Raw genomic sequence first — 57671 nt, forward strand, 5'->3', positions numbered from 1 at the left:
GGATAAGGACTAGGTCAAAGACTCTTCGAGGCGGAGCCCTATCCTTCTTCGAAGGACTCCCAGAAGGGGGCTGACCCCTTCTGGACTACCCCCTTGAGAGAAGTGGGGAAATGATGACTAGGGCAGAGCCCTGGGACCCTCCAAGATGGGAGCACCCTCCCTGACCTCCCCACGGCCCACGCATACTAAAACGGACTACCTGCTTATCATGGTGCCGATGCCACGGTCGGTGAGCAGCTCTTTAAGCAGGGCATGGGGCACTCGCCCATCAATGATATGGGCCCGTTTGACGCTGTCCAGAGCGCGCAGACAGGCCTCCACCTTAGGAATCATTCCCCCCGAGACCACTTTACTGGTGATTAGCTCCCTAGCCTCGCTTGGAGTTAGATAAGGGATCAGCTCTCCGGCACGGTTGCTGATGCCAGGCACGTCGGTGAGAAAGATCATCTTCTCACCCTGAAGGGCTACCGCAATCTCCGCAGCAGCTGTATCAGCGTTTATATTAAGACACTCCCCATTCTCGCCAAAGCCAAGAGGCGCCACGACAGCGATATAACCAGCCTCAATGACCGCCTTTAGTGGAGCCAAATTGATGGCCACCACCTCGCCAACCAACCCCAGCTGTTCGTTCTTCCGACGAGCACGGATCAGCCCGCCATCGATGCCGCTTAGCCCGATAGCCCGACCCCCGCGGGATTCCAGTCCAGCAACAAGCTCCTTGTTGACCTTACCAGCGAGCACCATGAGCACCACTTCGATCGTCTCAGCATCAGTGACACGCAACCCCTGCACGAAGCGAGCTTCCTTCCCGATCCGCCGCAGCCACTGGCTGATATCAGAGCCACCGCCGTGCACCAGAACGGTGTTGATACCAAGCTTCCTTAGGATTATTACATCTTCCAGGGTAGTGTCATGGCTGCCCAAAGCGCTTCCCCCCAGCTTCACGACGACCGTCTTCCCAGCGAAGCGATCGATATAGACCTGGGCCTCTTCCAATGGAACCAGCCCTTCCAGCTCTTGCATATGCGCTCCTAGGTTGTGTATTTGCTGTTGACGATAACATACTCCTCGGTGAGGTCACAGCCCCAGGCTGTAGCCCGACTGGACCCCAGATGCAGGTCGACCCTGATGGTGACCTCGGACTGGCTGAGCGCCTCCCTGGCCAGGGAGCGATCGTACGGCTGAGGCTGACCAGCGGACATCAGGACAACATCCCCTATGGTGATATCAGCGAGTTGATCATCCACCATGGCCCCACTGTACCCCACAGCAGCCAGGATGCGTCCCCAATTTGGGTCGCGCCCATAAACAGCAGCCTTTACCAGATTAGAGCCAGCCACGGCCCGCGCGGCCAAGCGGGCCTCCTCTACATTGGCTGCACCCTCGACGATAACCTCAATGAGCCTGGTGGCCCCTTCACCATCACGAGCGATCATCTTCGCTAGATGAGTCACCACGTAACGCAAACCATCCTGGAAGGCATGGGCCAGAGGTGAGCCTTCGCCGATCGGCGGATGGCCAGCCTGACTGTTGGCCAGCAAGAATACCGTATCGTTGGTGCTCGTCTCCCGATCAACGGTGATCATATTGAACGAAACGTCCACCGCCTGCCGAAGGGCGATTTGGGGGAATCCGAGCCCAAGCGCAGCATCGGTAGTGATGAAGGAGAGCATCGTCGCCAGACTGGGATGGATCATGCCGGAGCCCTTGGCCATCCCTCCGATAGTAAAAGAGGTCCCATCTGCATCCACGCGAACGGCGATCTCCTTTGGGGTAGAATCGGTGGTAAGGATGGCCAGAGCTGCCTCATGTCCACCAGCGGCGCTCAGGGTGATCTGCCTGAGCCCGGCACGCATCTTGTCTAATGCCAGAGGAACCCCAATGACGCCTGTCGAAGCCACCAGCACCTCCTGTGGGAGCACCCCAACGCGTTCGGCGGTCAGCTGGGCCATCTCTTGCGCAGCAGCGTAACCTTGCTCGCCGGTACAGGCATTAGCGTTACCACTATTAACGACGACGGCCCTGGCTGTTCCACGGCGCAGGTGCGCTTGACTGAGATGGATCGGTGCAGCCTTGACCCGATTAGTGGTGAAGACTCCAGCGGCTGCGCATGGGACTTCCGCGTAAATAATGGCCAGATCCAGCCCCTGCGTCTTGAGCCCACAACGGGTGGCCCCGGCCAAGAACCCCTTGACGCTGGTGACTCCCCCATCGGGTATCAGCTCTATCGTATGCATATACTCCTCCACGTACCGGTCGGCTTCTGACAGCCTGATCTTAGGGATAGATGGGCAGGCTGTCTAGCCCAGTCTGTTCCGCCAAGCCCAACATAAGGTTCATACTCTGGATGGCTTGGCCGGCGGCTCCCTTCACCAGGTTATCCAAGCAAGAGATGACGATCAAACGGCCTGTTCGCTCGTCCACCGTGGGATAGATCAGACAGCGGTTGCTTCCCCAGGTATGCTTCGTCTGGGGTGGTTCGTCGGTGATCATGACGAACGGAGCCTCAGCGTAGAAGTCCTGATAGAGCCGCCTGATCTCGGCTGGAGAGCAATCCTTCTCAAGGTGTGCATAGCAGGTGCTCAGGATGCCCCGCGTCATCGGGACCAGATGAGGGATGAAGGTGAGGGCCAGCGCTGGTGAGGAGGGCCCCATCTTCTGCTGACGCAATTTCGTTAGCTCCTGGATCATCTCCGGCAGGTGGCGGTGTCCCTTCAGGGCATAGGCTTGACAGTTTTCGTTCGCTTCAGAATAGTGCGTGGTCAGACTGAGGCTGCGCCCTGCCCCTGAGAGCCCCGATTTAGCATCGGCGATGATGTCCGGGGTGATGAGGTTGATAACCGGAGCCAAGGCCAAAATAACGCTGGTGGGATAGCAACCCGGGCTGGCCACTAGGTGCGCCTTTTTGATCTCCTCTTTATAGAGTTCTGGCAAACCGTAGACCGAGCCAGCCAAGAGGTGAGGAGCGGGATGGGCGACCTCATACCATTGTTCGTAGACGACGACATCCTTCAGGCGGAAATCGGCGCTGAGGTCGATAACCTTCACCTCCGCATTGACCAGCTCGGCGACGGACTCAGCGGCCGCCTTATGGGGCAAGGCGGAGAAGGCCAGGTCGACCGGACCCTCTATCTCTGTCTGAATAACCAGATCACTAGTACCCAGGTGAGGGAGGACCTCACTCAGGCGCAGTCCGACAGCGCTGCGGCCGGTCACCTCAGTCACTTGTACCCCAGGATGGCGCAACAACAATCGCGCCAATTCTACGCCAGCATAGCCGGTAACATTTAGGATGGCGACGTTCATGTTTAGTACCCTCATCCCCCTTACCCCCTTCTTCCACAGGGAGAAGGGGGCATGATGACTAGGTCGAAGACTCTTCGAGGCAGAGCCCTGGGACCCCCGCCATAATACTGACTGTAATTATAGGCGATGGCTACCCGAACAGGCAAGGACAGGTTTAGGGGCGCTGTCTATCTATTAAAGGAATCCCCTAGAATCCACTTTTCAACTTTTCCTAACAACTCTCTTAGGGAGCATAAAGCGGCTCTAACTTGAAACCTGCAACACCCCAGCCCCCTGGATCTGTCCTTGTTTGAGAAGTAGCAGAGCGCGGTTCGCTTCCTCCAGCGGGAACGTCTGAACCTCTGTCTGAATGGGAATTGCTGCGGCCAGACGAAGAAGCTCCTCCACATCTTTGCGGGTGCTGTTGGTGACGCTTCGTACGGCTCTCTCATAGTAGAGGTGCTCGGTGTAATCCATTGCCGGGATGGGGGTCATATAGATACCTGCCAGGGCCAGGGTTCCTCCCTTTTCCAGCACCCGCAAGGCGTCGAGTACCAGCTGGCCGGCAGGGGCGAAGATGATCGCGCTATGCAGTTTCAGGGGAGGCTCATCCTCAGCTCGTCCAGTCCAAACTGCCCCTAAACTTGTCGCCAGGTGGCGGTGCTCTTCGCTTCTGGAAAAGACATATACTTCGCAACCCCAATGAACGGCCACTTGAATGGCTATATGAGCCGAAGCACCAAATCCAAAAAATCCGAGGCGTTCACCCCTCTTTACCTTTGATAATCGCAGAGCACGAAACCCGATGATGCCAGCGCACAAAAGCGGAGCAGCTTGCGCATCAGAGAAACCCTCCGGAATAGGGTAAGCGAAATCTTCGGATACGATACCGTATTGAGCGTATCCGCCGTCTACGTCGTATCCCGTGAAGCGGGCTTCATCACAAAGGTTCTCATCCCCACGCAGACAAAAGGCACACCTTCCACAGGTGGAATAAAGCCAGGGGACTCCTACCCGATCCCCCTCCCGGAAACGTCCCGTGTTTTCTCCCCGCTTGTCGACCCTTCCCACGATTTGATGGCCAAGGATGAGCGGAGCCCTCTTGAGAGGAAGTTCACCTTCCACGATATGAAGGTCCGTATGACAAATGCCACAAGCAGAGATGCGCAGGCGAATCTCTCCCGGACCCGGCATCGGCTCGCTGATTTCAACCAGTTGCAGCGGCTCGTCCTCGATGGGACGAGCCTTCTTTAGAATCATAGCCCTCATTTGAGAGAAACCCCCAACCGTCCAAGGGTAAGTCTGCATTCATAGGCGGGGAAGTACTTCTTGAGCACTGCCCCTAAGCACCCTCTGATCTTCGACGCCCTCAGTGTTCCTTTTTCTACTCTTCCAGGGTAGAGATGTCCCCCTCCGGGAGGCCCAGGATCCTGGCTTTCAACACCCGCCGCATGATCTTGCCGCTGCGGGCCTTGGGCAGGTTGTCCACAAAGTCGTTGTGATCCGGAGAAAATATAAGTCACTGATGAGACTCCGTCAAGAATAAGCCAAGCAGCAAGGTTGTCCGTTCTCACGTCCGAAGGTCAAGGCGGGGCATTGACTTCTAACGATGGCGATATATACTGAGGCCAGGGGAAGACGAGAACATCAAAACGCGAAACGAAGTTCAGATCGAGCGTGAGATGACCAATCGATCCGAACCAGGGTTCGGCTATAAGCTGTTAGGCGAAAGGGCAGGCTATGAAGGAAATACATCCAAGCATAGATAAAGATTTCAGCAAATTAGGGAGACAAAAACATGCCAATTGATGTTGAAAAACGAAACCAAATCGAGCAAATCTTTAGGAAGTTTTTATTAAATCGTGTCAAGACCGTCCGTAGATTAAAGATGGCCGATTTAGACATCAATCCATTTCTTATTCGGATTCTCTCTCAGGAGCTGGCTCTCGATAATTCAGAAGCAATTGTGAGATGGCTTATAAGCCAAAGGCTTGAACGGGGGACTGTTACATCCTTCGGCATAGCCTTACAGGATGCTGCCAAAGTGTTCTCTGAGGGGACTGGGGTCGAAGGTGCCGATATTCTAAAAACTAAAAAGGGTAAACATCATCATATTCAAGTTAAGAGCGGCCCAAACACGATTCCAAAGGATTTGGGAGTAAGAATAGCTCAACTTTTGCGTTCTGCCCAGAGACGAAACCGTGGTTCATTAGCCCTTTACGGTATGTGCTACGGCGGTAAGGCACAGGTCAGCAGTATTGTGAGGAAATATGTACAAGAAGAAGGTGGCGTTGACTGGATTTCAGGGAGAGAATTCTGGGGGTTTATCTCGGATGACCCTCAATGTTTAGAACAAATTTATGACATCGCCGCCGAGGTTGGTAGGATATTTAAAGATCCAAAGGGGCAGTCTCTCTCCGAGGTTATCGAAGCTAAAATACACGAACTAACAAGGGAGTTTGAAGGAATTTACGGAAAGAGCGGAAGTGGGATGTGGAAAAACCTATTAGAAAACAATTCATGAGGTAATCATATGAAATTTATTGAAAGGAGTTTCCCAGTCCAATATCTCAACTCTGTGGCGATGGCAGAAGGAAATGCCAAAAAACCCGTTTACCAGATGCACAAATGGTGGGCACGACGACTAGGCAGTGTATTTCGGATGATAACCCTATCTGCTTTCAGTGATGATACGGAGTCGGATAATAATATATGGCATAAGTTCTGTAATGGAGCAAATCTTAGCGGCGCTATAGTGCTTGACCCATTTATGGGTGGTGGAACAACTATTGTCGAGGCACTTCGGCTGGGATGCAAAGCCATTGGGGTTGATATTAACCCTGTGGCTTGGTTTATAACTAAGAAAGAGATCGAGCCCGTTGATTTGGCTGAGTTAGATACTGCATATCAACGGCTCGAAAAGGGTGCAGGAGATTTTATTAAACAGTATTATTGCACAAAATGCCCTCAAGGTCACGATGCAGAAGTCATGTATTATTTCTGGGTAAAGGTTGCAAAATGTAGCTCTTGCGGGTCCCGTGTAAAGTTATTTCCAAACTATGAGCTATCACGGCGAAACCATATAAATGTCGTTTTATGCCCTCAGTGCTTGCAGATTATTGAAACAGTTGGCTATGACTCCAAAACACGATGCCCTGAATGCGGTAAGGTTTTTGACCCTCGTAAAGGAGTATCATCCAGAGGTATATTTTGCTGTCCTGAATGCAGAAAGGAACAACGGATTCTGGACGCCATAAATGAAAATGGGGGACGCTTAGATATAGAATTGCACGCATTAGAAGGTTATTGCGATTCCTGCAGAAGGTTCTTCAAACGTGTGGGTTCAGACGACATTGCTCTATGGGAGCGGGCCAAGAGGGAATATAAAGAGTGGGAAGATAAATTGCTTATTCCCCACCAAAATATCCCAACAGAAGGACGCAGTGACCCCCGTCCTGTGAATCACGGCTATACTCATTTTAAGGATATGTTCAACGAACGACAATTATTATGCTTATCTCACCTTTTAGAGGAAATTCTGAAAATCGCTGATACCAATATTCGTGAATTGATGCTTATTGCTTTTTCTGATTGCTTAGATGCAAACAACATGTTTTGCAAGTACGAAATAGAGTGGCATAAGATCTCTCTCTTCTTCGGATTGCATGCTTATCATCCTATTGAACGGCCAACAGAAAACAATATCTGGGGAACGGAATACGGACGTTGTACGTTTGTTAAATGTTTTGAGAAAGTGCGGCGTGCCAAGATGTTTTGTAAAAAACCTTATGAGCGATTGCCCATGAGTGGTAATAATCGCTTCAGCAAGCATACCGGGAACGAACGCATTGAAGGGAATATTGTGCAAAGTTTTGATGAACTTAGGCAAGTTAAAAGCGCAGCTTTACTACGTTGTGATACAGCCGAGGACTTATCCTATATTCCTAATAAAACTGTGGATGCCGTTATTACAGACCCTCCTTACTTTGATAATATCCAATATTCTGAACTTGCCGATTTCTTTTATGTCTGGCTAAGGCTTGGACTCAGAGAATTATATCCATGGTTTAACCCAGAACTTTCCAGCCATCCCAGTGAAATTGTGCAGAACGAAAAGATGGGAAAAACAATGGAGTTTTTCAATCAGGGATTAAAGAAGGTACTTGTTGAATGTCACCGTGTCCTTAAAGACGAAGGTCTGTTGATATTCACTTTTCATCACAATAAGTTATGGGCTTGGGAAAGCGTTGGAAAGATTCTACTTGATGCAGGATTTTATATCTCGGCTACCCCCATTGTGAGGTCAGAAGGCAAAAGTGGATTTCACTCCAGCAAAGGGAATATCAGGTATGATTGTATTTTGGTATGCCGCAAAAGACCAAGTGCATGGAACAACGATAGCTGGGGAACTTTGAAAGAACTTATTTTAAACGATGCTACTTCGTGGACTAGACAGACGCTTAAATCTGGGATGTTGATTACCGAAGTAGATATTTTTACTATCGTGATGGGGAAAACAATTGAATATTACACAAAAGCATTCCCTAACATAACACACAAAAATGTTCCAATTACACTTGCAGAAGCTCTCCATGAGATGAAAGATTTTGCTAATTACGTAACTGAGAGTATCCATCCCGAACAACCAGCGCTGCCTAAGTCTTATGTTAAGAAAGCAGAGCAACTTACATTGTTTATAAGAGAATCAAGAGAAAAGTACGAAGTAAGAACTCATCGGGAAAATAAATGAGTAACGCCCTCGCATCGCCTAACAGCGTGTTTGCGGTTCACTTCGCTCACCCAAATGCCTTTGGCACTTCGCAAACACGTAAGCCGTTGCACGCCATTTCGCCTATACAAGAATGGAGGAATAAAGAATGTCCAGCCGCTTGATAGAAGTATTCGAAGACGAAAAGCTTGTGGAGAAAATCAAAAGACGTTTACCCTATCTGTTCCAACTTGCGGAATTGGAAAGTTCAAGAGCAGGCAAAACAGGAATGGAGGTTGGCTCCGTTCGTGAACAAGAGAGCATTGGATTCCTCCCCCAAACCCCCGCAAGGGGTTCAAGGTAGCCCTGCGGGCTTTTTTGTCCTTCCTGCGGAAGGAGGGTACATCCCCAGTCCTCAGCCAAAGGGGCTGCGCCCCCTTGGAACCCCCATTATTCAACGCTCTCATCCAAAAGATGTTGAATAGCACCCCTCCGTTTTTCAAGCCCAAAATTCCCTCCAGTCAACCCTTGCATTGCTACCACAAATGAGGTATATTCTTTAGTAGTATGGTACGCTGCCTCCGGTGGGCCCCTTCCGCCTCTACGAGGCAGTTTTTTCTGTTGCGGAAGAGAATCACTCCCATGCCCAGCATGGGACTAGAGGAGGTCGGCATGGCGACAAAATTGTACGTAGGTGGACTCTCCCTTTCCACTACGGTCGAGGAGCTCAAAGCATTCTTCGGAAAGGTTGGGACAGTCGAGTCCGCTACGATCGTCGCAGACAAATTCTCGGGCCAGTCGAGGGGATTCGGGTTCGTAGAGATGTCCACGAACCAGGAGGCCCAACAGGCCATCCAGCAACTCAATGGGCAGATACTTGGTGGACAGGCGATCGTGGTGAACGAGGCGCGGCCGCAGAAGGAGCGGGGTGGCTTCCGCAGAGGCAGCGAACGGCCGGGTGGCAGTCGCCGCTGGTAGGCGAAGCCGCTAATAAGCGGCCATACGAGGACTAAGAACCTAGCAGTGGTGAAGGCACCCTTCGGCCGAGGCGAGGCGGCCAGCTACGATCCCTCAGCAATCTTGCACCACAACTTGGCTATGCTATAATTGCGCCCAAATCCGGGAGTGGATAATCCGAGAGCCCTTCTCACCCCTTGATTCTCCCCTAAAACCCTAGATATTATTTTATTGCCGGAGGCTAGGATTGAACATAATCGTATGTATAAAACAGGTGCCAGAGACGGCCGCCGAAAAGAGGCTCAACGACCAGCTGAGGTTGGACAGGGAGGCCGTAGAGAACATCCTTAACCCCTTCGATGAGTATGCCGTGGAGGAGGCGCTGCGCATTAAGGAAAATAAATGGGGCACAGTGACCATACTCTGTATGGGACCCGAATCGGCCAAGACCGCTATCCGCAAGGCTATCGCAATGGGTGCGGACAAGGCCGTCCTCGTTAGCGATCAGGCTCTCGTTGGTTCTGATGTGCTGGCTACGGCTCAGGTTCTTAGCCAGGCCCTGGGTAGGATCCCCCATGATTTGATCCTTTGTGGCATGCAGAGCACGGACGCCGGGACAGCGCTCGTCCCCGCGGCAATAGCGGAGCTACTGGGGCTTCCCATGCATACCTATACTGCTAAACTGGAGATTGGCGATGGGCAGATAACCACCCAGCGCAGCTCGGACCAGGGCTATGATGTCATTTCCAGCCCTCTACCGGCCCTGGTCGCCGTCATTAAAGGGATCAACGAGCCTCGCTATCCCTCATTGAAAGGCATTATGCGCTCTAAACAGGCTGAGATCATTGTTTGGTCTTTGGCTGATATTGGACTGGATGCCTCCAAGGTCGGTTCAATGGGGGCAAAGACAAAGGTGGTCTCCTTCGCCACAGCCAAACCACGCCAGGCCGGAGAGGTTATTAAGGACGACGGCTTGGCAGCGGTCAAGATTGTCGACTTCTTGGCCATGCGCAAGATCATCTGAGGAGAATGAGGAGAGTGTTGAATATCTCCCCCAAACCCCAGAGGGGGTTCAAGGCGGCCCTGCGGGCTTTTTTTGTAGTCTGGGGCACATCCCCAGTCCCCTGCCAAAGGGGCTACGCCCCCTTGGAACCCCCGTTATTCAATAGTCTGAGAATGAGACCGAGAGCATATTAAGGAGGAATGCCTTGGGTGTAAACAACAATGTTCTGGTCGTCGTCGAGCAAGATGATGGCATACCAAAGCGGGTAGCTCTAGAGCTGGCCACCAAGGCACGCCAGCTGGCCGACGAGGGTGGGGGGCAGGCCGAGGCCGTGGCTCTGGGCCCAGGCGCTGGAAGCTTGGCCGCTAGGCTTTCGACATACGGTATCCATAGGGTATACGTCTCCGAGGACCAGCGCTTCATTGATTACCCTGTCGCTCCCCAATCCCAGGTCATTGCCGAACTTATCCGAGAGAAGAGACCGCGGGCTGTCCTTTTTGGAGCCACGCCGCCGGGCAAGGACATGGCGGCGCGCCTGGCAGCGGAACTGCGCTTAGGGGTCTTGGCCAATGTCATTGATATTATCTTTCTTGATGGCCATCTGGCCGTTAAGAAGCCAGCCTTCGGGGGGAACATTGAGGTTACAAGCGCTCCCACCCCTGAGGAGACAGCGCTAATCATTGTCAGGTTAAACGCCATCACTCCCGAGATCAGACCGGGCATGGCCGAGGTCGAGGATCTCCCCGCCCAAATCGGAGGACAGGCGTTACTGGCTAAAGTGCTCAAGCGGGTGACCTCCGAGACGGCCGGCGCCGTCAGTCTGGAAGAAGCCCAGGTCATCGTCGCTGGTGGACGTGGCCTCGGTAACGCTCAGGGCTTCGCCATGCTGGAAGAGTTGGCCCGGGTGCTTGGGGGTGCTCTCGGCGCCTCTCGAGCGGCCGTGGATGCCGGCTGGATCTCCTATCCCCATCAGATAGGACAAACAGGAAAAACGGTCAAGCCTGCGCTTTACATCGCTTGCGGTATCTCAGGGGCCGTCCAGCACAAGGTCGGCATGCAGACCAGTGGCACAATCGTGGCCATAAACAAGAGCGCCGATGCGGCCATCTTTCAATTCGCTGACCTGGGTATAGTCGGCGACGTCTATGAGGTGGTGCCGAAACTTACAGAGGAGATTAAGAAGCGCAAGCATATTTAGAACTTGAGATATCCCCAAGCCTTTATCCCCCCTTCTCCCAGCGGGGGGTCAAGGAGGGATGGCGCAGTAGGGGCAACCCTCGCAGTTGCCCCTACAACTTGGAGTGAAGCGGGATACAACCTAGATCCAATCCCCCTTCTCCCGTCCTTCCCAGACGGGAAGGACGGGAGAAGGGGGGACAGAGGGGACGAGGGTATTCTAATGCGATAGGCGGCTGAATCCCCAATCAAGGAGGGCGGCCACACCTCCCCCAATGATCGTGAACAACATCCGGACGATAACATAGACATCGAAATAGCCCTCTTTAGCCCAAAACCAGAGGCGTTCCATCAACGGCGTAAAATAGGCCTGACGGAGAGAACAGAACAAGGCGTAAGCCCTTGGCCATTCGATGAACCCACGATCAAGAAGGTAGAGTAGCGCCCCTGAAACGATGGCTAGAAGGAGCGCTATCTCCGCCAGGAGGAGGCCCCCAAACGGCCTACCCAGGTTGACCATCCCCACCCCTACGCCGAAGTGGAGGCCACTCGCTGGACCAATGACGCTTTGGAGCAGAGGGAGCGGTAACAACCCCATCAAAAGCGAACCAGCGGCCAATACTAACAAGGGCACCAGCGCAAACGCACTGGAACTATACCCTCCCTCCCCCCTCTGCTCTATGGACACCTCCACGCTCTCCTCAGCGAACAAATGAGCAAACAGGATAGCGCTCAACCGCAGTAGGGAGATAACCATCATCACCACTCCCAGGAGAGCTACAGCCAGGAGGAGAAGATTTGCCTCGGCGAGCAAGGCCCGAAAAAGCAGCAAGCGCGCGGCAAAGCCGTTGGTGCCCGGCGCCCCTACGACTGCCAGCATGCCGATAAGCAAGCAAAGCAATGAGACCAGAGACAGGGGTTGGGCCCTCCAATCACGGGGATCAAACCCCTTCTCCACCCGAACGATCAACTCCACCCCCAGAAATAGCAACGGTAGGATCAAGACATAATTCAACATCTGGAAGATAGCCAGGCCCACCCTCAACTCGCTTCCCAAGCCTAATCCAAGCCAGATGTAGCCAATTTGGCTGATACTGAGGAAGCAGAGAAGTCTGTGAACATCCCGCTCACGCAGGGAGGCATAGATTCCAACCAGGATGGAGATGGACCCTAGAACGAGGAAGACGCCAGATACGTCGGGCACCCCAGGCATAGTCATAAGCGGGGGGAAGATTCGCGTCGTTAGGTAGAGTCCCAATAACGGTATTCCTCCACAGAGAATAGCACCGATAGGCCGCACAGCACCAGCGCAGGTGCCCGGCAACCACGTGTGCAAGGGCATCACAGCCGACCTGACCCCCAGAGCTAGCAGTAAGGCGCCCAGGCTGAAGCCCAGAAAACCATCCGGTAATCGCCCCACCGCCCCCGCTACTTGCGCAAAGCCCCCTGTGTTCCGCCCCAGCTGCAAGGTAAGGGCGACGCAAAGTAAAAGAAGGGCGGGCAGTTCGTTCATCAGGAAAAGCTTACTGCCAGCCAGGGTGATGGCCGGCTCAAAGTCGATCATCACTAAAAGCATGCAGAATATGCTGACAAAGACGGCGAAAACGTAGAAGGTGAGCAGATCAGCGCTGGCGATAGCCCCATTAACCACACTGCTGATGACCAAAAGAAAGAAATAATAGAAGTTCGCGTGCTTATACCTGTGTATGTATTGGTAGAAAAAAAGGGCCACGAGTAGAAAGAGGAGAGACTCCCCAGCGATGATGGTCGCCGCGAAACCATCCACATTCAGACTATACGACATATAGTTCACCGCTGGCCAATGAGCCAGAACGACGCCCAGCGGCTCGCCTCTGGCCACCAGAAAAAGCCTGACCGAGACGAAGAAGTTAAGAAGCAATACTAGGATGGCCAGCCAGGCCGGTAGCACCTTCGCCCATCGCCGTGGGGTGAGGCGACCAAGCAAAAGGGATACGACGCCCCCGCTGGCTGGTAAAACCAGGCTATAAAGGACCAGATATTCCATGCATCATCCACTCAAGATAGGTAACGGACGACCGGCTGCAACCACTCTAACACCCTATCAGGCATAGCACCGATGATGAGCAACAATAAAAGGATTAATGTAGCCGATAGAAAAAGTGGCCAATGCCCCTCACCGACGACCACCTGCTGGACTTCGCCCAGGAAGATGCCTCTAAAGAGACGCATAAGGTAGGCCATTGTAAGAACTACGATCAGCACATAGATCAGGGCCACATCCAGACGCTGTTGACCCAGGAGTCCGAGGCTGAACAGGAGTCGGCTGAAGAACCCCCCCAAAGGAGGGATGCCGATCACCGAAAGGGCGAACAGGAAGAAGAAGGTGGCTGTGAAGGGCATATAGGGGAGAAGCCCACCTAAAGAGCGAAGGTGACGCGCCTCGGCGACCGATTGGACCAGGGCTATACTGATAAATAAGCCACTGAGGCCAAGGGCATAGGTCAGTAGGGTGAGCATAAGCCCACCAAACTGTTCCCTGGGCACGATGGTAAAGCCGAGTACTATAAGATAAAACTGGCTGAAGGCGGCGTAGGAGACCACTTTATTAATATCAGACTCAGCCACGGCAGCCAGGGCGGTGGCCAGGGCCACACCCATCGCCCCCCACAAAACCATCTCCCTCCACCCCGTTTGCTCCCGAAAGAGATCAAGGAAGAAGCGCAGATAAGGATATAGACTGAGAGCCGCCACTCCCGCCGTAGCCAAAAGGGCGTTGGAAATTGAGAAGATCTTCCCCTCGCCGAGGTGCCAGGCATTGGCCAACAGTCCAACCGATTTGAGGAAGATCGCTGCCAGGAGCAGCACGGAGACAAGTCCAGCATCGATGATCCGTAATCCAGACATAGATAGGCTGCGATTTTCGACGGCCAGGAGGAGGAGGGCTAAGAACATACAGAGCGAGGCCAATGCCCCTGCACCCTGCACTGGAGCCGGTCCCAATGCGGCCGCACTGCCACGGCTGCCCAACCGGCCTATGCCCCAACAGACTACAGCCGTCGCCTCCCAAAAGAAGTAGAAGAGAAGCAGATTGGTGGCCGTTACGGTGATAATTGCGCTGACAATGAAAAGGATCACCAGGATGAGGTAATCGATGACCCCCGGAGAACCCAGGCAGGACCAGAGGAGAAGCAGAGGCATAACAATGCACAAGCCAGCTATAAACCGACTTAAATCGTCAAGGACCAACAAGCCAAATCCAGAGAAGTCAAAGGGTAGCATCTTTTCCCATCCCGTAGTGGACCTCCAACCCGACCTCCTTCGCTATCTCTCCGAAGGCAGAATGCGCCGGAAAGTGCCATTTGAGTTGGTGTTGGTAGGTCGGGTGGGGACGAAATCTCCGGGCGACGCGCTCGAGGCTGTCCCCCAGGATCTCTATGCGCTCCAGATCACCAACCCCCAATCCAGCTAGTCGACAATAATGCAAATAGCCGATTTGATCGATATCAAAACCCATCATCTTCGCCGCCACCGTATCGGCCGCCAGGAAGTCGGTGCTGGCGACAGCCACGCACAAATCAACGGCCTCACCAACCCCTGGTCCGTCTCCCTCCATACCCGTAAAGCCATCAATGATGCTGAGATGAGGGGGGAATATCCTGGCCAGGAGATATAGATTGAGATTATGGACCGCATATCCCTGGTGCATCGCCACTCTATCACTACGACTAACGTTGTTCACGATAACACTCTTCAACCCTTCCAGGAGGGGCGAGTACTTGACGAAGGGTGGAACATAACGATAGGTCTGGCGCAGAAGATTGCGTATCACAGCCAACGATCCCACCGGCAAGCGATGTAACAGGCTGCCCATAATCATATTTTTGAGCGAGAGGGTCACTACGACAACGTCATGCGTCTTGGGAGGACAAACCGAAATGCGATAATCGCTTTCCACCACCCGCTTAGCCACCCGCAAGCGGAGAGGTTGCCAGCGGCGATCGTACACCTGTACCTCAACACCCTCATCCTCATTGAGGTCAACGAGTTCAACACCGTACTGGCGGGACAGATCAAGATAGCCAAAGTTCTGGAAGCCTTCGTAGGCCGGGGCACCTGTTCCCTCACCGATGGTGATAGGGCCTGCATAGCGTGCACGCACAAAGTCCAGTACCGCCCGCACGGCATCCACATGGGTGGCGGCCAACTGCACTGTTGTCGAAAGGAAGTTGGGTTTGATGAAAATGCTCTTCTTATGGGACAGATCGATATCGTCGCTGATCAGCTGCAAGGCGTTCAGGGCATTCCTATAGCGATCATCGCCTTTAACCAGGGCGACCCTGCTAGTTCTTGTCGCTCCCCTACTCATCCAGCCGACCGCCTCACCCGAACCGTCTCCAGGAGGCGAGACCGCTACCTCTTTTATGGGGTCGTTCCAATGTCCCCTTTCAATAGGGCTTTCTTCCTGAACCGCCCCTACTTTCCTAGCGCTGCAGACGCTGCCGAGGGAAGAATACCGACACGACGAGCCCAGCGGCGAAGCCCCCAATATGGGCCCAATAAGCAATGCCCCCGGTCTGCTGAGCAGGAATCCCCAACGAACCGATGCCACTGAAAAACTGCAAGAGGGCCCAGAGTCCGATAAGGAAGATAGCCGGGACAGTAGTTATCGTCACAAAGAAACCCAGGAAGAGAAGCACTCGTACCCGAGCCCGCGGGAAACGGAGGAGATAAGCCGCCAGTACACCAGCGATGGCCCCGCTGGCCCCAATGCTTGGTGTGCGCGAGTTCGCCTCAACCCAAACATAGGCTGCGGCAGCGATAAGTCCACAAAGCAGATAGAAGATCAGGAAACCGAGATGTCCCATAGAATCTTCAACGTTATCGCCGAAGACCCAGAGATAAAGCATGTTGCCCAGAAGGTGTAGCCATCCCCCGTGGAGAAACATCGCAGTGAGAGCTGTCAGATAGATGGGGCTTGGGCTGGCAGGCGGGATGTCGATGCCTCCGGTTATTTCGTAAGGAACAAGCCCGAGGGCTCTGATAAGTCCCTCCAGATGGGGTGGGCTAAGGGAGATCTCGTAGAGAAAGACAGCTATATTGATCAGAATAATGGTTATCGTCACTAAAGGGAATCTACGTCTCACTCCCACGTAATCAGAGATCGGGATCACAGTACACTCACGCTCCCTGTATCAGCGATGAGGGTCCGGCCTGATTTTAGGGGCTTAAGGCCACGGCACTACGGCGCTCGTATTCTAGTTCACCTCGATAGGCAAGTCAATCTCGTGTACTCGTCCCTCACCCCCTCAGTCCCCCTCTCTCGTCCGCCTTTGGCGGACGCCCCCTTGAAGCCCGTTGTTCACCCTCAATCAGACGCCGCTGCTACCCCAACCCCTGTCCGATCGCTCGCTGGACGGTAGCATGGCCACCTCTACAAAATCCGGAGAGAGGAAGGGCAGGATGATCAGCTGGGCGATGCGATCCCCCCGCTTTATATGAAAAGGCCTCTGTCCCATATTAGTCAGCACCACTGAGATGAGGCCACGGTAGCCGGAATCCACCGTGCCCACATGCATAAAGAGCCCCTGAGCAGCCAATCCCGAACGGCCAGTGATCATCCCATAATACCCCTCAGGGATGGCCATAGCCATGTTCGTGGCTATCTTCTGGGTAGCTAGCGGCTCGATGACCGTCTCCTCCAGGGCGATGAGGTCGGCACCGGCATCGGTCGCGTAGGCTCGGTAATAGGCCGCCAAATGCTCATCTGCGCGTTTGAAGGCTACCTGCAACTGACTACGCCTCCTTCTGCTGGCTTTCAGGTTGTAGGCTCTTTCATAATGGCCCCCCAAATCCGCCTTCGGCGGACTCTACACTCCCCATCATGAAAGCCCCTGGGTCGTGAGGATATCGACAATCTTACGTTGTAACTGAGGGTCTATCTTCTTTTGATCTTGTGGCCGGCGCACAAGCCCCCTTAACTCCTTTGGTGTCACCGCTGGGATCTGGGGCTCCACTACCTCTAGCTTGGCTCGCGGGCTCATAAAGACGACTATGCTCTTGATCTGCACCTGCTCCATCTCCTCTTCGCTCAATCGCTGAGCAAGGTACCGACGAACAGCCTCCTCATTCCGTCGCGCTTCCAGCGTAGGATTGCCCAGCCCACCCTCCGCGAGCCCATCAGTGAACCAACTCCAGATGCTCCTCTTGTGGCGCCACTCACCCCCCCGCAGGCTGATCTGGCCATAGTGTTGCTTGGGGTCAATGATGAAGAGTCCGATGGGGGAGAGAAGTAAATGCCTGACCGGTAACTGGGGTAAATAGTTCAGCAGATGATACTTGTGGTCCAGTCCTTTAAGGGCGTTGGCTATGACCTCGTCCTCGCGCGGCTTTACCCCCCAGCGGATGAAGTTGTAGCGCCCGATGCTGAAGATGTAGAGTCCGGCGATCAAGGCGGCATAGGCGTAATAGATCGAATACGGCCCGGCTATATTAAGCGACAGCGCGAAGCCACCAAGGAAGAGGGCGAACCCAAGCAGGGTGCTAAGCCGGCCAATAGTCGCCCTCCTGCGGACGAATTGCTGATCCGTTACTATTTGCACCAGGCTATCCCTCGTAGCGGCGAAAGATCAGGCAGGCGTTATGGCCACCAAAGGCGAAGGAGTTAGACAGCGCCACCTTCACCTCGGCTGGCCGTCCCACGTTGGGTACATAATCGAGATCGCATTTCTCATCCAGGGTTTCGTAATTGATGGTGGGATGGATAAATCCATCACGAATCGTCAGGATACAGGCGATGGCTTCCAGAGCGCCGGCGGCCCCTATGGTATGTCCGATCATCGATTTGGTGGAGCTGATGGGCAGACGGTAGGCATACTCGCCAAAGACCTTCTTGATGGCCAGCGTCTCTGCGGCGTCGTTAAGTTGAGTGGAGGTGCCATGGGCATTGATATAGTCAACATCGGTTGGTTCCAGGCGAGCATCAGCCAGAGCGCGTTGCATCACCTGCACTGCTCCCTGCCCCTCTGGCTCTGGGGCCACCACGTGATAGGCATCCAACGAACTGGCATAGCCGACGATCTCAGCCAGGATGGGGGCTCTCCGCTCCAGGGCGTGTTCCAGACGCTCTAATAAGAGGACGCCTGCCCCCTCGGCCGGGACAAAGCCATCGCGGTGCAGGTCGAACGGTCGGCTGGCCTTGGTCGGTTCATCATTGCGTGTGCTCAAGGCGCGGATGACACAGAAGCTGGCGAAACCAAGTTCGCAGAGCGAGGCCTCGCTGCCCCCAGCGATCACCACCTCGGCCGCTCCACGTCGGATGGCTTCGACGGCATCACCGATGGCTTGGGCACTGCTGGCACAGGCGGTCACGACTGTGGAGTTATAGCCCTTGGCTCCGAAGATACGACTGATCTGGCCAGCCCCCATATTGGCAAGCATCATCGGTAGGAAGAAGGGATTTATCCGCATGCCACCTCGTTCGAGCAGCACGCGGTACTCCTGCTCCATGGTGTTGAGACTGCCAATGCCCGTGCCGATCACTACCCCTACGTCAGGAGCATTGGACGCGTTGATCTCGAAGTGCCCGCTCTCGAGGGCCATTTGCGTAGCAGCCACAGCGAAATGAATGAAGCGCGACATTCTTCTGGCTTCCCTGGGTTCCAGCCAGCGCTGGGGATCAAAGTCCTTCACTTCGGCGGCGATGTGTGTCGGGTAGGCTGAGGCATCGAAATGTGTCACCAGGCCAACGCCGGAGATGCCACGCCTCAAGCCGTACCAGTACTCTTCCACGTTGAGCCCCAACGGGGTTATCGCCCCCAAACCAGTGACGACGACTCGATGATAGGGACGCATCGGTTGTATCTGTTCCCTCCGTCTGGTTTCCACTTCCAATAAGGCACCGGCCACGGCCATCAAATTCTCCTTTTACCCAGTAATCGGACTGCTTTGTCTCGCTCCCCTGGCGATCGCCTCTATGATATTCTGCTCTGCTGTCTGCCTGGCCAGGCGAAGGGCATTCTTAATGGCCTTGGCCCGGCTGCGGCCGTGGGCGATGATCACTGTCCCATTCACACCGAGTAGCGGTGCCCCGCCGTATTCAGCATAGTCCAGGCGTTGCTTCAGTCTCTTGAAGGCGGGCAGCAGAATGAGAGCGGCCAACCGGGAGATGATACTCTTAGAGAGCTCCTCTCGGATGAGGTCGAACAACACTTCAGCCAAACCTTCGCTGAGCTTGAGCACGATATTGCCAGTGAAGCCATCACTCACCACTACATCGGCCATGCCTAAGGGGATGTGTTGTCCCTCAACATTGCCGATAAAATGGGGGTCGCTACCCTTGAGCATCCGGTGGGTTTCGCGCACCAGCTGATCGCCTTTGCCTTCTTCCTCCCCGTTGCTCAGTAGAGCAACGCGAGGGTTGGACACACCGAAAATCCTTTCGGTGTAGATGCTCCCCATCAGGGCAAATTGAACCAGATGGGTTGGTTTACAGTCAACATTTGCCCCGATATCAATGAGCAGACACCTATCCTTAATCGTGGGATAGATTGTGCTCAGGGCCGGTCGTTCGATGCTTGGGATCCTTCCCAAGATGAAGAGGGCTGTGGCCATCACTGCCCCAGTGTTGCCGGCCGAGACGAAGGCGGCTGCTTCCCCTTCCTTTACCAGCTGGAGTCCAACGGCCAGGGAGGAATCTCTTTTGTGACGTACGGCGATGGCCGCAGGCTCATCCATCCTCACCACCTCTGGGGCATGGACGAGGGAGATTCCTTCCATGGCGACGAGGTGAGGACGAACAGCCTCCTGCTGCCCAACCAGGATGGATTCTATCCCATATTCCTTGACGGCCTCCATAGCCCCTTTGACGATCTCCGCCGGGGCGTAATCACCGCCCATCACGTCCAAAGCTATTTTCATCTCCTGACCTCTCGGGCGAGTCCGCCTCCGGCGGATCAAGCACTACACTTATAAATAACACCACTTAGATATCAAGGTTGCGGACATTTTTGGCGTGGGTCTGGATGAACCGCCGGCGAGGAGGGACGCTTTCGCCCATCAACATCTCAAAGATCTCGTCGGCCTGCATGGCATCCTCAATATGCACCTGGAGGATGGTCCGCCTGCTCGGATCCATCGTTGTCTCCCAGAGCTGTTCCGGGTTCATCTCGCCCAAGCCCTTATAGCGTTGCACAAGGATGTTCTTCCCATCCAGTCTGGAGATAAGCTCTTCTTTTTCCTTATCCGAGTAGACCCAATAGTGCTCCTTCCCCACCTGAAGGCGATAGAGTGGGGGTTGGGCTATATAAAGATGACCACCACTGATCAGGGGCTCCATATGACGGAAGAAGAAGGTCAATAACAGAGTGCGGATATGTGATCCATCAACATCAGCATCAGTCATAATGATGATGCGATGGTAGCGTAGCTTATCCAGGTTAAAGCGTCCTCCCACCCCCGCCCCGACAGCGGTGATGATGGCCCGAATCTCCTCGTGGCCGAGCATCTTGTCCTCACGGGCCTTTTCCACATTGAGGATCTTGCCCCGCAGGGGCAAGATGGCCTGAAAGCGGCGATCACGCCCTTGTTTGGCCGAGCCCCCCGCCGAATCACCCTCAACCAGATAGAGTTCGCATTTGGCCGGGTCACGTTCAGAACAATCGGCCAGTTTGCCCGGCAGGGTCATCCCCTCGAGGGCGCTCTTGCGGATCACCGTTTCCCGGGCCATCTGGGCGGCCTTACGGGCCCGCGCCGAGGTCACACACTTCTCGATGATCTTCCGCGCTTCGCTGGGGTTCTCCTCAAAAAAGGTGCGCAGTCCCTCACTCACCACGCTTTCTACCTGATTGCGCACCTCAGCATTGCCCAACTTGGCCTTAGTTTGACTCTCGAACTGGGGGTCAGTGAGCTTGACGCTGACGATGGCCGTCAGCCCCTCGCGGACATCATCGCCACTGAGATTAGCCTCATCCTCCTTGAGGAGGTTATTTTTGCGCGCATAATCGTTAATCGTGCGCGTCAACGCACTACGGAAGCCGGTGACGTGGGTGCCACCATCACTGGTATTGACATTATTGGCGAAGCTAAAGAGCAGCTCATTGTAGCCATCGTTATATTGAATGGCTACCTCGACATTAGTCTCGCCTACCTGCCGTTCGATGTAGATGGGCTTCGCATGGAGGGTGTTGCGGTGCTTATTCAGGTGACGCACAAAGGAAAGGATGCCACCTTCGAAATAGAACGACATCTCCCGATCGCTGCGCTCATCACGGAAGGTCAATTGTAATCCCTTGGTTAAGTAAGCGATCTCCCTGAAACGTTGCGCCAACGCATCGAAGTTGTAGTCTATAGTTCCAAAGATCTTCCTGTCGGCCAGGAAGGTCGTCGTCGTGCCAGTACGATCCGCCTTGCCCACCAGGGCGACCAGCCCGGTTGGTGTCCCCCTCCTGTACTCCTGACGGTGAAGCTGTCCGTCGCGTGCAACCTCCACCCGTAGCCATTCTGAGAGGGCATTCACCGCCGAGACGCCGACACCGTGTAGTCCGCTGGCCACTTTATAGCTGCCCCCGCCGAACTTACCGCCGGCGTGCAGTGTGGTCATCACCGTCTCCAGGGCAGACTTGCCCGTCTTGGGATGGATTTCGATGGGAATGCCACGTCCATCGTCTATAACTGTGACGGCGTTATCCTTATGGATAGTGACGTAAATGCGATCGCAAAAACCGGCCAAGGCCTCATCAACGGAGTTATCCACCACCTCTTGCACCAGGTGATGCAGCCCTCTCAAATCGGTGCTGCCAATATACATGCCGGGGCGTCGCCTGACGGCCTCTAACCCCTCCAGTACCTGAATACTTTCTACACCATAACTCAGTTTCGCTTGCTCCGCATTTGGCTTTTGTTGCTCCACTGGTACAATTCCTCCACCCTAAGGGGATGCATGTTGGTGATTCCTAAACCTGCGCTGCGCGACTCTGATAGAAGAACATGCTGGCTGCTGTCAGCCCGGCAGCGATATAGGCACTCCCTACCAGAGCGATGAGCGCCCCCAGCAGATGCTGGCTGATCGCTTCCCAGACCACCTGCATGCCCAAAGTGATGAGCACAGTCAAACCAACGAGCACAAGGGCAGGCCATAGATTAGTGCTGACCACCCGTATGCTATTACCTAAGGCGCGCAGGGGTCCTACCTCACTGATGACGATAGCATCGACAGTAAAGAAAAGGTAGACACCGAGTACGGTCAGGGGTACCGATAGCAACAATCCGCTTAAGACGGGCAAAAACAGGTTGATCAGGGCGATGAAAAGGAGATAGGGCACACCGATCACGATGCCTCCGAGCAAGAGGACGCCGATCAACCCCACCAGGCTGATCCAGCAACGCCAGGCTTGGGACCAGAGCAGGGTCAGGTCTATCTGACCATCACGCACCTGCTGCCCGATCAGCGCAAGATAGAGGCAGCTGATGAAAAGCCCACTGGCGCTTAGAAGCAAGACCGTGATAAAGAGGATGAATGTTCTCTCTATCTCCAGAGTTGGCGGCGTGATGATGGTTATGTTTGGTACAAAGCTGGGAATAGCCGCGATATTGAACACTAGCAGTCCCAGGAGGTTGAACTTCTCTGCGGCTGCTTCCAAAGCGGGCTGCAACTGGTTGAACTGTTTAATGATCTCCTCGGCTATCGCCGCCGGCGTACGACCCTCTTTCAAATACAAAGGTAGGGATGCTGCATACCAGGCCAGGGCCTTGTTCACCAGAGGCGCAGCCGATAAGCGTGGGCCAAGCCATAGTAAGACATCCAAGGCCAGGGAGAACAACAAGACCCAAAGTATGCGGTTGATGCGTTCAAAACCGGACCCGATGGTGTCAATCACCCCGGGCGTGTTACGCTCTGCTCTTCTCATCTCAATCACCATTCATTATTTAGGGCTATTTTAGCACAAAACTGGCTGAGTTGGGGAGTACAGGTAGCCTGGCTAACCCTGGTTACCGTTTCGGTCGGTTCATGGTAACATACGAGTCGTGACATACTCAGCAGCGCAGGGAGACGTTTGGGGGTTCCAAGGGGGCGCAGCTCACCGCAGGGAGTGAAGTGAGATGCAGCCCAGGTTCAATCCCCCTTCTCTCAGGGGGTAGTTCAGAAGGGGGGTAATCCCCTACAGGGGATCAGAGATCCGCCCCGGCTATCATCTCCCATCTCCTGCTTGGCAGGAGATGGACGGGGGTGAGGGCAGTCTCACTGCTGGGGGGGATCTAGGGCTCTGCCCTAGATCCTCTCCTCCCGGCCTGAATGGGGAGCCCTAGTAGGGGCGAGGTCACCTCGCCCCTACTTTCGCAAAGCCCTCGCCCCTATTTTCGCAAAGCGGGAGAGGGGGATTAAGGGGGTGAGGGTGCCCCAGAACATAAAAAGCCCGCAGGGCTACCTTGAATCCCCTCTGGGCCTGCCCGCCGCAGGCGGGGGTTTGGGGGGAGCCATTCAACACTCTAAGGGGAATCTGATGAGAGGTTCGTTGTCCCGCTTGACCGAGGGCGAAAGCCATAAATGGTGGGCTCTGGGAACAGTGGCCATCGGCATCTTTATGGCTTCCCTTGATGGCAGCATCGTCAATATCGGTCTGCCGACGATAATGCGTTTCTTCCGTACCGATTTACCCACCATCGAGTGGGTAGTGATGGCCTACCTGTTTACCATCAGTGTACTCCTTCTTCCCTTTGGGCGCCTGGCGGACATGGTGGGGCGCAAGAGGGTATACACCGCCGGATTCATCGTCTTCACCAGCGGTTCTGCCCTCTGCGGGGCAGCCCAAAGTCCGTGGCAGCTCATCCTCTTTCGGGTGCTTCAGGCCATCGGTGCCTCGATGCTTATGGCCAACGGCATGGCCATTACCACAGCCGTCTTCCCCTCGCGGGAACGAGGCAAGGCCCTGGGCATCAACGCTACCATCGTGGCCACCGGAGCCACGGTGGGACCGACGCTGGGTGGACTGCTCATCGGCTGGTTGGGGTGGCGTTCCATCTTCTACGTTAACGTGCCCGTTGGGGTCATCGGTACGGTGATGGCTCTCCTGATGCTGAGCGAGGAGCGCATCTCAGTCTTGAGTGGACGGCCAAGGTTAGCCTTCGACCTGCTAGGGGCATTGACCGTAGCTGTGTCTGTGTTGGCCTTGCTCGTGGCCCTTACCAACAGCCAGGACAGCGGCTGGGGATCACCCTCTGTTTCGTTCTTACTCGTCATGTTTTTTGTCTTCCTCGTGGCTTTTCTGGTCATTGAGAGGCATGTTCAGCACCCTATGGTTGATCTGAGTCTTTTCCGCAGTCGCTTCTTCGCTGCCGGTAATGCGGCAGCCTGCCTCTCTTACCTAGCCATCTCTGCCAATATGTTCTTAATGCCTTTCTTCCTGCAATTGGTCTTGGGCTACACCCCAGTCCAGGCTGGCGTTCTGCTGACACCGGTATCCCTGGTGATCGCCGTGGTGGCACCGCTAAGCGGTTGGCTCTCCGATCGACTCGGGGCGCGTCTCCTCTCATCGCTAGGGCTGGCCATTAACTGCTTAGCCCTCTTCTCGCTGAGTCAGCTGAGCATCAGCTCCGGATATGGGGATGTCCTGGCCCGCCTGACGCTCTTAGGGTTGGGGCAGGGTATGTTCCAATCGCCCAACAACAGCGCCGTGATGGGCAGTGTTCCTCGGGAGCGCTACGGTCTTGCCTCCGGCTTCCTCTCCATGATGCGCAACCTGGGGATGGTCGGCGGCGTGGCCGTGAGCGGTACTATCCTGGCCAGCGGCATGTCCTCCATTGTCGGGCACGCCACCCTGCATGATCTGCCGGCGGCGACGGGACAGGGAGGGAATGCCCTACTGCTTACGGCCTTTATGAGAGGCTTTCAGCTCGCCTACAGCGCGGCGGCCGCCATTGCGGCCATAGGCATTGCCGCCTCGCTGGTGCGAGGGAGAAGGGTACAGGAAGCAGCCAAGGCTCCATCCGACGAATCCCTTGCTCTGCTATCCCGGCGGGATGAGTGATGTTTGTGCAACTGATCCTCACCTATGTCATAAAGGAGCTGTGCTATAATGGTGCTGTCTCCAAAGGAGTAGTCTAGGAAGGGGTAACCCCCTTCTGGGAGGGTTCTAGGGCTCCGCCCCGGTTCCTCTCTTCCCGGACTGAATGGGGGAGTGCCGAGGGGCGAAGCCCTTCGGCTGGGGTTTGGGGTATTCCCAAACCCACCTCCCCCCTTCTCCCAGAGGGAGAAGGGGGGCAAGGGGGGATGAGGGCATCCAAACGAGGGTTCTAGGGCTTTCTGGAGGAGGTTCGATCTTGGCTGTCTTAGTGACGGGGGGTGCTGGTTATATCGGTAGTGTCGTCGTGGAAGAGCTGCTGAGGGATGGCCAGGAGGTGATCATCTGCGATAACCTATCTACCGGACATCGCCAGGCCGTCCTGGAAGGAGCCATCTTCGTCCAGGCCGATCTATCTGATAGAACAGTGCTCACGGCCATCTTTCAGCATTACCCCATTGAGGCAGTCATCCACATGGCGGCGAGCAGCCTGGTGAGCGAATCAATGGTCGATCCAGCACCCTTTTTCTATAATAACCTCGTGAATGGCTGGAATCTACTCGAGAGCATGCGGGCCAATGGGGTGAAAAGGATCGTGTTCTCCTCAACAGCCGCCGTCTACGGGGAGCCCAAGAACATCCCCATCCGTGAGGATGACCCGCTGGAGCCAACCAACCCCTATGGGGAATCAAAACTCTCCCTGGAGCGGATGCTCCGCTGGTATGAACAGGCCTATGGCTTGCGCCATATCTCGCTGCGCTACTTCAACGCTGCGGGAGCTTCGGAGCAGCTAGGGGAAGACCATCGCCCGGAGACGCATCTCATCCCCGTCGTCTTGCAGACGGCCCTGGGACAACGCCTCTGGGTGGAGGTGTTCGGAACAGACTACGATACAGTAGATGGCACCTGTATCAGAGACTACATTCACGTGACTGATCTCGCCCTGGCCCACGTGCTGGCTTTGAAAGCGCTGGACGAGGGGCGCAGCGGCGTATATAACCTGGGCAATGGTGATGGCTTCTCTGTGTTGCAGGTCATCGAGACGGCGCGCCAGGTTACCGGGCGAGAGATACCGACCATCGTGAAGGGGCGCCGTCTGGGCGATCCAGCCATCCTGGTGGCCAGCTCGGAAAGGATCAGGTCCGAGTTAAACTGGCAGCCACGCTTCGCCGATCTAAAGACCATCATTCGCACGGCCTGGGAATGGCTCCAGAAGCACCCTGACGGCTACGTCTAGGGGACAATCCATATACAGGACGCTGTAAAGGAAGCGATGCCATCATGGCGCTCTTCAACGCCCCAATCCCTCAGCCTGAGCATCGGAGGGTGGCCCTGGAAGCAGCCATCGCCCTCCAGCAAAAGGCAGCTAGCCTGAATCTGCCCTTCGCCATTGGCATCGGCATCAACAGCGGCCTGGCCATAGTCGGCAATGTCGGCGGGGGAGAGGTGACAGATTACACAGCCAGTTCCGCGGACAGGAACCACTCCACGGCTGCTCGACCATAGATGGGTTGAACGATCTGCTTGCCTTTTGGATACGGACTGGCAGCTTTGAACCCTACTTGCTCAAGCAGGTGGCGAACCTGAGCAAGTTCGCTCGGCGCCAACATCAGCCGGACTTCGTAACCCTTTTTATATTTTCTCCGGCCAAGCGCCTCGATGCGTTCCTTGTTTGCCACCCGTATGTAGCCCTTCCTTTGAAAGAACTGCTTCAACTGAACAGCTGGCTGTTCACTTGCGGCCGATTGGAGTAGATGATTCATGCTCTTCTCCTTTACCTTTGATCATTCATCTGTGGGGATCGGATTTGACCTCCAGGGCATACCTACGCCTGCTGGCGAGTGTCGCGGCTAACTAGTACTTAGACTGTAATTTCGCTGTATAACACCCTAAATGGAGATGTTTTACACCAACTGTCATCTGAAAACATTATGAGGCAACCTATACCAGAAGTCAATCTACCTCCAGCCTCCTGACCACCCGTAACTGGCGATGATATACTTACTATTAGTAGAGATAATCAGGGGTCATACAAATGGTTATAGGACTGAAGAAAAGTGATGAGGAAATAAGCTGCTAGGTTGGAGCACTAAGGGGGTATTAGTCATGAAAACTTTGAAGCTCAATTTTACAGTTCCTGAAGACGTAGCTGAGGCGTTGAAGGCTCGTGTCAGCAAACGCAAGCGCAGCGCCTTCGTCGCTGCGGCCGTTCTTGACAAGCTGCAGGAACTTGAACGGGAACAGCTCAGACAAGCTCTCATGGAGGGTTATCAGGCAAGGCGAGAAGAAAATACAGAGATTAACAGAGAATGGGAGGGAGCTACGCTGGAGGGATGGTCACGATGACATGGGTTGGAGGTAACTATGTCCCAGCGTGAGCCGAAGCCCATCCATGAGGCAGGTTTCCCCCGATATGGAGATATTTACGAGGTGAACCTTGACCCTGTTGTTGGGTCTGAAACTGGTAAGCATCGGCCGGCGCTAGTTGTTTCCAACGACATCAACAATGAATTCTCCCAGATCGTCACCGTCCTTCCTATTACCGGGCAGCCTGCCAAGAAACAGTACCCTTTCGAAGTTCTCGTTCCCAAAGGCGTTGCGGGCCTCACCGTAGATTCTCAGATAAAGGCCAATCAGATTAGAACGGTGGATAAACGTCGCTTGGTCAGCTTCAGAGGCTCGCTGCCTTTACAATACCTTCCACAGGTAGAGAAGGCGCTGAAAATCCACCTGAATTTGAAATAGATGGGGTTCACATCTGGACAGCGCTCAACCAGGACGTGTTCAAATCTGAAAAGTTACTCAATGACTGGTTCTCCAAAGCGCTGGGCCCTGTCAACGGAATGATACATTTCTACCCTAGCGAGAGTCCCCCTGTGTCACAAGCCAGGTCAGCAGTCACAATAATGAAACAGCAATTCTCAAAGGCTACCCTGCCGGCCATTTATACGGGTGAAACCTTTGAGGCCAGGTTCGAAAGTAGTGGGGGACCAGGTGGTCGGGTAAGTATATCAGGACTGGAACCTGAGCCGAGCCAAGTCGTCAGCCAGTGGATTAAGCGTATAGTTGATAAAGGTAAGCAACTTCCTTCTGGTGAGGCAGAAGTTATTATTGGAAGCCCATTATTTCTCTGGGGCACTCGTGAGTGTGAAGCTGCAAACCAGGCTTTGGTAAACGCATTGACCAAGCAGCCTCATACACGAATCTCAGGCATAATCTTTCATGCCAAACATGTGGAAAACAGCAGCTTCTTAAAGCACGTCCCTGCCGTAGTGATAAACCCTAAGGCAACGGCCAGGTGTGATGAAGCACTCACTTAGCTTGCTCACGCCCTTTTTCTGTACCCCGAGCTTCGCCGACCTGAAGACAATCGTTGGCGCAGCCTGGAAACGGCTCCAAGGTCACTCTAACGGCTACGTCTAGGTGACAATCCATATACAAGGTGCTATATTTAAGGGGGGAGGTGTGAAGGATGCCCCAGTTCGTCTGTTGCGGTATAAATTTCGCCAGCGAGTCAACCTATATCGAGCACCGGCAAAAGGTCCATGGGGAGCAGCCCCAGGTAAAGTACACCTGCTGCGGGATAAGGTTTTACACCGCTGAGGGATATGGTGAGCATCGGCAGCAGGTGCATGGCGAGAGTGCGCCTAGCGCTCGAAAGGGTCTGCTTGCCAGGCTCTTCAAGAGATCGTAAACTACCGAAAGGAGAAGGGTCATGAGGGCTGAAATCGTATACACGCGGTATTGTAAGGTGTGTCGCACCCCGATCCGGGGTCTGCGGGCCCTCCCCTTCCGCCTGCGGGGGATAATGCCCTTCGCCAAAAATCCTAGTCTCTGCAATCGGTGAGGCAAGGTGCGCTTTCCTGCCGTGGAGCAGGAAATTACGGTCCTGTTCGCCGATGTCCGCGGTTTCACCTCCCTGGCTGAGCGGACACCTCTGGACCAATTACGGAAATCACTCAACGTTTTATTCGTCGCCGCCAGCGACCTTCTGATGCAACGAGATGCGCTGATAGACAAATTTCTGGGCGATGCCATTATGGCCCTCTTCAACGCTCCAATTCCTCAGTCCCAGCATCGGCAGGTGGCCCTTGAAGCAGCCATCGCCCTTCAGGAAGAGGTGGCGGGCTTGAATCTACCCTTTGCCATCGGGATCGGCATCAACAGTGGCCTAGCCATAGTCGGCAACGTCGGTGGGGGAGAGGTGACGGACTACACAGCCATCGGCGACACGGTGAACGTGGCGGCTCGTCTATCGGGCCTGGCCCAGAAGGGCGAGATCCTTGCTGGGGCCTCTACCTGTGAGGGACAGACCCATCTCCTCCCATCAGGGTATTCCTGTGAGCCGCTGAGCCTTCAAGTTAAGGGGAGAGAGGAGCCAGTAGCAGCCTATCGCCTCTATCCAGTCGGATGACTCAAACTGATCAAACGTAACCCGGAACGCTCCGATGGTGGAGGCAAGGGGACGATATTAAGAACCTTTAGCCTGGCCTTCGGTCTAACCACATAGCCTACACCCTTCGGATAACACGACTGCGATAGTAGAGAGCTTCTAGCGCAACAGTATGTGCTATCTCAAGTCGACTCTAGGTATGGCTGAACAATCTGCTCTCCAGCCTCCTTGGGTTCGACTCCGGCTCGGCTCACCAAGTGAAAAGTTCTGTCTTTTATCCTGCGTGGTGATCCCTTGGAATGCCGTCTTGTCAGCGAGGGTAGACCACGACCTCTTCCGAAGTTACCGGTTGATGAACAGACGGCGAAGCTTACAACCCTGCTAGACGAGTTCAAGCGCAACACTTAGCCCTGCAACGATGGCGCTTCAGGTTGCGGAGGTGACGGCGGTGGCTGCTGAGGGAGTGGGACAGGTTGGGTTGGCGGTGGACCTTGGATAACAACCTGTTGAGCCAGCTTTATAAAGGCCCGCCCTTGATGGTTTTCTATTATCTTCGTAGCGGCAGTAGCCGAAAACGTATGCATGCAAGCGTGATAGGCAGTTAGCACCTTGTCTTGCAGGTTCTGGTCTGATTCGAGGAATTCTATCCTCATGCCCAATGATCTGAGATAATTCCTATCAAGCGGCCGGCCATGAGTTCGAAGCTCTTCGTGGTCGCTGAGGGCGGAAGCGATTCGCTTTGCTCGCTCCTCCCGTTTGCGTGACCTTCGTAACATCCATGTGGTGAGCCAGCTTGACACCAGTTCCCGAGACAACGCTATGGCATTTTCGCACTGTTCCAGAAGGGCTGGACCATACTGCTGCAGACTCGGCACCCAGACAGCTAGGTTTGCCCTGTCCTCTGCGCACTCCCGCTTGGCACGGGCGAACTGATCCAGTATCGCTTGTGCAGGAACGGACTGAATACCCAGAGGAGTTGCAAGCTGAAATTGGGGGTCGATTGGACCCATGTAAGACTGGCGGCCCATGACAACTATATTGGCAGCACAGGCAAGCATCGTTGCGGCAGACATCGCCTCATGAGGGACAAATACACGGATGTCCCGGAATTTGCTCCGCAAGTACTTTACGATAGCTTCGGTGGCCTCTGCGCGTCCACCAGGACTGTGCAGCACGATGTCCAATTTTCGTCCTTGCAGACCGTAGAACACCTCCATGAAGCCTTCGATATCCTCATTGGTAATACTGAGAAGTTCAGGAGGCACCCTGGGCTTTTGGAGATGCCCGCTTGCGTATAGCACCACATTGCGCCCTGTATAACTAGCCAGGTCTGCCAGGGCCTCACGCCGTATTACATCGAGGGCATCCCTTCGTCCTTGTGCTTGGAGTTCCTGCAGCCTTCTTAGCAATTCCCCCCAGGTTGGCATCCGCTACGCCCTTCTCTATTGGAGGTCAGACCGGTTGGAAGTCGTAATAAGCGGCTCTTGCCGAGTCGCTTCCACATATTGCTGTACCTCGCGGATCATCTCCTCGTAGCCACCATAGACCTTGAGCAGGTCAGTGATGCCGGGGAATTGCTGCTCTGCGCTTCTGAGCAAGCCCTTCACCTCAGATTCGGTGCCCCTGCGTGGCTTCCTATTTTGCAATGTCTCCATTGGCCTCCCCCGATCTCGTTCTTTGTTTAGGATATCTCCTCCTGTGCACAGCAGGTTACAAATTCCATAATAAAGTATAAACGTTGCTCTTTATTTCGGCAACTGTGGCATGGCAGCCATTGGACAGCTACCCCTTTCTTAGCCAGCCCAATCTTTGCATAACAATTCAGCTTGCTCCAGTACTGTCAGGGTGGCTTTTTCATGTTTATCTGGCGGGTAGCCGTACCGGCGAAGGAGTCGCTTGACCGCTATTCGCAACCTGGCGCGGACGCTCTCTCTGATCGTCCAGTCGATAGTGACATTGCGCCGAACCGTTTCTACGAGTTCACGTGCTATCGTCCTAAGCGTTTCGTCACCCAACACCTTCACCGCGCTATCGTTCACCTCGAGGGCGTCGTAGAACGCCTCCTCTTCTTCGCTTAGTCCCAGCTTTTCGCCCAGCGCTTTGGCATCGCGCATTTGCTTAGCCAGTTCGATGAGTTCTAGGATCACCTGGGCAGCCTCGATGGTACGATTCTGATATCTACGAATGGTGGTTTCAAGCATCTCGGCAAACGAACGGGACTGGACCAGGTTCTTTCTGGCTCGTGCCTTGATTTCGTCATTAAGGAGCTTCTGCAGCAACTCGAGGGCAAGATTACGATGTGGCATACCCTGCAGCTCTGTAAGGAACTCGTCAGACAGGATTGAGATATCCGGTTTCTTGAGACTGGCAGCGCTGAATATGTCGACTACCTCGTCAGAAGATACCGCTCTGGATACGATTTGACGAACAGCCGAATCCAACTCCTCTTCAGCTTTTCCTGGTAGCTGGGTGTTCTTGGCTATGGCCGCTCGTACCGTCTGGAAAAAGTCAACATCGTCCTTGATCTTAAGCGCTTCCCCATGAGGGACGGAGAGGGCGAAAGCCTTCGATAGCTCCGTTACGGCTTGCAGTAGCCGCACTTTTCCATCCTTCTGGCTCAAGATATGCTCCATAGCCGCAGGAATGATCGCCAGGCGCTCAGCTGGGGCACCGGTGATGAACTTAGAATAATCAAAGCCATGAAACATGCCACAGACGATCTCATACTTTTCGAGCATTATCGCCACCGCATCTTCCTGGGGGATTCCCGTGTCGCGGCGGGAGCCTTCCGTGTAGTCCATAAGGGCCTTTTTTAGCTCGTCGGCGATGCCCAGGTAATCAACCACCAGGCCTCCGGGCTTATCACGAAAGACCCGATTTACACGGGCTATGGCCTGCATCAGGCCGTGGCCACGCATGGGCTTATCAATGTACATAGTGTGCAGGCAGGGCGCATCGAAGCCAGTGAGCCACATATCCCGAACGATGACTAGTTTCAATGAGCCTGCAGGGTCTTTCATCCGCTTCTTGATGAACTCCCGGCGTTCTTTGTTACGGATGTGAGGCTGAAAATTCTGCGGGTCGCTTGCGGAGCCGGTCATGACTACCTTAATCACACCCTTATCGTCGTCTGGATGGTGCCAAGAGGGGCGAAGTTTGGTGATGGCGTCATAAAGGTCCACGCAGATATGCCGGCTCATGCACACTATCATCCCTTTGCCGTCTATAGCCTCCAGGCGTTGCTCGAAGTGCTCCACGATGTCCTTGGCCACAAGCCCTATCCGTTTCTCGGTCCCTACCATCGACTCAAGGCGGGCCCACTTGGTCTTAAGCCTCTCCCTGACAGTTTCCTCCTCACCTTCAGTAACCTCCTCGAAGTCAGGGTCTATGTGTGGCCTTTCCTCCTCCTTTAGTTCGAGCTTCGCCAGCCGCCCCTCATAGAAGATACGGACAGTAGCACCATCCTCCACTGCTCGCTGAATGTCGTAGATACTGATGTAGTCCCCGAATACCGCCGGGGTGCTTCTGTCGTCTTTTTCGATGGGGGTGCCAGTGAACCCTATGAACGAAGCATTGGGGAGGGCATCTCGCATGTGGCGGGCGAAGCCATCGATGAAATCATACTGGCTGCGATGAGCTTCATCAGCAATGACGACGATATTGCGGCGGTCCGACAGCAGCGGGAACCTCCCCCCACCCTCTGGGAGGAACTTCTGGATAGTGGTGAATACGATACCCCCAGAGGCTACCTTGAGGAGGTCTCTCAAATGCTCTCGGCTCTCGGCTTGCACAGGCTGCTGCCTGAGCAGATCATGGGCCAAGGCGAAGTTGCCAAAGAGCTGCTGGTCGAGGTCATTCCTGTCAGTCAATAAGACCAGGGTAGGGTTCTCCATAGCCGGATGAAGGACGATCTTTCCGGCGTAGAACACCATCGTAAGGCTCTTGCCCGCACCCTGGGTATGCCATACCACGCCTACTCGCTTATCCCCCTTGGGCGATGTCGCCCCCACCGTGGCTGCTACTGCTGCATTGACGGCGTGATATTGATGATAGGCTGCTACCTTCTTGGCTATCCTGGAGCCGTCTACCTCGAAAAGAATGAAGTGGCGCACCAGGTCAAGGAAGCGGCTCTTCTCGAACATGCCGTTGAGGAGCACCTCCAGCTCTGAGACACCCTTCGGAGCAGCCGTGGCTCCGTCGCTGGTGCGCCAGGGGAGGAACCACTCCCAGCCCGCCGTCAGCGTTCCCACTCGGGCCTCGGTGCCATCGCTGATGACCAGCAACTCGTTATAGGGGAAAAGAGACGGGATGTCCGTCTTGTAGGTCTGAAACTGGTTGAACGCAGCCTTAATGGTGGCGTTCTCGTCGACCGGATTCTTCAGCTCTATCACTGCAAGGGGGAGACCATTGACAAAAACTACCAGGTCGGAGCGGCGGTTATGCTGCCCTTCGATAACGGTGAACTGATTGACCACCAGCCAGTCGTTCCGGTCTGGGTTGGCAAAATCCACCAGCCAGACCTTGTCGCCCACGATGCGCCCCTCTTCGTTGCGATACTCCACATCCACGCCCTCAGTCAGCATCTTGTGGAACTGACGGTTGTTGACCATGAGGCTGGGGCTATCAGGGCGGGTGACCTTTCTGAAGGCGTCTTCCAGAGCCTCGGTAGGAATATCCGGGTTCAACGAGGCCAGGGCAGAGCGCAGCCTTTCTACCAGCACTACTTCCGAGTAGTTTCTGCGCTCGGGATGTGGGCCGTCGCAGGCAATGTCCGGCCCAGGCAAATGCTGATAGCCGAGACCCTTGAGCCAGTCAATGGTGGCTTCTTCTACTACGGACTCAGTGAGGACGTGCTGGATCATGGCGCCGTGCCCCCTTTGAGACGTCTTACGAGGCCAGTTTCGCTCTCGTGTTTGTCCCGGATTCTAAACGCCAACTGACCTTGCACAGGTGAGTCATCCCAGGTGCGACCCTGCAGCAGGCGTCCGGCACGCTTCTTACTCACCCCTCCCCACTGTTTGAAGAAAAATGGCACGCTAGCCGCCAGACACTGTTCCCTGATTTGTGTTACCCAGTTCTCTCTTACAGGCCTTGCCCCTGGCCCCGACTCACCGCCGACTATCACCCAGTGGATCCCATGAAGATCCAGGTCTGGCAGCGGTCCTAGTAACGGTTCGAGAGACAAAAACCTTGTTCGGGCACTGGTCTGGCGCAGATGGTCAGCACGGAAGATGTAATCCATATTTTCGATGCTGACACCCATCCACACATTCTCGGGCCAGTGAATCGCTGAGTTAAGTTCGAGCAAACGCTGTGATCGTTTCGTAAGAATCTGAAATTGGTGCCACCAAGCGCGCCGCATGACATCGAAAACCTTCAAGATGAATGGCACAGGAACGTCTTCGTGGAACAAATCGCTCATAGAATTAACAAAAATCATCAGTGGCTTCTTCCAGCTTAGCGGTGCCTCTAATACAGGCTCATGCAACGTCAGTTTGAATCCATTTGAGTAATTAGGTTGCCCCATCGCTTGCAGCCGGAACGCCATTCTCTCAGCGTAGCAATGCTTGCATCCGGGACTGACCTTAGTGCAGCCCGTTAGTGGGTTCCACGTGGAATCGGTCCACTCGATGGAAGATTTCGTCGCCATAGCTATATGTTACCCTTCGATGGAAACATGACCGTTACTGTGTCCGCAAATGTAGATTCACCCTTGCGCCTGCGCTGCTGATCTGCAGGAGGGTCGGCTGAAACCTTACCTTGGGCCTCAAGTCTTGCGAGAACATCCTTATAATTGGATTTGATATAGGGCGTTCCGACATGATGCTGATTGTACACCTCCAGCATTGTCATCTTCCGGCTAGCAAAGTCATTCAGCAGCATACCTTCGAGATCATCAAGTGGTCGTGAAAGATCAAAAAGCAAGGGTTGGCTGCGCGTGGCCGGGTTGTATTCGAAGGATGGCACGCCTTGTTGTGCGCTTGAGCTTTCCTTAGCCATAATTTCCTTCATGATTTCGTAGCCTTTGATATGCTTGCTAACAAAAACCAAATGATGACTAGTGCGGTTGCCACTGCCGTTCTTGAAACGGAATGGCAGGACGTACTCGCCGCCCATTTCCTTAAGTGCTTCGGCAAGGGCTTCAACAATAGTCAACTCTCGCTTGTGAGGTCGCATAGGCTCGAGTTGCTCCCGGAGCTTATCTGCGCGTTCTTTGCCAAAAAGGGCGTTCATGTGTTCTTTAACAGATTCGTTATTAAACCCCATATTGATGCGGTTATAGTTAAAGAAAACAATACAATCACAACCCCAATCCTTAAGCACCAAGTTAATGAGACGAAGTGATAGTCCCTTGTAGCCCCAAGGGTCCACAAAAAAGAGGGTGGGGACAAGGCGCATCTGTTCAAACATCTTGACTATTTCTTCCCCAACTAGCGCGTTGTAAACTTGTGGCTTGTGCCTGAGCACTTTTATACCTGGAATCGAATCAATAGCTTGGCAGAGCGTCTGAGTATTGTTCGAATCCGCATCGTTAAAAATGGTAACTAGCATTTCTCGCATATCTGGGTCCTGAATCGCACGTTCTAGGACAAGCAATGGTGTGGACTTTGTCCCGTCCTTATAGCGACCTGGCCCAGCAAACAGGTCTATGTAAGCGATTTTGTTCCCCCTTCCTTTTTGAGACGGAATAATCACCTTAGCCCAAGCCCAGAAGTATTTTGCAACTATTTCAGCCTTAACCTGGGACTGCTCTTGAGACTCGTCAAAGAAAGAGTTGCCGGTCATGCTATCGCCTCCACGAACTTCTCCGCATCCTTCACCCGTATCTCCCCGGACAGGAGCTTGGGCAATAGGCTAGCTCGGATAGCACCAAGGGCTTGGGATTCGTCATCGTTAGCTTTCATCTTTTGAAACCAGGGCTTCACCTGTTGCTCGAACCGTTCGGCGATAGAGGGCAAGGGAACTGCCACCCAGTAATGGTCAAAACAGCCAGGGTCGACACGCTGGCGGCCAGACGTTCCGGTCATTGCCTGGATAGCATGGGCCCGAAAGTCAGGATGCCGGGCAAGACAGTAATTGAAAGGCATACCCAGAGGAGGCTTTGGCCCTAGCACAATGAATTCAGTGGAGCCCCAGCCAATCTCCCCATCTTGTAGAAAGTCGACTACTGCGGTCTTGCCATTTTCCAGGCAGGGTGTTATGCGGGCTAGTAGAACATCACCGTTGGCGAAACGTGATCCTGAACCAGAGAACGGCCTCCTAATCGTTTCCAACACACGTGCTGATGCTGTGGGTAGAGCAGACATATCAACATAGACGGCGTTCGCTCCCCGCTCAAGTCTGCGAGGTGGGTTAATACCGACCGCTTCGGCAACAGTAGCGCACCGCCATCCCTTTGGTATTGGCCCCACGAGAGAATCCTGCATTCCCTGGTCTCGGAAAGGCTCAAGGCCCACAAACCAACTCTTGAAGAGGGCCCCGGCCATTGCCTCCAGGGTCTCGTTCATGCGGCGGTTCAGCTCAATCTTGTCATCCAGCGCCCCCAAGATGGCAGCGATGGCCCGCTGCTCTGGGAGGGGAGGAAGGGGAATCTTGATAGTCTTCAGGTACGTTACCGGCTGTGCGATCGACGGAACCCCCACTTGGGCTGCATTGGCCAGAAGCTTGTGTTGTCCTTCTGCTGTCTTGAAGTAGTACACCACAAACTGGGGGATAACGTGTTGAGGGTTGCAGCGCATGTAGAACTGCCGTTGGGAAATGACATAGCGCTCGTATCGTGAGTTCCAAGGAATATACGAGACCTGCCCGATATTACCAGCGTGGGTGAAGACCACATCCCCCCTCTGGACGTTTGCATTCTTCAGCCGGTCTGCGTGCTCGGGAGTGATGAAGTTGAATCCGGGCGTCTCGTCAAGTCTGGAGTCATGAAGGTGTTGGCCACTAATAACTGGGACGCCTTCGGAAACAAATGTCTCAACCTTGATTGATGAGCCGAAAGGCCCCATCGCTACCTTCTCTGCGACTTCACCAATCGAGGCGGTGTGCCACTCACCGGACATACCCCACTCCTTTCACGGAAGGCGACCATCTACCATTTCAGCTCAACTTCACTCCCAGGGCACGAAGCATCTCAAATGTATCAATGTACCGAATGTTGAATGCCCGGCAGACATTGGGAATCGGAATCCTCCGCCTCACGTTGGCATCAAACCGTTCAAGCGTCACGATGACGCATCCCCTCGCCTTAGCATACGCGATCAGCCAGCCATCCACCGCGCTGGCAAACTCAGCCTTGGCCGCGTCGGTAAACTGGCTCTGACCCTGAGCCCAAGTCATGACCTGACGATAAGCTTGAACAACATCATCGTGACCCGTTGACTCAAACCACTGGTGGAAACTACCATTTGCCCATTGCTTGAGGTCATCCTTACCTCGGTCAATTTCCACCTTGATGCGGTCAATGCTCTGAACCTGGCCACTTTCCGCATGCTCAATTAATTGCTCCCAGAAGCGCGGGGCAATGTCGAAAGCGTAGTACCGACGTGCCGCCTCTATGAACACGTTAGCATCCAGGAGATACACGGGCAGAAGATACACGGGAAGGGCGGTCACACCAGCGCTCCTGAGGCGAGGAATCTCCCATACCTCTCAAATGTCTGTCCGTAAAGCCCTGTTAGCTCGTAGGCTTCTCGGTAGAGAAGATTGCCCTCTCTTACAGCGCGCATCACTGCTTCCGCAAAGCGCCGACCGAGGCGGAGATTCTGGGTGGCGTAGAAGTTGCCGCCCTCTTGACCTCGTGCAGCAGCCGAGCGCTCGGCTTGCTGATAGGCAACATAGAAGTCTAGAAACTCGTGTTTGGTGATGAGACCCAGATCGAGAGCCTTGCGAGCGCCGACGACTTCGCTGACCTTGAACTGGCGAGCGATGGCTTGGAAAGGGTCAGGCCCTTGTTTGATGAATGGCCACATCTCTTGTAGCTCATCTCTCGGGACCAGGAACTCAGCGGCAACCTGGCTGCAAGCCCGTTCCGTCTCGTCGTCCGCGGGTTGAAGTTCCCGCAAGTCAAATGCAGCACTGCTACCGAACCATATATGCGCCAGCTCGTGTGCCAGCGTGAACATCTGCGCAGCCTTGCTGTCGGCACCGTTGACAAAGACCAACGGTGCATACTCATCCACCAGGATGAAGCCACGAAACTCGGTGACGTTCAACTTGCGATGCGGATTGTTTCCAACGATGCTGTTCACGACCACAAGGATCCCGGCCTCCTCTATCCTGCTCTGTAGCTCTCGCAGCGCCTCAGTCCAAGTGGACTGTTGGGCCGTCCATCCTTGAGCGAGACCCAATGTGCGCCTCATCTCGCGAGCCAACCCCTCCGCTATGTCCGTGAGCCGTGCAGAGCGGACAAAGCTCAACGGTTCGTGACCTTGTTCCGTCAGATACTCCCGCATCCATGCTTGGCGGCGCTCCATCATCTGGATGGTCTCAAGCAGGTCAGGACTGGACCGGCGTAGAGGCTCATCGCCCAGCGTGCGGAAGTGGGGAACAGGCAATCGCTCCTGGGGCGGCTCAGAAAGGAACAGGTATCCCAGCGGGGTCGAGGTGGCCTTCGCGAGCTCCTCAAGCTGACGCAGCGTCGGTCGGCTCTTACCGCTGAGCCACTCCGGCAGCTTGGGGAACTTCCGCGCGACGGCTCCTGGGCTGCCCGAGCGCTCCATAGCCCAGCGGAGGACAGGCTCACTGATGGTGACCCGCGTCATGCTGCGATGTCCTTTCTCAGCCTGCATTCGAGTTCTGGCCACTTACCCGCCATGCCCCAACCCCCTCAGGTTCTGGCGAATCACCGCCTCAAGCCTGGCTGACTCAGCGAACTGCTCCTCCAGTTTCCCCGTCAGCCGTGATATCTTCTCCTCAAAGGGTTCGTCTTCGTCCTCTATGTCCTCAGCCCCCACATAGCGGCCTGGAGTGAGCACATGGCTGTGGGCGGCGATTTCCTCGGTGGAGGCCGACTTGCAGAAACCCGGAATGTCCTGGTACGACTCCACACCCTCGTCTCCCCGCCAGGCGTGGTACGTCCCAGCAATGCGGGCTATATCCTCGTCGGTGAGCTCCCGGTGCACCCGGTCAATCATGCGCCCCATCCTGCGGGCATCAATGAAAAGGACCTGGCGGCGGCGATCACGAAACCAGCGGTTGCGCTTGTCTCGGGCCAGGAACCAGAGACAAGCGGGTATCTGGGTGTTATAGAATAGCTGGCCGGGGAGGGCTACCATGCAGTCCACCAGGTCGGCCTCAATGATGTTCCTGCGGATTTCCCTCTCTCCAGATTGATTAGAGGACATAGAGCCATTGGCCAGCACGAAGCCCGCCAGGCCGGTGGGGGTGAGGTGGTGGATGAAGTGTTGTACCCAGGCGAAGTTGGCGTTGTTTACCGGGGGCACGCCGTATTTCCAGCGGACGTCCTCACGGAGCTGCTCACCACCCCAGTCGTTGTCATTAAAAGGCGGATTGGCGAGGATGAAATCGGCCCTCAGGTCCTTGTGCAGGTCGTTCCTGAAGGAGTCTGCGTTGCGTGGGCCAAGATTGCCCTCTATGCCACGGATGGCCAGGTTCATCTTGCACAGTCGCCAGGTGGTGTGGTTCGACTCCTGCCCGTAGATGGAGATGTCGCCGATGCGGCCGCCGTGGGCCTCAACGAATTTCTCGCTCTGGACAAACATGCCGCCCGACCCGCAACAGGGATCAAAGACACGGCCCCTATAAGGTGCCAGCATCTCGACCAGCAGGCGAACGATGCAGCGAGGCGTGTAGAACTGACCCCCTTTCTTGCCTTCGGCGCTAGCGAATTGGCCGAGGAAGTATTCATAGACACGGCCTAGAATGTCCTTGGAGCGGTTTTCAGCATCCCCCAGGCCGATGGAGCTGATAAGGTCGATAATCTCCCCCAATCGCTGCTTGTCCAGGGCCGGGCGGGCGTAGTCCTTGGGAAGCACACCTTTTAGGGACAGATTGTCCCGCTCTATGGCGACCAGGGCATCATCCACCAGCTTGCCGATGGTTGGTTGTTTGGCGTTGGCCTGGAGATACCGCCAGCGGGCCTCCCGGGGCACCCAGAAAACACTGGCAGCGACGTACTCATCACGATCCTCGAGGAGTTCATATCGGGCCTGCGGCTCTTTGATGTAGTATCCGTGCGAAGGATCGGAGGTCCACAGACGGAGCTGCTGGTAGTGCTCCTGGAAAGCATCGGAAACGTATTTCAAGAAGATAAGGCCCAGGACCACATGCTTGTACTCCGCCGCATCCATATTGCTGCGCAGCTTGTCAGCAGCCTGCCAGAGCTTCTCCTCGAAGCCGAGATTGGCCCCGTTGGACTTCTGGACCCTGTAGCTAGTCAGGCTTGAACTTCTCCTTCTTGCCACTGGATGCCTCCATGTGCGCTATCTCGGATGGACTTCGTGCTTCCTCCTTTTTGCCCTTTCTCGGGTCATCATAGGTCGCTGCAAATTGCTCCAGCTTGTCTTTGTGAATGAGCCAGGTGAGGTCACGATGACAGCGATCGACAGGACAATCGATGAATATCTGGTGGAGGCGAGGGGATTCGAACCCCTGACTTCTTGCATGCGAAGCAAGCGCTCTCCCACTGAGCTACGCCCCCTATGTCCGATTATAGGTGTAGCAGCCGTCAGTGTCAATTGAGCTTGGAACTGTCTGCATCAGAAGACTCAGCGGCCAGCGCCCTGTGAGCTTTACCTGAAATGAGTGGTATAATAGGGGGCAAACTAAAGGAGGCATAACCGTTGGATAGAATAGGGGACACCGCCGTGCGCGAGGCGCCGCTGGGACGCCGCATCTGGGGTCTTAATAAAAACGTATTCGTCCTGGGCTGGGTGAGCCTGCTCACCGATATCAGCAGTGAAATGACCTTGACCATCCTGCCCCTCTTTCTGGCCAATGTGCTGGGCGTCAGGGTGTCTATAATCGGACTTATTGAGGGTATCGCCGACAGCACGGCGACAATGCTTAATCTCGTCAGTGGGTGGTTATCTGACCGAATAGGAAAGCGAAAGACGCTGACGGCCTGGGGATACGGGCTCTCCGCTGTGTCTAAACCGTTTCTCTACCTGGCCAGCAACTGGGGCATTGTGTTGGTTGTCCGTTTCACCGACCGGGTCGGTAAGGGCATCAGAACATCACCACGCGATGCCCTCATCGCCGCGAGCAGCCCGGTGGCTGAGAGGGGGAAGTCCTTTGGCTTTCACCGTGCCCTGGATACAGCGGGGGCAGTAGTCGGCCTCGCCCTGGCTACCCTCATCGTCTGGTTCAGTCAGCGGGGACTCTTGACTTTGGAACGATCCACCTTTCAGACATTGGTCCTCGTCGGCATAATACCGGGGCTATTGGCCGTGCTCTTGCTCCTCTTGTTTGTCACCGAGGTGAGGACAGCGGTAAGGCCCGCCGCAGCACCATCGCTCAGGCTGCACGGCTTTGACCGGCAATTTAAATTTTTCCTGGCCATAATGGTGATCTTCACCCTGGGCAACTCGAGCGATGCCTTCCTCCTCCTGCGGGCTCAGACGGTGGGGCTCTCTGTCTTGCAGATCTTCACCATGCTGGTTATGTTCAACGTCATCTATACACTGGTATCCTTCCCCGCCGGGATACTCTCGGATAGGTTAGGACGCAAACGGTTGATCGTGTTAGGCTGGACAGCCTATGCCCTCATCTATTTCGGTTTCGCGGTGGCGGCGGCCGCCTGGCATATCTGGTTGCTCTACGTGCTCTACGGGCTCTACTATGGGACCACACAGGGGGCAGCTAAAGCCTTCGTAGCCGACGTGGTAGTCCCGGCCCAGCGAGGTACAGCCTATGGCCTCTATCACGCCGCTGTTGGTGTCGCTGCTTTGCCGGCCAGCATCATCGCTGGCCTTCTATGGCAAATGATCAATCCCCAGGCCACCTTCCTTTTCGGGGCTGGGCTGGCGCTGCTGGCGATGCTGCTGCTCTGGACGCAGATCAAAGAGGCGCAGACGCTCCCCGCGTCCTCAGGGTAAACAAGCCCTCCAAATGGTCAAGACAGCCGAGGCCCTATTTCTGACCTGTCTATAGGATGGTGCCAAAGGACGCTGCTCGTCAGGAGAGCACTTTATATATCTGGTCGTGTTCCCTGACGTGCTCCTTGACCTTGATGGCCACCGCCTGTCCCGGACCGGCCTTCTCCACCTTCTGATGCTCGATCTCCATCGAGTCCACCGTCTGCGTCAGGTCAGTGCTATGCCCCTTGATATGGATGGTGTCACCGAGGTGTAGCTCCTCGGTTAACCGCAGGGCCGCTACCTGAAGATGGGTATAATAGTGTGTTACTACCCCTATCTCCTTCTCCTCCATCGCTCTTTCACCCCCTCAATATCATTGTACACTGATAGAGGGCGGCTTGGCAACTCGGTTAGGGGGGAATGGCCCTCATCCCCCTGCCCCCTGCCCCCTGTCACCGAGGCGACAGAGGGAATTAGTAGCGCGGGGGGACAAGCCCTGCGCTACATCTACGCACTAGAACCCTCCCAAAAGGCGGATCACTCCCAGCGGGAGAGGATAGAGGCATCATCTCTTAGTAATAGTCAGCGCCTTCCCCTCGCGACCCTCGCCCTGTCAGCAGGGGCTCGTTTGTGGAGCCTCTACCTCCTGTAAGGTGACAGCGGTGGGTACAGGGCAGACCTGGAGGCACAGTCCGCAGCCGACACAGCTCTTCTCGTCTACGGCGGCCACCCTATCCTCACCGAAAACGATGGCCTCGTGCCCCCCATCTCGACAGGCTACATAACAGCGGCCACAACCGATACAGAGCTCATTTATTATATGACTGCGCACTTTGTACTGGCGCGATAGTTCCTCGTGTGCGCATAATTTCGGTAGGGCCAGGCCGCAGAGGTCAGCCACCTTTGCGTAGCCTCGATCAACAAGGAAACGGCTCAGCCCGTCTGCCAGTTCCTCGATCAAGCCGAAGCCATTTTCCATGGCTGCCGTACAAACCTGCAAGTTGCTGGCACCGACGAGAAGGAACTCCGCCGCATCTCGCCAATCGTAGATTCCACCTACCCCAGCCAGCGGGAGCCGCACGTGGCGGGCGATGTCGGCTACACAACGAAGGGCGATGGGTTTAATCGCTCGGCCGGTGTAGCCTCCGAAGGAGGAGCGCCCGCGAACGGAGGGGAGCGGGGAAAAGGTAGCAAGGTCTAAACCGATTAAGGCCTCTACGGAGTCGATGGCACAAACGCCAGCGCAGCCGCTAGCCTCAACCGCCCTGGCGATCTCAACGATGTCGGTGACGTTGGAGGTCAGCTTGACGTACACTGGCGTCCTTTTCACGGCCTCCTTGACCCAGCGGGCGGTCATCTCAGTCAGACGGGGGTCCTGGCTGATCATATAGCCTAAGCCACCCGGCGTGCCGTGGGGGCAAGAGAGGCTACACTCAATGAGGTCAGCACCAGCCTCTTCCAACTGGCGAGCCAGGTCCTCCCAATCCTTCTGCCTGGAGGCCATAATGCTGCCAATTACGACCCGGTCCGGATACTCTGCTTTCAGCCAGCGGATGTCCCGGACGATCTCCTCGATGTGCCGTACGGAGATGAGATCGATGTTGTGCAATCCGAGCAGCTCTTGGCCACGCCTGAGTCCGGAGATCATCGGATAGACCAAACTGACCTCTTCCGAGGGCATAGAGGTAGTCTTAAGGACAGCCCCACCCCAGCCAGCAGCGAAGGCACGGGCGATGCGGTCGGCCTTATCTGTACAGGGAGAGGCGGCCAGGGTGAACGGATTGGAGAAACGAACGCCGCAAAATTCTTGGGCAAGATCGACGCTGAGCATTGTTTTATCCCTCCCCGCTTAAGAATCTATGTATCCCTAGAGCGGCCTTCCGTCCCTCAGCGATGGCCTGGACGACGGTGGTCCCACCATTGACCACGTCACCGGCGGCGAAGACCTTCAGATGCGTGCTCTGGAACGATGCTGGATTCACCGCGATGGTGCCTCCCTCTGTTAACGCCAGGTTCAGCCCGGCGAGGAGCCCTTTCTCCAGGGCCTGACCGATGGCCAGGATCACCTGATCGCAGGGGAACTCTTCTCCTTCCCCCTCAAGCGGTTCGACCCGGCGGCGCCCAGTGTCATCTGGTTCTCCCAGGCGCAGCAGTTGCGTACGCACGGCCATGACTTGCCGTCTGTCAGCGCGGAAAGCGGATACGCCGGTCAGCCAGCGGAACTCGACGCCCAGGGAGACGGCGTATTCGTATTCGGCCCGCCAGGCCGGCATCTCGGCCAGAGTGCGTCGGTAGAGAACGGTCACCCTCTCTGCCCCCCAACTCTTCGCTACTGAGGCGGCATCCATAGCGACATTGCCTCCGCCAATCACCACCACCCGTTGGCCGAACCTCGGCTGGGGTCCTTCGCCACGCTCATATAGGCGAATGGCTTTCAAGAAGTCGAGGGCCGACTGCACCCCGTCAAGTTCAGTCCCGCTCCCGGCGAACGGTACGGCCATGCTCAGACCGATGCCCAGGAAGACGGCATCGTAACGCTCCACCAGCCGGCAAAGCTCAGCGGGGCTGACCTCACTCCCCAGATGGAAATTTATCCCCGCTTCGTGGAGGGACTCCATCTCGAGGCGAATCACTTCGCTGGGCAGACGAAAAGGGGGAATGCCATGGGTGAGCATCCCACCCAGTGAGGAGTTTCGCTCGAAGAGATCGACGGCGTACCCCAGACGGCGTAGGGTGAGGGCACAGGATAGTCCAGCCGGACCGCCACCAACGATGGTCACCTTCCGCCCATTGAACAGGTTACGCAGGTGAGCGTAGCTCGGTCGCAGGAGGGCTCCGGCATAGTGATGCAGGGCCCCTATGCGCACGCTGGAAGGGGCCATCCCGTGCACAGTGCAGCTCTTCTCACACAGATATTCCGTAGGGCAGACCGCTCCACAGATGGCCGGGAAGGGGTTATTCTCCAGTGCGGCTACATAGGCACCGCTGAGGTTTGCCAGCTCAATCCGCCAGATGAAACGAGGAATGCTGACACCAGCCGGACATCCTTTGATACAGGGGGCATCGTAACAGTGTAGGCAACGTCTGGCCTCAACGCAGGCCAGATGGTGATTGTTGCGCATCGCCAGCGGTGTGGGGCGTTGCTCGGCCGACTCCAACTGTGTCGGTTTCAACGTAATACACCTCCTCAATTAAGAGCGTTTATAGGCAACCAGGGCCGAGGCTGCGGAAAACCAGCTTCCCCTGTGGTTCGGTAGTCACTAAGGTCCCCTCCTCAACCAGAACTTGACCGCGCAAAACCGTAGTGTAGGGAAAGCCCTCTACGATCATTCCTTCATAGACGGAATGGTCGGTGTTCGAATGGAGAGCAGCGGCGGTTAACCTGGTGCGCTGCTGCGGGTCGATGAGGACCAGATCGCCATCGCTGCCTGGGGCGATCACCCCTTTCCTGGGGTAGAGTCCGAAACGCCTGGCCGGATTGGTACAACATAGCTCTACCAGGCGGTTGAGGCTGAGGCGTCCCCGGCCTACCCCCTCGGTATACATGAGGGGAAGGCGGGTCTCAATGCCCGCCATCCCACCCGGGATCATCGTGAAATCGGAGCGTCCCGCCTTTTTCTCCTCACTTGTATAAGGACAATGGTCGGTCGCTACTATAGAGAGCGCATCATTGGCGATGCTTCGCCAGAGCGCATCCTGATCGTCGGTGGGGCGGAGGGGAGGGGAGGCCACGAAGTAGGTGGCCTCTGGATCATCACGACGGTACTCCTCATCGGTAAAGAGAAGGTATTGCGGACAGGTCTCCCCCGATACCCTTGCCCCCTCGGCCCGGGTCAAGCCGATGAGAGCGGCCCCCTGGGCGGTACTGACGTGGCAGAAGTGGATATTGGCCTTCAGGTGTTTGGCATAGGTGAGGAGGCGGGCGATGGCCTCAACCTCACAGATCGGCGGTCGGCTATCCGGGTAATAATATACCCCTCGCTTCCCTGACCCCAGCAAGCGCTGAGTATGGAAGTGGGCGATGACCTCGCTCTCGGCGTGAATACAAATCAAGGACTGCTCTCTAGCGCTCTGCTCAAATAGGTCTAGGATGGCCCTATCTTCTAGGAGGAGACCAGGATAAGCCGTGTAGATTTTGAAGCTGGGGAAGCCATTGCGGACCAGCGCGCCCATCTCGGCCAGGATAGCCGGAGAGATATCACGTATGGTGACCTGCAAGCTGTAATCCACGTAGGAGTGTCCGCAGGCCCTTCTGAGATTTTGCTCAAGGCTTTGTTCTAAAGTCTCGCCTTCCTCGGGCACGATATATGGAACTATAGTAGTTACCCCTCCACGGGCCGCCGCCTGCGTGCCGGAGGAGAAATCATCCCCAGAGGAGACTCCCTTAGAAATCCAGGGCATATGGCAATGAACGTCGATCGCCCCGGGCAGGACCAGTTTCCCCTGGGCATCTAGCGTCCTTTCGGCCGGCAGGGATAGCCCCTGGCCGATGAGCCTGATGATTCCGTCGTCTATGGCCAGATCGGCCTGAAAGCTTCCGTTGGGATTGACGCAGGTTCCCCCCTTGACGATGAGTTGCATGGCGGCTCTCCTCTCTGTCCTTTTTATGCCAGGTTGTTTTCGCTGATCGGCAGAATCGTCTAATATCCTCGTCTCGCTCGTAAGGCTTGCCGAATCTTATCCTTAGTGGCGGGGAGATCGGTGAGGCGCACCCCCACAGCGTCGTAGATGGCATTGGCGATGGCGCCGGCCGTCGGTAGGGCAGCCATCTCGGCTGTCCCTTTCGCTCCGAAGGGTCCGCTGGGTTCCTTATCCTCGACGATGATTGGTATTATCTCAGGCGCCTGCAAACTAGTGGGAATACGACACTTGGCTAAAGTATTGGTGAGATTGAATCCCTTTTCTATCTTGAACTCCTCGTAGAGGGCAAAGCCCAATCCCATCACACAGCCGCCATCGATCTGCCCTTCCACGTTCAGCGGATTAAGGGCCTTGCCAACATCGTGAGCGGCGATCATCTTGAGAACGTTTACCTCCCCGCTATCCTCATCCACTTCGACTATGGCCGCCTGTGTGGCGAAGGAGAAGGCGACATAATTATAAGGGGCTTCCTCCTTATTTAGCCGGTCCAGCCCGCCTTCGGCGGGTCCGCAGAGCCCCCGGGTTTGTCTTCCTACGAAGCAGTGCTCCGCGCTCAAGAGTATCCCTTTGGAGGCCGCCAGAGCAGCAAGGTCAGTCGTAGAGAGAAGCACTCGGCCACTTTGGGTGTCCTTAATCGCATTATTCTGGATGATCACCTGGTCCTGGTGCAGACCGCACTCTGCGGCCACAAGGGCGCTGATCCTTTCCCGCAATGTTTGGCTGGCCCGCAGCACGGCGTTGCCGGAGAAGTAGCTCTGGCGTGAGGCCGTCGTAGGGCCACCCTCTGGCGTCAGGTGGGTATCACCCGTGATGACCTCTATCGTTTCAAATCCAGCTCCCAGCACCTCGGCGGCTATTTGACCCATGATCGTGGCCGAACCCTGTCCCATATCGGCGCAGCCAACACGGATCCTGAAGTGGCCATCGCTCAGCAACTCCACGATCGCTCCAGCCTTGTCCTCATTACCCAGTCCTAACCCCACATTCTTGAAACCGGAGGCCAGACCGATGCCTAGCTTCCAGCCAGGGCGGGGGGTGGGTAAGGGCATAGATTGCAAAGTGGACTTCACCCTCGCCAGCGTCTCCTTCATCCCTACACTGCCCTCCAGGACCTGCCCCGTACTGATCGGAAGGCCGACGGCCAGGGCATTCCGTTCACGAAAGGCGAAGGGGTCTATGCCCAGGGCACGGGCCAGCGCATCTAACTGTGATTCTACGGCGAAGGTCACCTGGGGCACCCCAAAACCGCGCATAGCGCCGGCCACAATGTTGTTGGTGTAATAGGAGTAGCCATCCAGGCGCACGTTCGGCCAGTAGTAAGGCCCAGTGGCGAACACTGTCGCCTGCTCGATCACGTCGTAGCCCAGGGAGGCGTAGGCCCCGGTGTCAGCGATGATTTTGGCCTGGATAGCCAGCAGCTGACCGTCCTTGGTGGCGCCAATCTTGTAGTACATCTTAAACCGATGGCGTTTCGGATGCATGCGTAGCGACTCCTGACGGGTCAACACCATCTTGACCGCTCTACCCGTCCGTAAGGCACCCAGGGCCAGAAAGAAATGGATGCTTATCTCCTCCTTGGCCCCAAAGGCCCCACCCATTGGCAGTTGCACGACGCGCACCTTATCTTTGGTTAACCCCAGGGCATCAGCCAGCTGATCCCTATCAGAGAAGGGGCTCTGAGTCCCAATCCAGATGGCGACGCCACCATCGGCTGTGGGGGCAGCAACCCCCGCCTCGGTTTCCAGGTAGGCGTGTTCAACGAAGGGTGTCGAGTAGGATTGTTCGATGATGACATCGGACTGGGCGAAACCCTCAGCGATGTTGCCCCGCTCCACTGTGCAATGCTTCATTAAATTACCACTCTCGTGCACCAGGGGCGCCTCCGGCTCACTGGCCCGCTCCGCAGAGAAGACCCCTTCCAGCTCTTTATAAGTGACCTTTATCTTTTCTAGGGCGACCTCAGCTGTTTTCAGGTCGTCGGCGAAGACCACGGCCACGGGGTCACCGATAAAGCGCACTTTCTTATCAGCGATGGCCGGTTGATCACGAATCAACATACCGATCTTGTTGACGCCGGGCACATCCCTGGCCGTCAACACAGCTCTGACGCCGGCCGTCCTTTCCGCCTCACTCGCATCTACGTCTAAGATCTCAGCGTGGGGATAGGCGCTCCAGAGCACCTTGCCGTGGAGCATTCCCTCCAAATGGATATCGTCGGCGTATTTAGCTTCCCCCATGACCTTGGGCAAGGCATCCTTCCTGGCCACGGATATACCTACGACGTGGCCGGTAGGAGTCCGCCGAAGGCGGACTGGGCCAGCGTAGTCTTCCCTGTTGAGAATCTCAGCCGCCGCCTTGATGGACTGAATGATCTTGCTGTATCCGGTGCAACGACAAAGGTTCCGGGCGATAGCGCGCTTGATCTCCTCAGTGGAGGGAGAGGGCTGACGGTCAAGCAAGGCTTTAGCCGCCATGATCATCCCGGGTGTACAGAAGCCGCACTGTACGGCGCCGAGATCAACGAAGGCCTGTTGCAGGGGGTGCAACCGGCCGCCCTGAGCCAACCCCTCGATGGTTTGTACCGCCCGGCCATGCATCCGGGACATCTTGATGAGGCAGGAATGGGTTGCTTCACCGTCCAGGATGACCGTACAGGCGCCGCAATGTCCCTGAGCACAGCCGTTCTTTGTCCCGGTTAGCCGCAAGTGCTCGCGCAGAAAGGTGAGCAAGGTCAGGTCAGGAGGAACACGGGCGGTTATTCTGCTCCCATTCACCAGGAGATTTACGGTTATCTCTTCCATAATCATCCCTGTATTCGCCTGAACGGTCGGCGAAATATCGATCCTTATGGCCGCAAGGAAGGAATGCGGCGAACTACCTCGAATTTGAAGAAGCCAGGGACGAAATAATTGGCGGAAAACCCTATCGGTTGGTCGGTGTCCGAATAGAACGTCTCCTCGATCAAGAGGAGGATAGTGGACGCATCCACGTTGAGCAAGCGGCTGAGGTCCGCCTCAGCCGCAGTCGAGATGATCTCAGCCCGGGCATATTCCAAGGGGGGATGGCGCCAGGCCACCAGAAAGTCGATAATCGAATCCTGAAAACCAGCTCTTAGTTGGGCTGTGGTGGCCACTTCCTGAGGGATGGCGCTGTACATATAGGCGACCGGCTCTCCGTTCACCGTCTTGATGCGGGTGAGCGTCGTGACTGCTGTTCCCTCTGGTAGGTGGAGCCTGGTGGCGATCGTTTTGGGGGCAGGCGCTTCCTCGATGGCTATATCCCTGGTAGTACAGGCCATGCCCTGTTTCGCCGCCAGCGATTCCAGGCTTTCGAGCATTTCCAATCCACTGCGAATAAGCGGTCTTGCGGCCCTGACGAAGGTACCCACCCCCTGGCGACGCAGCAGGCGCCCTTCTCTTTCTAGCTGTCTGATAGCCTCCCGCAGGGTGTGGCGGGCGATGCCCATTTGCCTGGCCAGGATCGGTTCTGGGGGCAGCTTTTGGCCTGGTTGATAGGCACCACTGTTCAACAGTTCGACAAGCACTTCCTCAGCCTGAATGTATAATGGTCGTGGATCAGTTTTGAGCCTCATGCCACGGTCAGGCGGCGACTCAGGAAAGGCACCGCACCCCTCCTTTGGCCATATCGTAGGATGTCCAACAAACTTTAGCATACATTTCCTGACCTCGTCAATATTTTGAGCAAGCGTGAACGATGGAGATTCCAAGGGGGGCGTCCTTCTTCGAAGGACTGGGATGGACTAGGGGGCACAGCCTCCCTTCCCCCTCTCTCCCGCTGGACTGTCCGCCGAAGGAGGATGGGGAGTGCATCCGCCGAAGACGGATTCGGGGGAAGCTACTCAACTCCCTCCAGCACGACCGCTTGCCAGGGCCTCGAAAACGGTGCTAAAATGGGCTGGGTTTCGCCACTCTTCTAGCAAGAGAGAGGGAGTGAGGGACCTCAGGGGGATCGGCTATCGGGGGAAGCTCTTCAGAACCTACCGCTTGTCAATCGCTAATCATTGGACGGGGGAGACCTGTTCGCTTTCTACTTCCAGCAAGACCTCCCTGGTGGCTTTTTCCATACGGGGATAGAGTAACCAGATCGAGGCTGCCCCAAAGAGGATGCCTGTCAAGATGCGTACCTCCCAAGTGCTCTCCCACCAGCCCAGGGCTTGGCCGAGGCCGTCGATAGCCATGGGGGCGATGAAGAGCAAGTACAAACGCCACGGCAATGGCTTCATTCCCTCGCGCCCTAAGGCGAATAAAAGGCCGCAGAGGAACATAGTAGTATAGATGGCCGTGTCTCGTTGACAATAAGCCATCTGATACCCGAAAAGGAAAAATGACCGCTCAGGCAATTGATGACAGGAGAGCGTGTAAGCCATATAGATCCACTGGGCAATGCGGACCTGTCCCATAGTCATCAGCAGGGGAGCCAGCAGGGGCAGCGTGGCGAACAAACCCATAAAAAGATTGAGCAAGAGTAGCCACCGCTGCAGGGCAAAATCCAGGAGACCCTCCAGCGAAATAAAGCGGCTGAAGGTCGGCCTGGCCTTTAGGGAAGCCTGTCCCGTTCGGGTAGAGACAGACCCTTCATCGGAGAAATCAACAGTCTCGCTCATAATCCCACCCGAGAAATACTTTACTCTTGAGCGGAGCAAAAGGCAAATTGAACAATGGAAGATAGCACGAATACCATATCTCAGGCGCGCTCCACGCTGCACTTGGGCAACACCTTCGTCGCTTTACGTCACTATAACTTTCGCCTCTTCTGGTATGGACAGTTAATCTCACTGATCGGCACCTGGATGCAGTCCGTAGCTCAAGGTTGGCTGGTGCTGCAACTGACAAACTCACCCTTTTTCCTGGGACTGGTCGGGGCAGCCCGCGCCCTACCTATCCTCTTCTTCACCCTCTTCGGCGGCGTGGTGGCCGATAGGGTAAATAAGCGCATCCTCATCATAGGCACTCAGTCAGCCTCTATGTTGCTTGCCCTCTTGTTAGCTGTCTTAACCTCAACGGGACACATTCGGGTCTGGGATGTCCTTATCGTTGCCTTCCTGTTAGGCACGGTAGATGCCTTTGATCGACCAGCCCGCCAGGCCTTCGTCGTGGAGATGGTGGGCAAGGAGGATCTGATGAACGCCATCGCCCTGAATTCCTCGGTGATGAACGGGGCGCGCATCGTCGGTCCGGCCCTGGCCGGTGTCCTGGTTAGCCTTATCGGTGTGGCCGGCTGTTTCTACCTAAATGGGGTGAGCTTCCTGGCCGTCATCGCCGGTCTTCTGCTCATGCGGCTCGCCCCCTCATCGCCAGTGAAACAGGGCGATTCGGTCTGGCAGAACATACTTGAGGGAGTCGACTACATCTATCGGGACTCAGCCCTTCTCCCGCTGGTGATCCTGGTAGCTTTAGTGAGCATCTTCTGTATGCCCTACTCGGCCCTGATGCCGGTCTTTGCGCGTGACATTCTCCACGCCGGAGCGACGGGTCTAGGCCTTCTCATGTCGGCGGCTGGTTTGGGGGCCTTAACCGGTGCGCTCAGTCTGGCGGCCCTGGGCAATTTCAGACATAAGGGCTATCTTCTCCTGGGACCCGCGCTAGCCCTTTCCCTGGCACTCAGCGTATTCTCCCTATCACATTGGCTTCTGCTCTCTCTGGTTGCCCTGGTAGCAGTGGGCTGGTCAATGATGACCTACACGGCGGTGACGAGCACCCTACTCCAAACTATGGTACCCGATCGCCTGCGAGGGCGGGTGATGAGCGTTTACACATTTATGTTCAGTGGTATGACTCCGCTCGGAAACCTGCAAGCTGGCATCGTTGCTGAATATTGGGGTGCGCCATTCGCCATCCTGCTGGGAGCGCTCCTCTGTGGACTGCTCAATCTCCTTGTCCATCGGCAACGACCATATCTGCGTCGACTGAGCTAGAGAAGGCACACCTTCCTGATCCCCCTCTCGTGGATGGTTCCTGGAGCGAGGTGTCCCCCCATATGCAATGCAAGGGTGGCTGAACCCTCAGATCTTTGCGTCGAGCATCTTGTCGTGAGATTCGCCGTTGGTGGTGCAAATAGCTCAGGTGTTCAACCGTCCGGATATAAGATAATGATTTAATCCATGCAGCGGCCTGGACAAGTTACTGCGAACCAGAAGATAGGAAAAGGCTGGTCACAACCAGACTATCTCCAGAGCCATCGGCCAGCGGTATTCTTTTAGCTTGTTCGGGCTGGTAGAAGCCCACTTCCAGTTCGTACTTCCCCGTCGGTGCCTCCGGCCGGACGACGATGTCGTAGGTATCAGCTAAAACTTCACCCGGAATCCAACCATCGGTGGGCGCTTTCCCATCAAGAGGAACGGAATCTTTTTGGCCGTAGATTTGTCCATCTGCTCCTATCAAATGTGTGAATACCTTATAGCTATCATCCATCTGGCTCAAAGCCCGCCAGTAGAGCGTTAAATGAACTGTCTGCCCTCCCTTTATTGGCTCATCTGGTGCTGTCTTCAAATCATAACCCAGGAGCTCGATAGATGAACCAAAACGGGCCTCCTTAGAGTAAGCTATACGAGGAATGTTGAAATCCCTTTTTCGTGCTCTTACTTTCACCTTGGGGAAGCCGGAGAAGGTCTTATCCACCAGCCTGTTGGCTTTCAGCTCCAGCAACAGGGTGTAATCCCCTGTAGACGCCCGCGCGGGCACCCGCACATCAAGGTAAGTCATTAAAGTTCGGCCTTGCCGCCACCGGCTGGTGGGAAACCAGGAAGTCCCCAATACCTCCGTCTTCTGCCACACAGCCTCTCCGTTGTCAGCGATAAGGCGTGCAAGCATCTGGTAATCCTGGTCGCTATCCTTTGTTAGCTGCCAGAGGAGCTTCACGGTGATGGTATCTCCTGGACGACAGTTCTCCCCGTCCAGGCCGAAGCCCAACAGATTCAACCCCTCGAAAGAAAAGTTAACCTGGTACGGCGTGGTGGCCGGGTCATAAAGCGCGGTAAGCGGTGGAGCGTCCAGCACTCTTATTTGAGCGAGACGGACTGGACCCCTCGGCAAGGTCTGACCATCCCGCCGTAGCTCGCTCGCCTCTCCGCTTACTTTGTCATAAACAACTATCATCAGCGAGTACTGGCCTGGTGGAAGAAAGGAGGGAACCGGCATACCGTAGCGATCTACCACCTCCTCGCCGGGAGCCCATCTGTTACTGGGAAAGAAGCCTGAGGCAGGTCTGGCATCTCGCTGCCAGACGGTGCGGCCCTCTTGATCTACAAGACGCCAGGAGACCGCATAATCCCTCGCCGTCTTGTTCCCAACCTGCCAGTGCAGGGCCAGGTGCAGAATATCTCCAGGCCTCACCGAAGTGGCATCAAGGCTGAGGCCTTTCAGGAGAGCCTCTTGCTCGTAGCTAATATTCAGCGGGGTGAAATTTAGTGTTGGCGGAGCCGATGCGTAGTAGACAACACGATTCAATCCCACCCTCGCCGAGACCACTTGATAGTAGTTGATTGCCAGGTGTGTTTCGACCAGATGCTGCGGGTCGTAGGCAGCGACATCATAGTCCAAGAGCCAGATGCCCCGATGTTTTGCCATGATCTCATCCAGCCGTTGCGCAGCTAATTGCCATCCATCGGGCTCGCCGAGGGGGAACAGATAGCTAGGGATAGGTTCCTTAGCCCTCAATCTTTGGTAATACCAGAACTGGAGTGTCTGGCTCCAGCCATCCAAGATTATGGCGTCCCCATGCTGGGCATGCCTTTCGATGTAAGTTACCGCTTCGCGAAAGTCGGTCTTTGCATACCCGTAATTGTAGAAGTGATTATACAGGGAGAATCCCTGGGTTAACACTAGAAGAAGGACGGAGACTACCCCCAGGAGAGAAGCCTTGCGATATAAGCCGACCAAGCCTAGACCCAGCACCATATAGAATGCCGGAGCACTGACCATCAGGTAGCGGGGCGCAAACATAGGACGCAGGAGGGATACCATGAGACCCAGGGTAGTGGGGAGGAGCAGGTAGCCGAGCACGAACCAGCGCCGAAACCAGGCTGGATACCTGTGACCATCATGGCCAGCAAACCAGAGCCCGATGAGGATGATGACCAGGAATCCGAAGGACAAACGAAACCCCTCATCCGCGGGGACTGATAACCCTAAGCTGTAATAGGTGAGGCTCTGTTTCACGATGGCTATGAGGTCCACGGTGCCCCTTTTAAAGGGGGCGTAAGAACTAACAATTTTATTGGCAAAGGCGAGCCATGGAAGGTACAGGACGGCGATGGTGAGTTGGATGGCAAGCCAGTAAACAACTGCCCGTCGTGACCACCCCCCACGCCATATTCCCCACAACAGCAGCGTGTTCGTGAACAGAAACAAAAAGAAGGCATAGTAGTGGGAATACAGGCCCAGCAGCATAAATATGGCATAGAATCCCATATGGCGCAGCGTTGCCTGTTGAAAGGTCCGCAGGGCAAAGTAGATGGCCATAAGCCCGAACAGAGCTACTGAGGCATACATTCTCGCCTCTTGTGCATACCAGACCTGGTAAGGATTCAAGGTCAGCAGAACTGCTCCAACCAGCCCAGCAGCGCGCCATGAGAAGAGATCGGCAACTTTGAAGAGAAATGCTACTGTCAAAACATTTGCTATCAGCGAGGGAAACCTCAGAGCAAATTCGCTGGTGCCGGCCAGCGGATACCAAGCGTGCAGGAACAAGTAGTAAAGGGGAGGATGGGGTTCGGCGGTAGAGGTCAGGCGCAGGATGCTAGAAAAACTAGAGTAAGCGGTTTGAATGGAGAAGGCCTCGTCACCCTCCAGCCCGACCCCATCCAGGCGGTAGACTCTGATGGCGAAGGCCACAAATATAACCACGAGTGCGGCAGCTCGCATGGTTATTTCTGAGCGAGAAGTTCGGAAAACAGAGATGCATCGCATGTCTGCAAGTCCTGCCTTTAGCGCGTCGCGATACTTCTTTATCTCGGGAGATTATAGTATATGGCGATACCGGTTTCCAAATCAATGTAGGAGGAATGTCGATCAACGGGGGGTCCAAGGGGGCGTCCGCCGAAGGCGGACCTGCGGTGGATCTGGGGATGTGCCCCAGAGCACAAAAGAAAGCCCGCAGGGCTAGATTGAACCATTCTCGGCACTGCAGGCCATTTCGTGGTTGCTATTGCTGTCTTCACTTAGGGCGTTTCGTTCAATAACGAGGCATAAGGATGCTCATATGATTCCGGTTAGTTCTTCTCGAAGAGAGGTAAAAATACGGAAAAGATGGTTCCTTGTCCGACCTGGCTTTCAACTTCAATCCTGCCACCATGAACTTGGGCGATATGCTGACAGATCGATAGGCCGAGCCCAGCGCCTCCCTCAGCGCGTGAACGAGCCTTATCAACACGGTAAAAACGCTCGAAGATATGTGGCAGGTGCTCTTTTGGGATGCCGATGCCTGTGTCTTTGATAGCTATCACCGCTGTTTTACCTTCCCCGACGACAGAGGCTGATACGCTGCCGCCGCTTGGAGTGTACCTGATGGCATTTTGCAGAAGATTGAGAAATAATTGCTTCAGTTTTATCTTGTCGCCCTCTACAATAAGATTCTCCAGCGGGCCAAGGTTGAACTGAAGTCCCTTTTCCTGGCAAAGCACTTCTATGTCTGCAGACAAGTCAGTAAAAAGTTCCTTAAGTCTAACCTCCTCGAAGTTCATTTGTTCCTTACCGGCATCGCTGCGAGTCAGATACAATAGCTTACCAACGATGGCCGACATATATTCCGCCTCCTGAGAAATCAATCCAAGCGACTTCCGGTAATCGCCCTCTGCTCGTTCCTTTCGTAATGCCAGCGTGGACTCGGCTTGAATGATAGCCAAGGGCGTGCGCAACTCATGAGAAGCATCAGCCGTGAACTGACGCTGACGACTGAAAGCCCCCTCCAGGCGCGCGATCATCCGATTCGGCGTTGAAGCCAGTTTTCCTAGCTCATCCTCACTGTGCACCTCTATCCTTCTGCTCAAATCACTCTCTTCTATCTCCTGCGCCGTGCGAGTGATCTGCTCTACAGGCTTAAAGGCACGGTTTGCCAGAAACAGACCACCGCCGCCTGCCAGAGCTGCTGTTGCTAGGACTGCAATAATAAGGATATATCTGAACCTCTCCAGCATATCCTTTATTTCTGCTGTTGAGCGGCCAACCACTACGGCGGCATGAATGCCCGATTCGTCCTTGAGAGGAACGGCATAAAGGCGGATTTCCTGATCATTCGCCATCTGACTAGCAAACGAGCTCCGACCAGCAAGAGCCTGGTCTAGCAACGTGTAAATCCGCGAGCTCTCTATTTTCCGACCCCAGCTCTGTATCAAATGTCGTTCGTTATCATAAAGCAGCATCAGTTCGACCGATTGCTCGCCAAAATTAAACTGGTTATCGTTCCGAAAGCCAATACT

The 57671-nt window shown here is 55.3% G+C and carries 49 protein-coding genes and 1 tRNA gene (1 of these 50 running past the window's edge); 16 read left to right on the plus strand and 34 right to left on the minus strand.

Annotated elements, in window-relative coordinates; genetic code table 11:
- Positions 1-195: 195 nt before the first annotated feature.
- The 4 genes from argB to M1136_04190 form a co-directional block, all read right to left on the minus strand.
- On the minus strand, positions 196-1023 hold the full coding sequence (argB, locus tag M1136_04175; protein ID MCL5074836.1) for an acetylglutamate kinase: 828 nt from the start codon (positions 1021-1023) through the stop codon (positions 196-198).
- An 8-nt stretch (positions 1024-1031) separates the two neighbouring features.
- Positions 1032-2237, minus strand: coding sequence for a bifunctional glutamate N-acetyltransferase/amino-acid acetyltransferase ArgJ (gene argJ, locus M1136_04180; protein ID MCL5074837.1), 1206 nt, complete (start codon positions 2235-2237; stop codon positions 1032-1034).
- 40 nt (positions 2238-2277) lie between these two features.
- The gene (gene argC / locus M1136_04185; protein ID MCL5074838.1) at positions 2278-3321 is read right to left on the minus strand and encodes an N-acetyl-gamma-glutamyl-phosphate reductase; all 1044 of its coding nucleotides are present in this window, start codon (positions 3319-3321) and stop codon (positions 2278-2280) included.
- Between the two features lie 228 nt (positions 3322-3549).
- Entirely contained in the window at positions 3550-4554 is a 1005-nt protein-coding gene (locus M1136_04190) for a zinc-dependent alcohol dehydrogenase family protein (GenBank protein MCL5074839.1), read from the minus strand.
- Positions 4555-5083: 529 nt separating this feature from the next.
- Here M1136_04190 and M1136_04195 point away from each other — a divergent pair.
- The 6 genes from M1136_04195 (at position 5084) to M1136_04220 (ending at position 11151) form a co-directional block, all read left to right on the plus strand.
- The gene (locus M1136_04195; protein ID MCL5074840.1) at positions 5084-5809 is read left to right on the plus strand and encodes a hypothetical protein; all 726 of its coding nucleotides are present in this window, start codon (positions 5084-5086) and stop codon (positions 5807-5809) included.
- 9 nt (positions 5810-5818) lie between these two features.
- Complete coding sequence (locus M1136_04200; protein MCL5074841.1) at positions 5819-8035, plus strand: hypothetical protein; 2217 nt, start codon at positions 5819-5821, stop codon at positions 8033-8035.
- A 127-nt stretch (positions 8036-8162) separates the two neighbouring features.
- Positions 8163-8357 carry a ThaI family type II restriction endonuclease gene (locus M1136_04205; GenBank protein MCL5074842.1) on the plus strand — a complete coding sequence of 65 codons (195 nt, stop codon included), beginning with the start codon at positions 8163-8165 and terminating at the stop codon, positions 8355-8357.
- Positions 8358-8665: 308 nt separating this feature from the next.
- Positions 8666-8971, plus strand: a complete 306-nt coding sequence (locus M1136_04210) for an RNA-binding protein (protein ID MCL5074843.1) — start codon at positions 8666-8668, stop codon at positions 8969-8971.
- A gap of 226 nt (positions 8972-9197) precedes the next feature.
- Positions 9198-9974: an electron transfer flavoprotein subunit beta/FixA family protein gene (locus M1136_04215; GenBank protein ID MCL5074844.1), complete on the plus strand. Its 777-nt coding sequence runs from the start codon at positions 9198-9200 to the stop codon at positions 9972-9974.
- A gap of 184 nt (positions 9975-10158) precedes the next feature.
- Positions 10159-11151 (plus strand): electron transfer flavoprotein subunit alpha/FixB family protein, encoded by a 993-nt coding sequence (locus M1136_04220; GenBank protein MCL5074845.1) that lies wholly within the window; start codon positions 10159-10161, stop codon positions 11149-11151.
- A gap of 198 nt (positions 11152-11349) precedes the next feature.
- Here M1136_04220 and M1136_04225 read toward each other — a convergent pair whose 3' ends face one another.
- The 10 genes from M1136_04225 to M1136_04270 form a co-directional block, all read right to left on the minus strand.
- Positions 11350-13155: a hypothetical protein gene (locus M1136_04225; protein ID MCL5074846.1), complete on the minus strand. Its 1806-nt coding sequence runs from the start codon at positions 13153-13155 to the stop codon at positions 11350-11352.
- A gap of 11 nt (positions 13156-13166) precedes the next feature.
- On the minus strand, positions 13167-14390 hold the full coding sequence (locus tag M1136_04230) for a hypothetical protein (protein ID MCL5074847.1): 1224 nt from the start codon (positions 14388-14390) through the stop codon (positions 13167-13169).
- A complete protein-coding gene (locus tag M1136_04235) occupies positions 14377-15477 on the minus strand; it encodes a DUF362 domain-containing protein (GenBank protein MCL5074848.1) in 1101 nt (366 codons plus the stop codon). The genes M1136_04230 and M1136_04235 overlap by 14 nt, the downstream gene beginning before the upstream one ends.
- A 115-nt stretch (positions 15478-15592) precedes the next feature.
- Positions 15593-16282 (minus strand): rhomboid family intramembrane serine protease, encoded by a 690-nt coding sequence (locus M1136_04240; GenBank protein ID MCL5074849.1) that lies wholly within the window; start codon positions 16280-16282, stop codon positions 15593-15595.
- Positions 16283-16480: 198 nt separating this feature from the next.
- Positions 16481-16900, minus strand: a complete 420-nt coding sequence (gene dut, locus M1136_04245; GenBank protein MCL5074850.1) for a dUTP diphosphatase — start codon at positions 16898-16900, stop codon at positions 16481-16483.
- A gap of 90 nt (positions 16901-16990) precedes the next feature.
- Positions 16991-17710: an NERD domain-containing protein gene (locus M1136_04250; protein ID MCL5074851.1), complete on the minus strand. Its 720-nt coding sequence runs from the start codon at positions 17708-17710 to the stop codon at positions 16991-16993.
- Between the two features lie 4 nt (positions 17711-17714).
- Positions 17715-18962, minus strand: coding sequence for a beta-ketoacyl-ACP synthase II (gene fabF / locus M1136_04255; protein ID MCL5074852.1), 1248 nt, complete (start codon positions 18960-18962; stop codon positions 17715-17717).
- Positions 18963-19034: 72 nt separating this feature from the next.
- Positions 19035-20027, minus strand: a complete 993-nt coding sequence (plsX, locus tag M1136_04260) for a phosphate acyltransferase PlsX (GenBank protein ID MCL5074853.1) — start codon at positions 20025-20027, stop codon at positions 19035-19037.
- 64 nt (positions 20028-20091) lie between these two features.
- Positions 20092-21981 carry a DNA topoisomerase (ATP-hydrolyzing) subunit B gene (gene gyrB / locus M1136_04265; GenBank protein MCL5074854.1) on the minus strand — a complete coding sequence of 630 codons (1890 nt, stop codon included), beginning with the start codon at positions 21979-21981 and terminating at the stop codon, positions 20092-20094.
- Between the two features lie 79 nt (positions 21982-22060).
- Positions 22061-23014, minus strand: a complete 954-nt coding sequence (locus M1136_04270) for a hypothetical protein (protein MCL5074855.1) — start codon at positions 23012-23014, stop codon at positions 22061-22063.
- A 594-nt stretch (positions 23015-23608) separates the two neighbouring features.
- On the opposite strand from M1136_04270, the gene M1136_04275 reads away from it, so the two are divergent.
- From M1136_04275 to M1136_04285, 3 genes are all read left to right on the plus strand, one after another.
- On the plus strand, positions 23609-25132 hold the full coding sequence (locus M1136_04275) for an MFS transporter (protein MCL5074856.1): 1524 nt from the start codon (positions 23609-23611) through the stop codon (positions 25130-25132).
- A gap of 292 nt (positions 25133-25424) precedes the next feature.
- Positions 25425-26402 carry a UDP-glucose 4-epimerase GalE gene (gene galE / locus M1136_04280; protein ID MCL5074857.1) on the plus strand — a complete coding sequence of 326 codons (978 nt, stop codon included), beginning with the start codon at positions 25425-25427 and terminating at the stop codon, positions 26400-26402.
- 44 nt (positions 26403-26446) lie between these two features.
- Positions 26447-26671, plus strand: coding sequence for a hypothetical protein (locus M1136_04285; protein ID MCL5074858.1), 225 nt, complete (start codon positions 26447-26449; stop codon positions 26669-26671).
- On the opposite strand, the gene M1136_04290 is transcribed toward M1136_04285, so the two are convergent.
- The gene (locus M1136_04290; protein MCL5074859.1) at positions 26620-26928 is read right to left on the minus strand and encodes a hypothetical protein; all 309 of its coding nucleotides are present in this window, start codon (positions 26926-26928) and stop codon (positions 26620-26622) included. The two genes, M1136_04285 and M1136_04290, sit on opposite strands and share 52 nt — an antisense overlap.
- Before the next feature lie 343 nt (positions 26929-27271).
- Here M1136_04290 and M1136_04295 point away from each other — a divergent pair, with 343 nt between their 5' ends.
- The 5 genes from M1136_04295 to M1136_04315 all read left to right on the plus strand — a co-directional run bounded on the left by M1136_04295 (position 27272) and on the right by M1136_04315 (position 29579).
- A complete protein-coding gene (locus M1136_04295) occupies positions 27272-27511 on the plus strand; it encodes a hypothetical protein (protein MCL5074860.1) in 240 nt (79 codons plus the stop codon).
- An 18-nt stretch (positions 27512-27529) separates the two neighbouring features.
- On the plus strand, positions 27530-27910 hold the full coding sequence (locus M1136_04300) for a type II toxin-antitoxin system PemK/MazF family toxin (GenBank protein MCL5074861.1): 381 nt from the start codon (positions 27530-27532) through the stop codon (positions 27908-27910).
- 161 nt (positions 27911-28071) lie between these two features.
- A complete protein-coding gene (locus tag M1136_04305; GenBank protein ID MCL5074862.1) occupies positions 28072-28485 on the plus strand; it encodes a hypothetical protein in 414 nt (137 codons plus the stop codon).
- Positions 28486-28637: 152 nt separating this feature from the next.
- The gene (locus M1136_04310; GenBank protein MCL5074863.1) at positions 28638-28859 is read left to right on the plus strand and encodes a hypothetical protein; all 222 of its coding nucleotides are present in this window, start codon (positions 28638-28640) and stop codon (positions 28857-28859) included.
- A 159-nt stretch (positions 28860-29018) separates the two neighbouring features.
- On the plus strand, positions 29019-29579 hold the full coding sequence (locus tag M1136_04315) for an adenylate/guanylate cyclase domain-containing protein (protein ID MCL5074864.1): 561 nt from the start codon (positions 29019-29021) through the stop codon (positions 29577-29579).
- A gap of 383 nt (positions 29580-29962) precedes the next feature.
- Here the strand turns inward: M1136_04315 and M1136_04320 are convergent, their stop codons facing one another.
- From M1136_04320 to M1136_04365, 10 genes are all read right to left on the minus strand, one after another.
- Complete coding sequence (locus tag M1136_04320) at positions 29963-30985, minus strand: serine protease (GenBank protein MCL5074865.1); 1023 nt, start codon at positions 30983-30985, stop codon at positions 29963-29965.
- A gap of 15 nt (positions 30986-31000) precedes the next feature.
- Complete coding sequence (locus M1136_04325) at positions 31001-31213, minus strand: hypothetical protein (protein ID MCL5074866.1); 213 nt, start codon at positions 31211-31213, stop codon at positions 31001-31003.
- A gap of 138 nt (positions 31214-31351) precedes the next feature.
- Entirely contained in the window at positions 31352-34420 is a 3069-nt protein-coding gene (locus tag M1136_04330) for a type I restriction endonuclease subunit R (GenBank protein MCL5074867.1), read from the minus strand.
- The gene (locus M1136_04335; protein MCL5074868.1) at positions 34417-35208 is read right to left on the minus strand and encodes a phage Gp37/Gp68 family protein; all 792 of its coding nucleotides are present in this window, start codon (positions 35206-35208) and stop codon (positions 34417-34419) included. Before M1136_04335 ends, M1136_04330 begins: the two co-directional genes overlap by 4 nt.
- Positions 35209-35210: 2 nt before the next feature.
- Positions 35211-36344: a three-Cys-motif partner protein TcmP gene (locus M1136_04340; GenBank protein MCL5074869.1), complete on the minus strand. Its 1134-nt coding sequence runs from the start codon at positions 36342-36344 to the stop codon at positions 35211-35213.
- Entirely contained in the window at positions 36341-37618 is a 1278-nt protein-coding gene (locus tag M1136_04345; protein ID MCL5074870.1) for a restriction endonuclease subunit S, read from the minus strand. The genes M1136_04340 and M1136_04345 overlap by 4 nt, the downstream gene beginning before the upstream one ends.
- 37 nt (positions 37619-37655) lie before the next feature.
- The gene (locus M1136_04350) at positions 37656-38171 is read right to left on the minus strand and encodes a DUF4411 family protein (GenBank protein ID MCL5074871.1); all 516 of its coding nucleotides are present in this window, start codon (positions 38169-38171) and stop codon (positions 37656-37658) included.
- On the minus strand, positions 38168-39319 hold the full coding sequence (locus M1136_04355; GenBank protein ID MCL5074872.1) for an ImmA/IrrE family metallo-endopeptidase: 1152 nt from the start codon (positions 39317-39319) through the stop codon (positions 38168-38170). Before M1136_04355 ends, M1136_04350 begins: the two co-directional genes overlap by 4 nt.
- Before the next feature lie 42 nt (positions 39320-39361).
- Entirely contained in the window at positions 39362-40981 is a 1620-nt protein-coding gene (locus M1136_04360; protein ID MCL5074873.1) for a type I restriction-modification system subunit M, read from the minus strand.
- A gap of 161 nt (positions 40982-41142) precedes the next feature.
- Positions 41143-41217, minus strand: a tRNA-Ala gene (locus M1136_04365).
- 142 nt (positions 41218-41359) lie between these two features.
- On the opposite strand from M1136_04365, the gene M1136_04370 reads away from it, so the two are divergent.
- A complete protein-coding gene (locus M1136_04370; GenBank protein MCL5074874.1) occupies positions 41360-42613 on the plus strand; it encodes an MFS transporter in 1254 nt (417 codons plus the stop codon).
- A gap of 79 nt (positions 42614-42692) precedes the next feature.
- Here the strand turns inward: M1136_04370 and M1136_04375 are convergent, their stop codons facing one another.
- The 7 genes from M1136_04375 to M1136_04405 all read right to left on the minus strand — a co-directional run bounded on the left by M1136_04375 (position 42693) and on the right by M1136_04405 (position 51860).
- Positions 42693-42947 carry a translation elongation factor-like protein gene (locus tag M1136_04375; protein MCL5074875.1) on the minus strand — a complete coding sequence of 85 codons (255 nt, stop codon included), beginning with the start codon at positions 42945-42947 and terminating at the stop codon, positions 42693-42695.
- Positions 42948-43208: 261 nt separating this feature from the next.
- A complete protein-coding gene (gene preA, locus M1136_04380) occupies positions 43209-44426 on the minus strand; it encodes an NAD-dependent dihydropyrimidine dehydrogenase subunit PreA (protein MCL5074876.1) in 1218 nt (405 codons plus the stop codon).
- Between the two features lie 4 nt (positions 44427-44430).
- Complete coding sequence (locus tag M1136_04385) at positions 44431-45768, minus strand: FAD-dependent oxidoreductase (GenBank protein ID MCL5074877.1); 1338 nt, start codon at positions 45766-45768, stop codon at positions 44431-44433.
- 28 nt (positions 45769-45796) lie between these two features.
- Positions 45797-47176, minus strand: coding sequence for a dihydropyrimidinase (hydA, locus tag M1136_04390; GenBank protein MCL5074878.1), 1380 nt, complete (start codon positions 47174-47176; stop codon positions 45797-45799).
- 59 nt (positions 47177-47235) lie between these two features.
- A complete protein-coding gene (locus M1136_04395; GenBank protein MCL5074879.1) occupies positions 47236-50037 on the minus strand; it encodes a molybdopterin-dependent oxidoreductase in 2802 nt (933 codons plus the stop codon).
- A gap of 44 nt (positions 50038-50081) precedes the next feature.
- The gene (locus M1136_04400; GenBank protein MCL5074880.1) at positions 50082-50909 is read right to left on the minus strand and encodes a GntR family transcriptional regulator; all 828 of its coding nucleotides are present in this window, start codon (positions 50907-50909) and stop codon (positions 50082-50084) included.
- Between the two features lie 345 nt (positions 50910-51254).
- Positions 51255-51860, minus strand: a complete 606-nt coding sequence (locus tag M1136_04405; GenBank protein MCL5074881.1) for a DUF2085 domain-containing protein — start codon at positions 51858-51860, stop codon at positions 51255-51257.
- Positions 51861-51914: 54 nt separating this feature from the next.
- On the opposite strand from M1136_04405, the gene M1136_04410 reads away from it, so the two are divergent.
- The gene (locus M1136_04410; GenBank protein MCL5074882.1) at positions 51915-53171 is read left to right on the plus strand and encodes an MFS transporter; all 1257 of its coding nucleotides are present in this window, start codon (positions 51915-51917) and stop codon (positions 53169-53171) included.
- A 205-nt stretch (positions 53172-53376) separates the two neighbouring features.
- Here M1136_04410 and M1136_04415 read toward each other — a convergent pair whose 3' ends face one another.
- Together M1136_04415 and M1136_04420 are read right to left on the minus strand one after the other, a co-directional pair.
- Complete coding sequence (locus M1136_04415; protein MCL5074883.1) at positions 53377-56118, minus strand: glycosyltransferase family 39 protein; 2742 nt, start codon at positions 56116-56118, stop codon at positions 53377-53379.
- A gap of 347 nt (positions 56119-56465) precedes the next feature.
- Positions 56466-57671 carry the 3' portion of an ATP-binding protein gene (locus M1136_04420; GenBank protein MCL5074884.1) on the minus strand. It continues 186 nt past the right edge of the window, so only the last 1206 of its 1392 coding nucleotides appear in the window; the start codon falls outside the window, past its right edge; the stop codon is at positions 56466-56468.

The sequence above is a fragment of the Chloroflexota bacterium genome (genome assembly GCA_023475225.1).
Taxonomy (GTDB): Bacteria; Chloroflexota; UBA6077; order FW602-bin22; family JAMCVK01; genus JAMCVK01.

Bases quoted from the DNA above. Each gene is read 5' to 3' on its own strand.
- argB (MCL5074836.1), bottom strand. From the start codon at position 1,023: ATGCAAGAGCTGGAAGGGCTGGTTCCATTGGAAGAGGCCCAGGTCTAT.
- argJ (MCL5074837.1), bottom strand. From the start codon at position 2,237: ATGCATACGATAGAGCTGATACCCGATGGGGGAGTCACCAGCGTCAAG.
- argC (MCL5074838.1), bottom strand. From the start codon at position 3,321: ATGAGGGTACTAAACATGAACGTCGCCATCCTAAATGTTACCGGCTAT.
- M1136_04190 (MCL5074839.1), bottom strand. From the start codon at position 4,554: ATGAGGGCTATGATTCTAAAGAAGGCTCGTCCCATCGAGGACGAGCCG.
- M1136_04195 (MCL5074840.1), top strand. From the start codon at position 5,084: ATGCCAATTGATGTTGAAAAACGAAACCAAATCGAGCAAATCTTTAGG.
- M1136_04200 (MCL5074841.1), top strand. From the start codon at position 5,819: ATGAAATTTATTGAAAGGAGTTTCCCAGTCCAATATCTCAACTCTGTG.
- M1136_04205 (MCL5074842.1), top strand. From the start codon at position 8,163: ATGTCCAGCCGCTTGATAGAAGTATTCGAAGACGAAAAGCTTGTGGAG.
- M1136_04210 (MCL5074843.1), top strand. From the start codon at position 8,666: ATGGCGACAAAATTGTACGTAGGTGGACTCTCCCTTTCCACTACGGTC.
- M1136_04225 (MCL5074846.1), bottom strand. From the start codon at position 13,155: ATGGAATATCTGGTCCTTTATAGCCTGGTTTTACCAGCCAGCGGGGGC.
- M1136_04230 (MCL5074847.1), bottom strand. From the start codon at position 14,390: ATGCTACCCTTTGACTTCTCTGGATTTGGCTTGTTGGTCCTTGACGAT.
- M1136_04235 (MCL5074848.1), bottom strand. From the start codon at position 15,477: ATGAGTAGGGGAGCGACAAGAACTAGCAGGGTCGCCCTGGTTAAAGGC.
- fabF (MCL5074852.1), bottom strand. From the start codon at position 18,962: ATGCGTCCCTATCATCGAGTCGTCGTCACTGGTTTGGGGGCGATAACC.
- plsX (MCL5074853.1), bottom strand. From the start codon at position 20,027: ATGAAAATAGCTTTGGACGTGATGGGCGGTGATTACGCCCCGGCGGAG.
- M1136_04270 (MCL5074855.1), bottom strand. From the start codon at position 23,014: ATGAGAAGAGCAGAGCGTAACACGCCCGGGGTGATTGACACCATCGGG.
- M1136_04275 (MCL5074856.1), top strand. From the start codon at position 23,609: ATGAGAGGTTCGTTGTCCCGCTTGACCGAGGGCGAAAGCCATAAATGG.
- M1136_04285 (MCL5074858.1), top strand. From the start codon at position 26,447: ATGGCGCTCTTCAACGCCCCAATCCCTCAGCCTGAGCATCGGAGGGTG.
- M1136_04290 (MCL5074859.1), bottom strand. From the start codon at position 26,928: ATGAATCATCTACTCCAATCGGCCGCAAGTGAACAGCCAGCTGTTCAG.
- M1136_04295 (MCL5074860.1), top strand. From the start codon at position 27,272: ATGAAAACTTTGAAGCTCAATTTTACAGTTCCTGAAGACGTAGCTGAG.
- M1136_04300 (MCL5074861.1), top strand. From the start codon at position 27,530: ATGTCCCAGCGTGAGCCGAAGCCCATCCATGAGGCAGGTTTCCCCCGA.
- M1136_04305 (MCL5074862.1), top strand. From the start codon at position 28,072: ATGAAACAGCAATTCTCAAAGGCTACCCTGCCGGCCATTTATACGGGT.
- M1136_04310 (MCL5074863.1), top strand. From the start codon at position 28,638: ATGCCCCAGTTCGTCTGTTGCGGTATAAATTTCGCCAGCGAGTCAACC.
- M1136_04320 (MCL5074865.1), bottom strand. From the start codon at position 30,985: ATGCCAACCTGGGGGGAATTGCTAAGAAGGCTGCAGGAACTCCAAGCA.
- M1136_04325 (MCL5074866.1), bottom strand. From the start codon at position 31,213: ATGGAGACATTGCAAAATAGGAAGCCACGCAGGGGCACCGAATCTGAG.
- M1136_04330 (MCL5074867.1), bottom strand. From the start codon at position 34,420: ATGATCCAGCACGTCCTCACTGAGTCCGTAGTAGAAGAAGCCACCATT.
- M1136_04335 (MCL5074868.1), bottom strand. From the start codon at position 35,208: ATGGCGACGAAATCTTCCATCGAGTGGACCGATTCCACGTGGAACCCA.
- M1136_04340 (MCL5074869.1), bottom strand. From the start codon at position 36,344: ATGACCGGCAACTCTTTCTTTGACGAGTCTCAAGAGCAGTCCCAGGTT.
- M1136_04345 (MCL5074870.1), bottom strand. From the start codon at position 37,618: ATGTCCGGTGAGTGGCACACCGCCTCGATTGGTGAAGTCGCAGAGAAG.
- M1136_04355 (MCL5074872.1), bottom strand. From the start codon at position 39,319: ATGACGCGGGTCACCATCAGTGAGCCTGTCCTCCGCTGGGCTATGGAG.
- M1136_04375 (MCL5074875.1), bottom strand. From the start codon at position 42,947: ATGGAGGAGAAGGAGATAGGGGTAGTAACACACTATTATACCCATCTT.
- preA (MCL5074876.1), bottom strand. From the start codon at position 44,426: ATGCTCAGCGTCGATCTTGCCCAAGAATTTTGCGGCGTTCGTTTCTCC.
- hydA (MCL5074878.1), bottom strand. From the start codon at position 47,176: ATGCAACTCATCGTCAAGGGGGGAACCTGCGTCAATCCCAACGGAAGC.
- M1136_04395 (MCL5074879.1), bottom strand. From the start codon at position 50,037: ATGGAAGAGATAACCGTAAATCTCCTGGTGAATGGGAGCAGAATAACC.
- M1136_04400 (MCL5074880.1), bottom strand. From the start codon at position 50,909: ATGCTAAAGTTTGTTGGACATCCTACGATATGGCCAAAGGAGGGGTGC.
- M1136_04405 (MCL5074881.1), bottom strand. From the start codon at position 51,860: ATGAGCGAGACTGTTGATTTCTCCGATGAAGGGTCTGTCTCTACCCGA.
- M1136_04410 (MCL5074882.1), top strand. From the start codon at position 51,915: ATGGAAGATAGCACGAATACCATATCTCAGGCGCGCTCCACGCTGCAC.
- M1136_04415 (MCL5074883.1), bottom strand. From the start codon at position 56,118: ATGCGAGCTGCCGCACTCGTGGTTATATTTGTGGCCTTCGCCATCAGA.